Below are 57,671 nucleotides of genomic sequence, written 5' to 3' on the forward strand. Positions count from 1 at the left end.
CTATACTCCAGGCAGGAAACTGGAGGAAATCTCATGAGCGAACCCCTGTTAATTGCCCGCACGCCGGACACAGAACTGTTTTTACTGCCGGGAATGGCTAACCGTCACGGGCTGATTACTGGCGCAACGGGGACGGGTAAAACTGTCACGTTGCAAAAACTGGCAGAGTCATTGTCGGAAATCGGTGTTCCGGTGTTTATGGCCGATGTGAAAGGCGATCTGACCGGCATCGCGCAGGCAGGAACGGCGTCGGAAAAACTGCTCGCAAGACTGAAAAATATCGGCGTCAACGACTGGCAACCGCATGCCAATCCGGTGGTGGTGTGGGATATCTTTGGCGAGAAAGGCCATCCGGTGCGGGCGACGGTTTCGGATCTGGGGCCGCTGTTGCTGGCACGACTGTTGAATCTCAACGATGTGCAATCTGGCGTGCTGAATATCATTTTCCGCATTGCTGACGATCAGGGATTGTTGCTGCTCGACTTTAAAGATCTGCGGGCTATTACCCAGTACATCGGCGATAACGCCAAATCCTTCCAGAATCAGTACGGTAATATCAGTAGTGCATCGGTTGGTGCCATCCAGCGCGGGCTGTTGTCGCTGGAACAGCAAGGCGCAGCACACTTCTTTGGTGAGCCGATGCTGGATATCAAAGACTGGATGCGCACCGATGCCAACGGTAAAGGCGTTATCAATATCCTTAGCGCCGAAAAACTCTACCAGATGCCGAAACTGTACGCCGCCAGCCTGTTGTGGATGCTTTCAGAGTTGTATGAACAATTGCCGGAAGCGGGCGATCTGGAGAAACCAAAACTGGTGTTTTTCTTCGACGAAGCGCATCTGCTGTTTAACGATGCACCGCAGGTACTGCTGGATAAGATTGAGCAGGTGATAAGGCTTATTCGCTCAAAAGGCGTGGGCGTCTGGTTCGTTTCGCAAAACCCGTCAGATATCCCGGATAACGTGCTCGGGCAGCTCGGTAATCGCGTTCAACACGCTTTGCGTGCTTTTACGCCTAAAGATCAGAAAGCAGTAAAAGCTGCGGCGCAAACCATGCGCCCCAACCCTGCATTTGATACGGAAAAGGCGATTCAGGAACTAGGAACCGGCGAAGCGTTAATCTCGTTTCTCGATGCGAAAGGAAGCCCTTCAGTGGTGGAACGGGCGATGGTGATTGCCCCCTGTTCACGAATGGGGCCGGTGACGGAAGATGAGCGCAATGGCTTGATTAACCACTCCCCGGTGTATGGCAAGTACGAGGATGACGTGGACCGGGAATCCGCCTATGAGATGTTGCAAAAAGGCTTTCAGGCCAGTATCGAGCAGCAAAATAATCCTCCCGCGAAAGGGAAAGAGGTGGCGGTGGATGACGGTATTCTCGGTGGATTGAAGGATATTTTGTTTGGCACTACTGGACCACGCGGCGGGAAGAAAGATGGTGTGGTGCAAACAATGGCAAAAAGCGCCGCCCGCCAGGTGACGAATCAGATTGTGCGCGGGATGTTGGGGAGTTTGCTGGGAGGGAGAAGAAGGTAAGCCAGGTGCGATTTGTCTTTGCCTGATGCGACGCTGGCGCGCCTTATCATGCCAACACCACTGCAATATATTGAATTTTCATGATTTTTCAGACATGAACGAAGCACACTTTGCTAACAATAATAAAGGGAGCTTTCGCTCCCTTTATTCGTTCATCAGGTTACGATTTTCTCATTAACAGCCACAGGCTGATTAAGAAGAAGCTGGCGCTTGGCAACAGTGCGCCGATGATCGGCGGGATGCCGTAAACCAACGTCAGCGGGCCGAAGATCTGGTCCAGTACGTAGAAGACAAAACCGAAGCTAATACCAGTGACCACACGCACGCCCATCGGTACGCTACGCAGTGGGCCAAAGATGAACGACAGCGCCATCAGCATCATCACCGCCACGGATAGCGGCTGGAAGATTTTGCTCCACATGTTGAGCTGATAACGTCCGGCATCCTGACCGCTCGACTTCAGATACTTCACATAGTTGTGCAAACCGCTGATAGAGAGTGCATCCGGGTCCAGCGCCACCACGCCCAGTTTGTCTGGCGTGAGGTTGGTTTTCCAGGTGCCGCTCACCGTCTGCGAACCGGTGATCTGTTTCGGATTGGTCAAATCAGATTCATCAACCTGCGACAGACGCCAGACTTTATGTTCCGGGTCAAACTTCGCGGTAGCGGCATAGCGTACGGATTGCAGACGACGATTATCGTTAAAGGCATAAATACTGATGCCACCTAACTCTTCGTCACCTTTAACCCGCTCAATGTAGACGAAGTTGTTGCCATCTTTCGCCCATAAACCTTGCTGGGTAGAGAGCAACGAGCCGCCGTACATCGCCTGCGCACGGTAGTTACGCGCCATCTGCTCGCCCTGTGGCGCGACCCATTCACCAATCGCCATCGTCAGCAAGACCAGCGGAATGGCGGTTTTCATCACCGACAGCGCCACCTGCATACGGGTAAAACCAGAAGCCTGCATGACTACCAGTTCGCTGCGCTGCGCCAGCATCCCAAGACCAAGCAACGCCCCAAGCAGAGCCGCCATCGGGAAGAAGATTTGCACATCTTTCGGCACGCTCAGCAAGGTATACATTCCTGCGCCTAACGCGTCGTAACTCCCCTGCCCGGCTTTTTTCAGCTGATCGACAAACTTGATAATGCCCGACAGCGACACCAGCATGAACAGTGTCATCATGATGGTGGTGAAAATAGTTTTACCGATATAGCGGTCAAGTACGCCAAAAGGTTGCATCACACCGCTCCTTTACGCGAAAAACTGGCGCGCAGGCGGCGGACCGGCACGGTGTCCCAAAGGTTGAGAACAATCGCCAAAGCCAGATAAATCAGGTTAACGGTCCACATCCACAGTGTCGGGTCCAGCTTACCTTTACCGCCGTTCGATTTCAGGGAGGTCTGGATCAGGAAGAACAACAGATACAGCAGCATGGCTGGCAGCATCGATAGTACGCGTCCCTGACGCGGGTTAACCACGCTCAGCGGTACGACCATAAGTGCCATCATAAACACGGTGAACACCAACGTGATACGCCAGTTCAGTTCTGCGCGAGCACGATCGGTGTCAGTGTTCCACAATGTGCGCATGTCCATCTGGTCGGTATCGTTCGGGTCGAGCGCCACCGCCTGGTGACCAATGATCGCCTGATAATCCTGGAAATCCGTAATGCGGAAATCACGTAACAGTGCAGTGCCTTCGAAGCGCGTTCCCTGGTTGAGAGTGACGACCTGGGAGCCGTCGCGCAGCTGGGTTAAATGTCCGGAATCGGCCACCACCACAGAAGGTCGTGCATTACCTTTTGGTCGAATTTGCGCGAGGAACACATCTTTGAAATCGCTGCCGTCAACGCTTTCGATGAACAGCACCGAGCTGCCATTAGTCGCTTGCTGGAATTGCCCTTGCGCCAGCGCCGCCATGCCAGGGTTCGCTTTCGCTTCTGCTAACACTTCATCCTGATGACGCGATGACCATGGTCCCGCCCACATCACGTTAACCGCCGCGACGATTGCCGTGAACACCGCAAGGATCATTGCCGCTTTCACCAGCACCGCTTTGCTCAGACCGCAGGCATGCATTACCGTAATTTCACTTTCGGTATACAGTTTGCCCAGCGTCATCAGCAGCCCGAGGAACAGGCTTAATGGCAGGATAAGCTGCGCCATTTCCGGCACGCCCAACCCGAGAAGGGAGAGCACCAGATTCGCCGGAATATCGCCGTCAACCGCTGCGCCGAGGATCCTCACTAACTTTTGACAGAAGAAGATCAAAAGCAAGATGAAGAGTATCGCCAGCTGGCTTTTGAGCGTCTCCCGCACCAGATATCTTATGATTATCACTTTAAATACGCCCGTAAAAACTCGTCTTTTGCAGGATTTTAGCTTGTTTCATGGCTTAAACGTCATTTATTCTCTTGAGTCGTCGAAATCGTCGCTAAGATAATTATACTCAACGGATTCACCTCTCAGATTTTGTTCTGACGTGCCAATGCCGTAATAACGTTAAGATTAACACGAAGTCATCGCAACAGCGGACATGAGTTACGAAAGCTTGCAATTCTATCTGTAGCCACCGCCGTTGTCTTTAAGATTCAGGAGCGTAGTGCATGGAGTTTAGTGTAAAAAGCGGTAGCCCGGAGAAACAGCGGAGTGCCTGCATCGTCGTGGGCGTCTTCGAACCACGTCGCCTTTCTCCGATTGCAGAACAGCTCGATAAAATCAGCGATGGGTACATCAGCGCCCTGCTACGTCGGGGCGAACTGGAAGGAAAACCGGGGCAGACACTGTTGCTGCACCATGTGCCAAACGTGCTTTCTGAACGCATCCTCCTTATTGGTTGCGGCAAAGAACGTGAGCTGGATGAGCGTCAGTACAAGCAGGTTATTCAGAAAACCATTAATACGCTGAATGATACTGGCTCGATGGAAGCGGTCTGCTTTCTGACCGAGCTGCACGTTAAAGGCCGTAACAACTACTGGAAAGTGCGTCAGGCTGTCGAGACGGCAAAAGAGACGCTCTACAGTTTCGATCAGTTGAAAACGAACAAGAGCGAGCCGCGTCGTCCGCTGCGTAAAATGGTGTTCAACGTGCCGACCCGCCGTGAGCTGACCAGCGGTGAACGCGCGATCCAGCATGGTCTGGCGATTGCCGCAGGGATTAAAGCCGCGAAAGATCTCGGCAATATGCCACCGAATATCTGTAACGCTGCTTACCTCGCCTCTCAGGCGCGCCAGTTGGCTGACAGCTACAGCAAGAATGTCATCACCCGAGTTATCGGCGAACAGCAGATGAAAGAGCTGGGGATGCATTCCTATCTGGCGGTCGGTCAGGGTTCGCAAAACGAATCGCTGATGTCAGTGATTGAGTACAAAGGCAACGCGTCGGAAGATGCACGCCCAATCGTGCTGGTGGGTAAAGGTTTAACCTTCGACTCCGGCGGTATATCCATCAAGCCTTCAGAAGGCATGGATGAGATGAAGTACGATATGTGCGGTGCGGCAGCGGTTTACGGTGTGATGCGGATGGTCGCGGAGCTGCAATTGCCGATTAACGTTATTGGCGTGCTGGCAGGCTGCGAAAACATGCCTGGCGGGCGTGCCTATCGTCCGGGCGATGTGTTAACCACCATGTCCGGTCAAACCGTTGAAGTGCTGAACACCGATGCCGAAGGCCGCCTGGTACTGTGCGATGTGTTAACTTACGTTGAGCGTTTTGAGCCGGAAGCGGTGATTGACGTGGCGACGCTGACCGGTGCCTGCGTTATCGCGCTAGGCCATCACATTACCGGTCTGATGGCGAACCACAATCCGCTGGCCCATGAACTGATTGCCGCATCTGAACAATCCGGTGACCGCGCATGGCGTTTACCGCTGGGTGACGAGTATCAGGAACAACTGGAGTCCAATTTTGCCGATATGGCGAACATTGGCGGTCGTCCTGGTGGGGCGATTACCGCAGGTTGCTTCCTGTCGCGCTTTACCCGTAAGTACAACTGGGCGCATCTGGATATCGCGGGAACCGCCTGGCGCTCTGGTAAAGCGAAAGGCGCCACCGGGCGTCCGGTGGCGTTGCTGGCACAGTTCCTGCTGAATCGCGCCGGGTTTAACGGCGAAGAGTAATTGCATCAGGTAAAGTTGTCTTTGTCGGATGCGGCGTGAACGCCTTATCCGACCTACACAGCACTGAACTCGTAGGCCTGATAAGACGCGGCAGCGTCGCATCAGGCAAGGCTGTTATTGTCGGATGCGACGTGAACGCCTTATCCGACCTACACACAGCACTTAACTTGTAGGCCTGATAAGACGCGGCAGCGTCGCATCAGGCGCTGCGGTGTATACCTGATGCGTATTTAAATCCACCACAAGAAGCCCCATATATGAAAAACGCAACGTTCTACCTTCTGGACAATGACACCACCGTCGATGGCTTAAGCGCCGTTGAGCAGTTGGTGTGTGAAATTGCCGCAGAACGTTGGCGCAGTGGTAAGCGCGTGCTCATCGCCTGTGAAGATGAAAAGCAGGCTTACCGACTGGATGAAGCCCTGTGGGCGCGTCCGGCAGAAAGCTTTGTTCCGCATAATTTAGCGGGAGAAGGACCGCGCGGCGGTGCGCCGGTGGAGATCGCCTGGCCGCAAAAGCGCAGCAGCAGCCCGCGCGATATATTGATTAGTCTGCGAACAAGCTTTGCAGATTTTGCCACCGCTTTCACAGAAGTGGTAGACTTCGTTCCTTATGAAGATTCTCTGAAACAACTGGCGCGCGAACGCTATAAAGCCTACCGCGTGGCTGGTTTCAACCTGAATACGGCAACCTGGAAATAATGGAAAAGACATATAACCCACAAGATATCGAACAGCCGCTTTACGAGCACTGGGAAAAGCAGGGCTACTTTAAGCCTAATGGCGATGAAAGCCAGGAAAGTTTCTGCATCATGATCCCGCCGCCGAACGTCACCGGCAGTTTGCATATGGGTCACGCCTTCCAGCAAACCATCATGGATACCATGATCCGCTATCAGCGCATGCAGGGCAAAAACACCCTGTGGCAGGTCGGTACTGACCACGCCGGGATCGCTACCCAGATGGTCGTTGAGCGCAAGATTGCCGCAGAAGAAGGTAAAACCCGTCACGACTACGGCCGCGAAGCTTTCATCGACAAAATCTGGGAATGGAAAGCGGAATCCGGCGGCACCATTACCCGTCAGATGCGCCGTCTCGGCAACTCCGTCGACTGGGAGCGTGAACGCTTCACCATGGACGAAGGCCTGTCCAATGCGGTGAAAGAAGTTTTCGTTCGTCTGTATAAAGAAGACCTGATTTACCGTGGCAAACGCCTGGTAAACTGGGACCCGAAACTGCGCACCGCTATCTCCGACCTGGAAGTGGAAAACCGCGAATCGAAAGGTTCGATGTGGCACATCCGCTATCCGCTGGCTGACGGCGCGAAAACCGCAGACGGTAAAGATTATCTGGTGGTTGCGACTACCCGTCCGGAAACCCTGCTGGGCGATACTGGCGTGGCCGTTAACCCGGAAGATCCGCGTTATAAAGATCTGATTGGCAAATATGTCATTCTGCCGCTGGTTAACCGTCGTATTCCGATCGTTGGCGACGAACACGCCGACATGGAAAAAGGCACCGGCTGCGTGAAGATCACCCCAGCGCACGACTTTAACGACTATGAAGTCGGTAAACGTCACGCCCTGCCGATGATCAACATCCTGACCTTTGACGGCGATATCCGTGAAAGCGCCCAGGTGTTCGATACCAAAGGTAACGAATCTGACGTTTATTCCAGCGAAATCCCGGCAGAGTTCCAGAAACTGGAGCGTTTTGCTGCACGTAAAGCAGTCGTTGCTGCGGTTGACGCGCTCGGCCTGCTGGAAGAAATTAAACCGCACGACCTGACCGTTCCTTATGGCGACCGTGGTGGCGTGGTTATCGAACCGATGCTGACCGACCAGTGGTACGTACGTGCCGACGTGCTGGCGAAACCGGCAGTTGAAGCGGTTGAGAATGGCGACATTCAGTTCGTACCGAAGCAGTACGAAAACATGTATTTCTCCTGGATGCGCGATATTCAGGACTGGTGTATCTCTCGTCAGCTATGGTGGGGTCACCGTATCCCGGCATGGTATGACGAAGCGGGTAATGTTTATGTTGGTCGCAACGAAGACGAAGTGCGTAAAGAAAATAACCTCGGTGCTGATGTTGCGCTGCGTCAGGATGAAGACGTTCTCGACACCTGGTTCTCCTCCGCGCTGTGGACCTTCTCCACGCTCGGCTGGCCGGAAAACACCGACGCACTGCGCCAGTTCCACCCAACCAGCGTGATGGTATCTGGTTTTGACATCATCTTCTTCTGGATTGCCCGCATGATCATGATGACCATGCACTTCATCAAAGATGAAAATGGCAAACCGCAGGTGCCGTTCCACACCGTTTACATGACCGGCCTGATTCGTGATGACGAAGGCCAGAAGATGTCCAAATCCAAAGGTAACGTGATTGACCCACTGGATATGGTTGACGGTATTTCGCTGCCGGAACTGCTGGAAAAACGTACCGGCAATATGATGCAGCCGCAGCTGGCGGACAAAATCCGTAAGCGCACCGAGAAGCAGTTCCCGAACGGCATTGAGCCGCACGGTACTGACGCGCTGCGCTTCACCCTGGCGGCGCTGGCTTCTACCGGTCGTGACATCAACTGGGATATGAAGCGTCTGGAAGGCTACCGTAACTTCTGTAACAAGCTGTGGAACGCCAGCCGTTTTGTGCTGATGAACACGGAAGGTCAGGATTGCGGCTTCAACGGCGGTGAAATGACGCTGTCGCTGGCGGATCGCTGGATTCTGGCGGAGTTCAACCAGACCATCAAAGCGTACCGCGAAGCGCTGGACAGCTTCCGCTTCGATATCGCCGCAGGCATTCTGTATGAGTTCACCTGGAACCAGTTCTGCGACTGGTATCTGGAGCTGACCAAGCCGGTAATGAACGGTGGAACAGAAGCCGAACTGCGCGGTACTCGCCATACGCTGGTGACTGTACTGGAAGGTCTGCTGCGCCTCGCGCATCCGATCATTCCGTTCATCACCGAAACCATCTGGCAGCGTGTGAAAGTACTTTGCGGTATCACTGCCGACACCATCATGCTGCAGCCGTTCCCGCAGTACGATGCGTCTCAGGTTGATGAAGCCGCACTGGCCGACACCGAGTGGCTGAAACAGGCGATCGTTGCTGTACGTAACATCCGTGCAGAAATGAACATCGCACCGGGTAAACCGCTGGAGCTGCTGCTGCGTGGTTGCAGCGCGGATGCAGAACGTCGCGTAAATGAAAACCGTGGCTTCCTGCAAACGCTGGCGCGTCTGGAAAGCATCACCGTGCTGCCTGCTGATGATAAAGGTCCGGTTTCCGTTACAAAGATCGTCGACGGCGCAGAACTGCTGATCCAGATGGCAGGCCTCATCAACAAAGAAGATGAGCTGGCACGTCTGGCGAAAGAAGTGGCGAAGATCGAAGGCGAAATCAGCCGTATTGAGAACAAGCTGGCGAACGAAGGCTTTGTCGCCCGCGCACCGGAAGCGGTCATCGCGAAAGAGCGTGAGAAGCTGGAAGGCTACGCAGAAGCGAAAGCGAAGCTGATTGAACAGCAGGCTGTTATCGCCGCGCTGTAATACTCATAGTGAAAACGAAGGCCGGAGCATGCTCCGGCCTTTTTATTTAGATAAACGGAACATACGGCATAATACCGCGAGATATCCACATTAACGAACCGCTATCCTGCGGTTTGTCATCATTGGTTAACTCCAGCGAATCAAGGTCGCCCTGGACATGGGTATTGTTAGCAATCCAGCTAACCATCCACATTTTCAGCCAGGGATAAGCCAGACCACAGGTAATTGAGGCCCCCATTAATAACGCCAACATGCGCAGAAGCATACCGATCGCGGTAACAGATGAATGAAAACGAATAGCGCCATTTGCCAGTGTCAGATTATTCAGGAACAAACTGCGTAACGTGACATAGAGATAACTGGCAAACACAAGGATCGCGACAAAATACAGGAAATAAGAAGCCATAATCTGCGGGTAATATTGTAATACAAACTCACTGCCAGCATCAGACCTACCCAACATGGTCATCATCATTAACTGCTGAAATAGTGGTGCGATCATAATACCAATCACAATGATGAAAGGAACCATGGTTAATATTGCGAGCATGCAACCTTTAATGCATTCTTTTACGTTTACCTGAATAGAAAACTTATGAATGCCAAAAGTTGCATTATTACCCAGCAATGGCATCCATTTACTATAGGTTATACCATGGACAACACCTAGCCCGATGGCAGAAAGCAAACTTAATGCGACTAAGTTAAAGAATAACCCTCCTATCGATGTCGTCACTTGTGCAATAAGATACAGTGCGAACCAAAAAACTAACGCCAACAGAACAGGCAGTCCTAGCATAACCCACCATGCACGCATCATTGAGCAGTTAAAGCCAAAGCGAATGTCATTCAGTGAGGTCATGTTCGCCTGATACTGCAGGCTCTTCACTGCCATACAAGGAATACCGCAGATCAAGAGAGCAAACAGGAATAAACCGAGCGCAAAGTGTTGACCTGCAAAACAAGAAATACTGAGAAGATAAACCACCACAATAAGTAACATGCTAACAAAAATGGCACCACCTGTTCCCTTATAACTAAATGGTTGCCCCTTGAGTGTCACATGTTGATAAATATAACGACGGCATTTTATCAATGCCCACGGTCCATATATTCCCAGAGTAATAATTGTCAGTAAAAAATTCACAAGACAAATAAGAAAATACTCACCACCTTTGCCTGTGAAAACAAACGAGTGCCGAGAATTATCTTTCCCGATGTTTACATTATTCATGAACTATATCCCTAAAATAAATTCCATTCATACCGATAATAATTCCAGTTAATTGATACTGGTTCGCCTAGAATACGCTTTATCTCAGAGAGATATGCTTAATATTTTCTGATTTATCTTCTTCTTGCACCACCTAAGCGAGGGTGGTATTAAAGTGAGCTATAAATCATACATTTGAAATTGAGCTATGCTATGAATGTTGTCGCTTCTCCCGCACTCCGTTTGCGCAAACTTACCGTCGCCGATAATCCTGCTATCGCCCACGTCATTCGTCAGGTATCCGCCGAATACGGTCTTACCGCTGATAAAGGCTACACCGTCGCCGATCCGAACCTTGACGAGCTGTATCAAGTGTATAGTCAGCCTGGCCACGCATATTGGGTGGTTGAGTACGAGGGTGAAGTGGTCGGCGGCGGTGGGATTGCGCCATTAACCGGGAGTGAGTCAGACATTTGCGAACTGCAAAAGATGTATTTTCTTCCGGCTATCCGCGGCAAAGGGCTGGCAAAAAAACTGGCCTTAATGGCAATGGAGCAGGCGCGAGAAATGGGTTTCAAACGCTGCTATCTGGAAACGACCGCTTTTTTAAAGGAAGCCATTGCGCTTTATGAGCATTTGGGCTTTGAGCATATCGACTATGCGCTTGGCTGCACGGGTCATGTCGATTGTGAAGTACGGATGCTACGCAAACTTTGAAAAATGCCCGCGAGCTTAGACTCGCGGGCATTCGAACATTAACCACGTGCTTTTTGAGTATGCTGGATGTGACGTAAATGCCTTATCCGGGCTACAAATTCACCAGGTTGCAGGAACTACCTGGGCCTGATATGCGTAGCGCATCAGGTAACGCAGCCTTTGTCGTCAACGCTTAATTAGTGACGAATACCGTCATCGTCTTCATCGACAAAATCTTCATCGTCACCGTCTTCGCCGTTAGGATCTTCAAAGTAAGTGCCCCAACCGTCGTACTCAACGTCAAATTTCTCCGCCAGCGTCATCAGTTGTTCAACCTGGGCATCGATCAGATCGGCATTCAACGCACACTCGCTGAGGATGTCGCAGCAAATCACGATGTCACCATCTTCAACTTCCAGCTCTTCTGGATCGGTCACTTCGTAACCGAGTTTAAACGCTTCAACTGCTGCTTTTTCCAGGGTTTCCAGATCGTCTGCGGAAAGATGGTGTTCGATGGTGTACAGCGCGTCCGGATCGCTGCCATCTTCCAGTAATTCTTCAATAATCAAACGTGTTTCTTCACGCTGTTCTTCCAGTTGTTCCGGGTTTGCCATGGCTCATTCCTCTTAATGTCCTGCCGATACTCTTATTGTCACACACCACTGACATTGCCTCCACCTTTGTGACAAAGATTTATGCTTTAGACTTGCAAATGAATAATCATCCATATAAATTGAATTTTAATTCATTGAGGCATTAGCCACAGGAGGGATCTATGTCCGGGTTTTATCATAAGCATTTCCTGAAATTACTCGATTTCACGCCAGCTGAACTCAACAGCTTGTTGCAGTTAGCCGCGAAGCTGAAAGCCGATAAGAAAAGCGGTAAAGAAGAAGCCAGACTCACTGGCAAAAACATCGCGCTCATCTTCGAAAAAGACTCGACCCGTACCCGATGCTCTTTCGAAGTTGCCGCATATGACCAGGGTGCTCGCGTTACTTATCTCGGCCCAAGCGGCAGCCAGATTGGTCACAAAGAGTCGATTAAAGACACTGCCCGCGTGCTTGGTCGCATGTATGACGGTATTCAGTATCGCGGCTATGGTCAGGAGATTGTCGAAACACTGGCGGAATACGCTGGCGTGCCAGTATGGAACGGCCTGACCAATGAGTTCCACCCCACGCAGCTGCTGGCGGATCTCCTCACCATGCAGGAGCATTTGCCCGGCAAAGCATTCAACGAAATGACGCTGGTCTATGCAGGTGACGCGCGTAACAACATGGGCAATTCGATGCTCGAAGCTGCGTCGCTTACCGGTCTGGATTTGCGTCTGGTCGCGCCACAGGCATGCTGGCCGGAAGCTGCGCTGGTCGCCGAATGCAGTGCTCTGGCACAAAAACACGGGGGTAAAATCACCTTAACGGAAGATATCGCCTCTGGGGTTAAAGGCGCAGACTTTATCTATACCGATGTCTGGGTATCGATGGGTGAGCCCAAAGAGAAATGGGCGGAGCGTATTGCCCTGCTGCGTGACTATCAGGTGAATAGCAAAATGATGGCCCTGACCGGTAATTCGCAGGTTAAGTTCCTCCACTGTCTGCCTGCATTTCATGATGAGCAAACCACGCTGGGTAAAAAAATGGCCGCAGAATTTGGTCTGTATGGTGGAATGGAAGTCACCGATGAAGTCTTTGAATCTCCGGCAAGTATTGTCTTTGACCAGGCAGAAAACCGGATGCACACCATAAAAGCTGTTATGGTCGCTACATTAGCAAAATAACGTTTTGCCGGGCGGCGGCACCGGTCGCCCCCGGCAGTGATCACTTACGCTTTTAATAGCTTAACTACTGCTTTCCGTACCTGAGCGGGGGCTCCCACCGCACAAAGCGGTTTGTGAACTTCGCCAGGATAGAAAACGACAAAATCCCCTTCATTAAGAATCACTGTTTTTTCATCGATCCCCTGCCCGATAAAAGCAATATCTTTATCTGCCAGCCAGTCAGTCTCTGGTACGCCTGCTGGTTGCGTGCTAAATGTCATCCCTTCCTGCCCTTTTAATACAATCTGGATATCGAGATAACGAGCATGATACTCAGCACGACGCAGTTCACCTGGTTCAGTCGTATCCTCAGAAATCAGATAAAACAGACGGTCGCCGTCAATAGCGTGCTTACCTTTTGCTGTCTCATCGCTGACATGTGATTTGATGTACTCAATTGCTTCGCGAAGTTCTTCCGGCAGCCAGGATTGTAAGTGATGGATGTTGCCAACAATCATAATATCTTCCTTTATTAAAACAATGTTTCACTTCTTTCCTTATACGAAAAAAAGCCACCTCTCACCATAGAAAAATCATCAGGTTTTGCCCTTGCGCATGTTTATTGCTGGAGATGTTGTACTGATGTTAAGCAGGAGTAATTTTGTATGCAGTTTTGCTGCATAAATCTTATAACTTAGCTATGTATTTTGGTCCTAATATCTTGTTATTGCATATGTTAAAAGAAAACTCTCAGTCAGATCACAGTTCATTTTCTTAGCTTTTAATGCCCGTGCTGTCATAGTTATCCCGTGAAAATAGTGCTGTGAAAAATAATCACCTTATCCTTTCGCATAGATATGCAATGAATATTAAAATATACATAAATATCAATGTATTATACTTAAAGGCATTTCCTGAAAAATAAAACAATCAATTAACAACGAAGAATAACTCTGCGTATATTTGCGTATTAATGCATTATCGTATTTTGTTTCTTTATCATTTATCAGAACCGCATCAAATATTATTAACTTCGATTATTAATATCACCGCTGGTGTGAAAGTCGTCACATTTTCTGGAAGAAATAAACTGAATCATTGCATCTGAAAATTACTGAACAGACCTGACTACAAGCATTTAATTTGTTTGCAGCCATCTCCTCTTTATTTTTGAAAAAGTGTTAAAGGAATAATGATGGAAAAGCATTATGTTGGTTCTGAAATTGGACAACTACGCAGCGTTATGTTGCATCGCCCAAATCTCAGTCTGAAACGTCTAACACCATCCAATTGCCAGGAGTTGTTATTTGACGATGTATTGTCCGTTGAGCGGGCAGGTGAAGAGCATGATATTTTCGCCAACACGCTGCGCCAGCAAGGGATAGAAGTTCTGTTACTCACTGATTTACTAACACAAACATTGGATATCCCGGAAGCCAAAAGCTGGTTACTGGAAACACAAATATCAGATTACCGACTCGGCCCTACGTTTGCTACTGACGTTCGCACCTGGCTTGCAGAGATGTCACACCGGGACCTTGCTCGTCATTTAAGTGGTGGGCTGACTTATAGTGAAATTCCCGCCTCAATTAAAAATATGGTGGTTGATACCCACGATATTAATGATTTCATTATGAAGCCGTTACCGAATCATTTATTTACGCGTGATACCTCATGCTGGATTTATAACGGTGTATCGATTAATCCAATGGCAAAACCTGCTCGCCAACGTGAAACCAATAATCTACGCGCTATTTATCGCTGGCATCCACAATTTGCTGGCGGCGAATTTATTAAATATTTCGGCGACGAGAATATTAATTATGACCACGCCACGTTAGAAGGTGGTGATGTGCTGGTGATTGGTCGGGGGGCCGTGTTGATCGGCATGTCTGAACGCACCACGCCACAAGGAGTCGAGTTTCTTGCTCAGGCATTGTTTAAACATCGTCAGGCTGAACGGGTAATCGCTGTTGAGCTGCCTAAACACCGCTCCTGTATGCATCTTGACACCGTTATGACTCATATCGATATCGACACCTTCTCGGTTTATCCCGAAGTTGTGCGCCCGGATGATAATTGCTGGACGCTAACACCTGACGGTCACGGCGGCCTGAAACGTACTCAAGAAAGCACACTCCTCCATGCTATCGAAAAAGCCCTCGGTATTGACCAGGTACGTTTAATCACCACGGGGGGTGATGCCTTTGAGGCAGAACGCGAACAGTGGAATGACGCTAACAATGTGCTCACGCTTCGGCCGGGAGTGGTAGTGGGCTACGAGCGCAACATCTGGACTAACGAAAAATATGACAAAGCAGGCATCACCGTTTTACCCATCCCCGGTGATGAATTAGGCCGCGGACGTGGCGGCGCACGTTGCATGAGTTGCCCTTTGCATCGTGACGGTATCTAAGGAAGAGATCATGGAAAACAAACCAACACTGGTTATCGCTCTCGGCGGTAATGCCCTGCTTAAACGAGGCGAACCACTCGAAGCAGAAATCCAACGTAAAAATATCGATCTTGCGGCTAAAACTATCGCCCAACTGACTCAACACTGGCGGGTTGTACTGGTTCACGGGAATGGCCCACAAGTTGGACTTCTGGCACTTCAAAATAGCGCCTATGCCCATGTCGCTCCCTATCCACTCGACATTCTGGGGGCCGAAAGCCAGGGGATGATCGGCTACATGCTCCAACAGGCGCTGAAAAATCAACTACCACAACGTGAAATCAGCGTGCTGCTGACGCAGGTTGAAGTGGATGCCAACGATCCTGCCTTCAGTAACCCAACTAAGTACATCGGCCCAATTTATGACCACGCTCAGACTCAGGTACTACAGGCAGAAAAAGGCTGGGTTTTCAAAGCAGATGGTCACTCTTTCCGCCGGGTCGTACCTTCTCCACAACCTAAACGCATCGTCGAGCGGGATGCCATCCAGACACTGATCGCCCACGATCATCTGGTGATCTGTAATGGTGGCGGTGGTGTTCCGGTGGTTGAAAAAGCCGATGGATACCATGGGATTGAAGCGGTTATCGACAAAGATCTTTCAGCCGCGCTACTGGCAAGTCAGATCCATGCTGACGCCTTGTTGATCCTCACTGATGCGGACGCAGTATATCTCGACTGGGGCAAGCCAACCCAACGCCCGCTGGCCCAGGTCACGCCGGAATTACTCAACGAAATGCAGTTTGATGCCGGGTCTATGGGGCCGAAAGTCACCGCCTGCGCAAAGTTTGTTAGTCAGTGCCGGGGCATTGCAGGGATCGGCTCTCTTGCAGATGGTCCGGAAATTCTCGCCGGAGACAAAGGCACTCTTATTCGCCTTGATACCCCCCATAACCACGCTTGATCCATTTTTATAAGGACATCCCCATGGCTACTTCACTGAAAAACCGTAATTTTCTTAAGCTGCTTGATTACACCCCAGCAGAGATTCAATACCTGATTGATTTGGCTATCAATCTTAAAGCCGCCAAGAAATCTGGAAACGAAAAACAAACGCTGGTCGGTAAAAACATTGCGTTGATTTTTGAAAAATCCTCTACCCGTACCCGCTGTGCCTTTGAAGTCGCGGCCTTTGATCAAGGTGCGCAGGTGACTTACATCGGCCCCAGCGGCTCACAAATCGGCCATAAAGAATCAATGAAAGATACCGCTCGCGTACTCGGACGCATGTATGACGGTATTGAGTATCGCGGTTATGGTCAGAATATCGTTGAAGAATTAGGTGAGTTCGCTGGTGTTCCGGTATGGAACGGACTGACCAATGAATTTCACCCGACACAGATCCTCGCGGATTTAATGACCATGCTGGAACATGCGCCAGGCAAAACGCTGCCAGAGCTGAGCTTTGCGTATCTTGGTGATGCCCGAAATAACATGGGGAACTCGCTGATGGTTGGTGCTGCAAAAATGGGGATGGATATCCGTCTGGTGGCACCAAAATCTTTCTGGCCAGATGAAACGCTGGTAACACAATGCCGTGAGATCGCCAGCGTGACTGGGGCGAGAATCACCCTGACAGAGGATGTGGAAGAAGGCGTATACGACGTTGATTTTCTCTATACGGATGTTTGGGTTTCGATGGGAGAGCCAAAAGAAGCCTGGGCAGAACGAGTGAGTCTGATGGCACCTTATCAGATCAATCAACAGGTGATTACTGCCACGCGTAACCCTGAAGTTAAATTTATGCACTGCCTGCCCGCCTTCCATAATGAGCACACCACAGTAGGACGCGAGATCGAGATGGCCTACGGCCTCAAAGGACTGGAAGTTACTGAAGAGGTTTTTGAATCGGCCCACTCTATTGTTTTCGATGAAGCAGAAAACCGGATGCACACCATTAAAGCGGTGATGGTAGCAACTCTCGGCGACTAACCCTGACGGGCATGCGTCGACGAGTAGCGTATGCCCGTGATTATGGAGATCACATTATGGGTAAATTCAAATTTCCCACCGCTTATACCATCTTGTTCGTGCTGATTGCGTTAGTTGCGGCAATGACCTGGATTGTACCTGCGGGAAAATATCAGATGGTGACAAATGCCGCACTGGGAAAGGAAGTTCCTGTTGCAGGCACTTACGCACCTGTTGAGGCACAACCACAGGGTATTACGGCTGTCCTGTTAGCGCCCATCGACGGCTTGTACAACCATCAAACCTACACTGCGGGAGCGATTGATGTCGCGCTGTTTGTCCTGATCATCGGTGGATTTTTGGGAGTAGTAAATAAAACCGGGGCAATAGATGCCGGTATCGAACGAGTGACAACTCGCCTTAATGGTCGGGAAGAGTGGATGATTCCGATCCTGATGGCGCTCTTCGCTGCTGGCGGTACTATTTATGGGATGGCGGAAGAATCACTCCCCTTCTACACGTTGCTGGTGCCCGTCATGATGGCTGCCCGCTTTGATCCTCTGGTCGCTGCCGCCACAGTGTTATTGGGATCGGGCATTGGCACGCTGGGCTCAACCATTAACCCATTTGCTACCGTCATTGCTGCCAACGCCGCAGGGATCCCCTTTACTCAGGGCATTTTGCTGCGTGTTATTTTGCTGTTAGTAGGCTACGTGATTTGTGTTTACTGGGTTATGCGTTATGCCCGCAAAGTTCGCAACAGTCCGGAAAGCTCTATCGTGGCGGATAAGATGGCTGAAAACCAGGCGCATTTTCTGGGAAATCGTTCAGAAACGATGCTGGAATTTACCCCCACGCGCAAAGCGATCCTGATACTTTTTGCTGCATCCTTTGCCTTTATGATTTACGGCGTAGCGGTACTGGGTTGGTGGATGGCGGAAATCTCTGCTGTCTTTCTGGCAGCTGCGGTCATCGTGGGTGTCATTGCCCGCATGGGCGAAGAAACCTTCACCAGTACCTTTATTGACGGCGCGCGGGATCTCCTTGGTGTGGCACTGATTATCGGCATCGCCCGCGGTATTGTGGTCGTGATGGATAACGGCATGATTACGCACACAATTCTGCACAGTGCTGAGAATCTGGTTTCAGGGCTTTCCACCACTGTTTTCATCAACGTGACCTATTGGCTGGAAGTATTGCTCTCTTTTCTGGTTCCCTCATCTTCCGGCCTTGCAGTGTTAACGATGCCAATAATGGCTCCACTCGCTGATTTTGCTCATGTACAACGCGATCTGGTGGTGACCGCTTATCAGTCTGCTTCCGGGGTGGTTAATTTGATTACGCCAACCTCTGCGGTAGTGATGGGCGGTCTGGCGATTGCCCGTGTACCCTGGGTCCGTTATCTGAGATGGGTAGCACCGCTACTGCTGATTCTCACGATGTTGAATATGATTGTGCTGAGTATCGCCGCGATGATTTAACGCGACAGGCCGCTTATCAAAGCGGCCTTCAAATCTGGTGTAGTGATAAATGAACCACTCTCACATTATAAAATGTGAAAAATATCATCAGGTAATAATAAATAAAAGGTGCATTATGAAGGAATACGATGATTACTCCGCCAAAGAAAAGAAGCAACTGGCGGTCTGTCAGCGCCTGATTACCGAAAAAAGTTATCTTTCACAGGAGGAAATCCGCCGCGATTTGCAAAACCATGGCTTTGACAGTATCAGTCAGTCAACCGTTTCACGACTACTGAAATTGCTGGGAGTCATAAAAATTAGAAATACAAAAGGACAAAAAATTTATTCGGTGAATCCTCAATTACTTCCCACACCTGACGCAGGTCGATCCGTCGCTGAAATGGTCCTGAGTGTCGAGCATAATGGTGAATTTATCCTTATCCATACCGTCGCCGGATATGGTCGGGCAGTAGCGCGAATCCTTGATTTCCATGCTTTGCCAGAAATTCTTGGCGTGATTGCTGGCAGCAATATCGTTTGGGTCGCACCACGTGTGGTAAAGCGTACAGCCCTGGTGCACAAGCAAATTAATTACTTATTAAAATTGAATATATATTCATGATAACCGTTTGCCTTGCTTTATAACTGCATCATCTTCTTGATCCTCTCTCAGAGCTGAGTATAATGCCGGACAATTTGCCGGGAGGATGTATGGTTCAGTGTGTTCGACATTTTGTCTTACCGCGTCTGAAAAAAGACGCTGGCCTGCCGTTTTTCTTCCCGTTGATCACCCATTCCCAGCCCCTCAATCGAGGGGCTTTTTTTTGCCCAGGCGTCAGGAGATAAAAGATGGCTAATCCGCTATATCAGAAACATATCATTTCCATAAACGACCTTAGTCGCGATGACCTTAATCTGGTGCTGGCGACAGCGGCGAAACTGAAAGCGAACCCGCAACCAGAACTGTTGAAGCACAAAGTTATTGCCAGCTGTTTCTTCGAAGCCTCTACCCGCACCCGCCTCTCTTTCGAAACTTCCATGCACCGCCTGGGTGCCAGCGTGGTGGGCTTCTCCGACAGCGCCAATACATCACTGGGTAAAAAGGGCGAAACGCTGGCCGATACCATTTCGGTTATCAGCACTTACGTCGATGCGATAGTGATGCGTCATCCGCAGGAAGGTGCAGCGCGCCTGGCCACCGAGTTTTCCGGCAATGTACCGGTACTGAATGCCGGTGATGGCTCCAACCAACATCCGACGCAAACCTTGCTGGACTTATTCACCATTCAGGAAACCCAGGGGCGTCTGGACAATCTCCACGTCGCAATGGTTGGTGACCTGAAATATGGCCGCACCGTTCACTCCCTGACCCAGGCGCTAGCGAAGTTCGACGGCAATCGTTTTTACTTTATCGCGCCGGATGCGCTGGCAATGCCGCAATACATTCTGGATATGCTCGATGAAAAAGGGATCGCCTGGAGTCTGCACAGCTCTATTGAAGAAGTGATGGCGGAAGTAGACATCCTGTACATGACCCGCGTGCAAAAAGAGCGTCTGGACCCGTCCGAGTACGCCAACGTGAAAGCACAGTTTGTTCTTCGCGCCAGCGATCTCCACAACGCCAAAGCCAATATGAAAGTGCTGCATCCGCTGCCGCGTGTTGATGAGATTGCGACGGATGTGGATAAAACGCCTCACGCCTGGTACTTCCAGCAAGCAGGCAACGGGATTTTCGCTCGCCAGGCGTTACTGGCACTGGTTCTGAATCGCGATCTGGTACTGTAAGGGGAAATAGAGATGACACACGATAATAAATTGCAGGTTGAAGCTATTAAACGCGGCACGGTAATTGACCATATCCCCGCCCAGATCGGTTTTAAGCTGTTGAGTCTGTTCAAGTTGACCGAAACAGATCAGCGCATCACCATTGGTCTGAATTTGCCTTCTGGCGAGATGGGGCGCAAGGATCTGATCAAAATCGAAAATACCTTTTTAAGTGAGGATCAGGTTGATCAGCTGGCGTTATATGCACCGCAAGCCACGGTTAACCGTATCGACAACTATGAAGTGGTTGGCAAATCGCGCCCCAGTCTGCCAGAGCGCATCGACAATGTGCTGGTCTGCCCGAACAGCAACTGTATCAGCCATGCCGAACCGGTTTCATCCAGCTTTGCCGTGCGAAAACGCGCCAATGATATCGCGCTCAAATGCAAATACTGTGAAAAAGAGTTTTCCCATAATGTGGTGCTGGCCAATTAATTGCGGTTGGTAATAAAAGTCTGGCTCCCTATAATGAGCCAGACTTTTTACCGCTGTAATAAAGGAGAAATCATGAGCAAAACTATCGCGACGGAAAATGCACCGGCAGCTATCGGTCCTTACGTGCAGGGCGTTGATCTGGGCAATATGATTATCACTTCCGGTCAGATCCCGGTAAACCCGAAAACGGGCGAAGTCCCGGCAGATGTCGCTGCACAGGCGCGTCAGTCGCTGGATAACGTAAAAGCGATCGTCGAAGCCGCTGGCCTGAAAGTGGGCGATATCGTTAAAACCACCGTGTTTGTGAAAGATCTGAACGACTTCGCAACCGTTAATGCTACCTACGAAGCCTTCTTCACCGAACACAACGCCACCTTCCCGGCACGTTCTTGCGTTGAAGTTGCCCGTCTGCCGAAAGACGTGAAGATTGAGATCGAAGCGATCGCTGTTCGTCGCTAATCTTGATGGAAATCCGGGCTATCATGCCCGGATTAAGTCTAATGACAAACGCAAAATTGCCTGATGCGCTACGCTTATCAGGCCTACGTGATTCCTGCAATTTATTGAATTTGTAGGCCTGATAAGGCATTTACGCCGCATCCGGCATGAACAAAGCTCACTTTGTCTGCAATCTGATTCCGGGCCACCATGCCCAGTTTATTCTTTATTGCCAGCCGTAACGACGGCTATAGAACCCTTTCACCAACTGGGTTAACGTCATATACCCTGCCAGAATCGCAACCAGCCACGGGAAATAGCTTAACGGCAGCGCCTGCAGTTGCAGATAACTGGCCAGCGGTGAAAAAGGCAATGCGATCCCGACAATCATCACGATCACGGTCATGATCATTAACGGCCACGATGCACAGCTCTGAATAAACGGCACACGGCGGGTGCGGATCATATGCACAATCAGCGTTTGCGACAGTAAGCCCACCACAAACCAGCCCGACTGGAACAGCGTTTGCGTTTCCGGCGTGTTGGCATGGAATACCCACCACATCAGGCAAAACGTCAGAATATCGAAAATCGAGCTGATCGGTCCGAAGAAGACCATAAAGCGCCCCAGATCCGCCGGATTCCAACGCTGCGGCTTTTGAATTTGCTCGTCGTCGACGTTATCAAATGGGATCGCCACCTGTGACACATCGTACAGCAGATTTTGAATAAGCAAGTGTAGCGGCAACATCGGCAGGAAGGGCAAGAAAGCACTCGCCACCAGCACGCTGAACACATTACCGAAGTTAGAGCTCGCCGTCATTTTGATGTATTTCAGCATGTTGGCGAAAGTGCGACGTCCCTCAATAACCCCCTCTTCCAGCACCATCAGGCTTTTTTCCAGCAGGATGATATCAGCCGCTTCACGGGCAATATCTACCGCGCCGTCCACAGAAATGCCGATATCCGCAGCGCGTAAGGCGGGCGCATCATTAATACCATCGCCCATAAAACCAACCACATGCCCTTCGCGCTTCAGCAACGTTACGATGCGTTCTTTATGCATCGGCGTCAGACGAGCAAACAGCGTGGTGCGCTGTGCGAGATTTGCCAGTTCGTCGTCAGATAGCGTTTCAATATCACTACCAATGACCACCTCTCCCGCGTCCAGCCCCACTTCATGGCACACTTTCGCTGCAACCAACTCACTGTCGCCAGTAAGGATTTTTACGGTAATTCCACTCGCTTTTAATGCCTTCAGTGCCGGAGCTGTTGTCTCTTTTGGCGGATCAAGGAAAGCAATATATCCTTCGAGGATCAGGTCGGATTCATCCGCCCGCTGGTAATCTCCTTCACGCGCTGGCAGGTATTTCGTCGCCACCGCAACCACGCGCAGCCCCTGACGATTCAGCGTATCAGTAACCCGCTTAATCTTACGCAGCATGGTGTCATCGAGCGGTACAATCTCGCCATTGTGACGCACTTGCGAACACACATTGAGGATTTCCTGCAATGCGCCTTTGCAAACCAACTGATGATGTTCGGTATTTTCTGCCACAACCACCGACATCCGACGACGCTCGAAATCAAACGGAATCTCATCAATTTTTTGCCAACGGCTGGCCAGCGAGCGCGCTGACTCTTCATCCGTACCTTCGAGCACCGCTGTATCAAGCAGGTTTTTAAGCCCGGTCTGGTAATGGCTGTTCAACCACGCGCTATGCAGCACGCGTTCGCTAGTTTTACCGGAGATATCGGTATGATTCTCCAGCACAATTTTATCCTGTGTCAGGGTGCCGGTTTTATCAGTGCACAGAATATCCATTGCGCCAAAGTTCTGAATGGCATCCAGATGTTTGACGATCACTTTCTGTTTCGACAACTTGACTGCGCCACGCGCCAGCGTCGAGGTAACAATCATCGGCAACATTTCTGGCGTTAAGCCTACCGCGACCGAAAGCGCAAACAGTGCAGCTTCCCACCAGTCGCCTTTAGTGTAACCATTGATAAGCAACACCACCGGAGCCATCACCAGCATAAAGCGAATCAGCAGCATACTGACGCGGCTAATCCCTTGCTGAAAGGCATTCGGCTCGCTTTCCTGCTCACTAACACGACCCGCCAGTTGACCAAACCAGGTATTGGCACCTGTGGCAATCACCATTGCTTGTGCCGTGCCGCTCACCACGGTGGTGCCCATAAAACACAGGGTGTCGCACTCCAGCGGATTGCTGTGCTCCGGCTGGCGAGTGGTAGCGGCTTTTTCCACGGGCAGAGACTCACCGGTTAACGACGCCTGAGCGACAAACAGATCCCGCGCCTGCAAGATACGTAAATCTGCCGGGATCATATCCCCCGCCGCCAGTTTTATAATATCGCCGGGCACCAGCTGGTCTATCGGGATCTCCAGCCAGCCATTTTCGCCTTTGTCGTTAATTACGCGCAGCACCGTCGCAGTATTGCTGACCATCGCTTTCAGGGCATCTGCCGCTTTGGTGGAACGAGCTTCCTGAATAAAGTTCAGCAACGTAGAAATAGCGACCATTAGCGCGATAACACCTGCGGCAAATAAATCTTCCGTGGCGTAAGAAATAGCACCAAGAATGGTGAGCAAAATATTAAAGGGGTTGCGATAGCAGACCCATAAATGTACCCACCACGGCGACGGTTGTTGTGCGGGTAATTTATTTTCACCATGTTGTTCGCGGGCAGATTCCACTTCCGCCAGATTTAACCCTTCCGGATGGGTGTCGAACGTTTTCCACAATTCTTCTTCGGGCATCACCGCCATTTTCAGGCAATGCGCACTTAAAGAAGGCGGGACCGCCGCATTCACTGTCTGCTGCGCGCCAGGCAATGGATCACGATGAACCAGACGGGAAGGTAAATGGCGAATGAGCCGGGTAAAAATTTCTTTAAACATAAGGAGTCCCTCCGCACTGTCTGAAACAGTACAGAAATGTCTTCAGGCGTGGCGAAGCCTTACCTGAAGGTAATAAAGCTGAGCAGGGACGTTAAAACGTCACGGCCTTACGCATCCGGTAACGCCGTGAAAAGACGGGCTTACCGGAAAAGTTTTAATCTCCGTCGAGGGAGAGGCGTGGGATCAGGTTCCATATAACCTCCGGTAAGTGAAAAAAGCGCCGCAAATAATAAGGAGAATCCAATAATATTCGTAGCATTTATGGCGATATAATACCTGCTGGCAACTAAACCAACGATAAACCAGACTTTACCCATTGCTGAATGCACAGGTAAAGTTAGGCTCAAATAATTAAACAACACGTTATGGGACAACAGGATGCAAAATCGGCTGACCATCAAAGACATCGCGCGCTTAAGCGGCGTGGGGAAATCTACGGTTTCCCGGGTGCTGAATAACGAAAGCGGCGTGAGCCAGCGCACGCGCGAGCGTGTTGAAGCAGTGATGAATCAGCATGGATTTTCCCCTTCCCGCTCTGCGCGCGCTATGCGTGGGCAAAGCGATAAAGTGGTCGCCATCATTGTTACCCGTCTGGATTCGTTGTCAGAAAATCTCGCCGTTCAAACCATGCTGCCAGCGTTCTATGAACAAGGTTACGATCCAATCATGATGGAAAGTCAGTTTTCCCCACAATTAGTTGCCGAACATTTGGGGGTGCTGAAACGGCGTAATATCGACGGCGTAGTGCTGTTCGGTTTTACCGGCATAACAGAAGAAATGTTAGCCCACTGGCAGTCATCGCTGGTTCTGCTGGCGCGTGACGCAAAAGGCTTTGCTTCGGTCTGTTATGACGACGAAGGGGCAATCAAGATCCTGATGCAACGGCTGTATGACCAGGGACATCGTAATATCAGCTATCTCGGCGTGCCGCACAGTGACGTGACAACCGGTAAGCGACGTCACGAAGCCTACCTGGCGTTCTGCAAAACGCATAAATTGCATCCCGTTGCCGCTCTGCCAGGGCTTGCTATGAAGCAAGGCTATGAGAACGTAGCAAAAGTGATTACGCCTGAAACTACCGCGTTACTGTGCGCAACCGACACGCTGGCACTTGGCGCAAGTAAATACCTGCAAGAGCAACGCATCGACACCTTGCAACTGGCGAGCGTCGGTAATACACCGTTAATGAAATTCCTCCATCCGGAGATCGTCACCGTAGATCCCGGTTATGCCGAAGCTGGACGCCAGGCGGCCTGCCAGTTGATCGCGCAGGTAACCGGGCGCAGCGAACCGCAACAAATCATCATCCCCGCCACCCTGTCCTGATCGTTTCCTGAACGATAAATTGTGATCTTCGCTGCGTTTCGGGAACGTTCCCGTTTTTAAATTTTTCCGCGCAATATATTCTGCAGCCAACCAAAAATGTCATCTGCCATGGGGCTTTATGATGAGCAAAATAAACCAAACGGATATCGATCGGTTGATTGAACTGGTCGGCGGGCGCGGCAATATTGCGACGGTGAGCCACTGTATTACTCGCCTGCGCTTTGTCCTCAGCCAACCGGCCAATGCCAGACCGAAAGAAATTGAGCAACTCCCCATGGTGAAAGGCTGTTTCACCAATGCCGGGCAATTTCAGGTGGTGATTGGCACCAACGTGGGTGATTACTATCAAGCACTGATTGCGTCAACCGGACAGGCGCAGGTTGATAAAGAGCAGGTAAAAAAAGCCGCCCGGCAGAATATGAAATGGCATGAGCAGTTGATCTCTCATTTCGCGGAGATCTTCTTCCCGTTGCTGCCCGCGTTGATTAGTGGTGGTTTGATCCTCGGTTTTCGCAATGTGATCGGCGATTTGCCCATGAGCAACGGTCAGACGCTGGCGCAAATGTACCCTTCCCTGCAAACGATCTACGATTTTCTGTGGTTGATCGGTGAAGCGATCTTCTTCTACCTGCCGGTCGGGATTTGCTGGTCAGCGGTGAAAAAAATGGGCGGTACACCGATCCTCGGTATCGTGCTTGGCGTAACGCTGGTTTCTCCACAGCTGATGAACGCTTATCTGCTCGGGCAGCAGCTGCCGGAAGTATGGGACTTTGGCATGTTCAGCATCGCCAAAGTGGGCTATCAGGCGCAGGTCATCCCGGCACTGTTAGCCGGGCTGGCGCTGGGCGTTATTGAAACTCGTCTTAAGCGCATCGTGCCGGATTACCTCTATCTGGTGGTGGTGCCCGTCTGTTCGCTGATCCTCGCGGTGTTCCTCGCCCATGCGCTGATTGGTCCGTTTGGTCGCATGATTGGCGATGGCGTTGCCTTTGCGGTACGTCACCTGATGACCGGCAGCTTTGCTCCGATTGGCGCGGCATTGTTTGGCTTCCTGTACGCCCCGCTGGTGATCACCGGCGTACACCAGACCACGCTTGCTATTGATTTGCAGATGATTCAAAGCATGGGTGGCACGCCAGTGTGGCCGCTGATTGCACTGTCGAATATCGCTCAGGGCTCCGCCGTGATAGGTATTATCATTTCCAGCCGCAAGCACAATGAACGCGAGATCTCCGTGCCTGCCGCTATCTCCGCCTGGCTTGGGGTCACTGAGCCTGCTATGTACGGCATCAACCTGAAATATCGCTTCCCGATGCTGTGCGCGATGATTGGTTCTGGTCTGGCAGGATTGCTATGCGGCTTGAACGGCGTTATGGCGAATGGCATCGGCGTAGGCGGCCTGCCGGGAATTCTCTCGATTCAACCGAGCTACTGGCAGGTGTTTGCGCTGGCAATGGCTATCGCCATCATCATCCCGATTGTACTCACCTCGTTTATCTATCAGCGGAAATACCGCCTGGGCACGCTGGACATTGTTTAATTTTCTTCGGGGCGCAATTGCGCCCCCTCGCATTTGCAGGAATAACGTAATGACTCATCTTCCCCACTGGTGGCAAAACGGCGTTATCTACCAGATTTATCCAAAGAGTTTTCAGGACACCACGGGTAGCGGCACCGGCGATTTACGTGGCGTTATCCAACGCCTGGACTATCTGCATAAACTGGGCGTTGATGCCGTCTGGCTAACCCCCTTTTATGTCTCTCCCCAGGTCGATAACGGTTACGACGTAGCGAATTATACGGCGATTGATCCCACCTATGGCACGCTGGACGATTTTGACGAACTGGTGACACAGGCAAAATCGCGTGGGATTCGTATCATTCTCGATATGGTGTTTAACCATACCTCTACCCAACATGCCTGGTTTCGCGAGGCGCTGAACAAAGAAAGCCCTTACCGCCAGTTTTATATCTGGCGCGATGGAGAACCAGAAACGCCACCGAACAACTGGCGTTCAAAATTCGGTGGTAGTGCGTGGCACTGGCATGCGGAAAGCGAACAGTACTATTTGCATCTCTTTGCACCAGAACAGGCGGATCTCAACTGGGAGAATCCAGCGGTACGCGCAGAGCTGAAAAAAGTCTGTGAGTTCTGGGCCGATCGTGGGGTCGACGGGTTGCGCCTGGATGTGGTGAATCTGATCTCCAAAGATCCGCGTTACCCTGAAGACCTGGATGGCGACGGGCGTCGCTTCTACACCGACGGGCCACGAGCACACGAATTTTTGCACGAGATGAACCGCGATGTGTTTACGCCACACGGGTTAATGACCGTAGGTGAAATGTCCTCCACCAGCCTTGAGCATTGCCAGCGATACGCGGCACTGACAGGCAGTGAATTGTCGATGACCTTTAATTTTCATCACCTGAAGGTCGATTATCCCGATGGTGAAAAATGGACGCTGGCTAAACCTGACTTTGTGGCGTTGAAAACATTGTTCCGCCACTGGCAACAAGGAATGCACAACGTGGCATGGAATGCCTTGTTCTGGTGTAACCACGATCAGCCGCGCATTGTTTCTCGCTTTGGTGATGAAGGTGAATACCGCGTGCCTGCGGCAAAAATGCTGGCGATGGTGCTGCATGGCATGCAGGGAACGCCGTATATCTACCAGGGCGAAGAGATTGGCATGACCAACCCACATTTCACGCGCATTACTGACTATCGCGACGTGGAGAGCCTCAATATGTTTGCCGAGCTGCGCAACGATGGGCGTGATGCCGACGAGTTATTGGCAATCCTCGCCAGTAAATCCCGTGACAACAGTCGCACACCCATGCAATGGACCAACGGCGATAATGCCGGGTTTACGGCTGGCGAACCGTGGATTGGCCTGGGCGATAACTATCAGGAAATCAACGTAGAAGCAGCGCTGGCCGATGAGTCCTCGGTGTTTTACACCTACCAAAAGTTAATCGCACTGCGTAAGCAAGAAGCCGTCCTGACATGGGGCGATTACCAGGATCTGCTGCCAAACAGCCCTGTATTGTGGTGCTATCGCCGTGAGTGGAAGGGGCAAACCTTGCTGGTCATTGCCAACCTTAGCCGTGAGACCCAACCCTGGCAGCCTGGGAAAATGCTCGGCAACTGGCAGCTTGTGATGCATAACTACGAAGAAGCCTCACCACAACCCTGTGCCATGACTTTACGGCCTTTTGAGGCTGTCTGGTGGTTACAGAAGTAAATCTTCGCTAAGCCCCGGTAATGCCTGTCATTCCGGGGTTTTGCCTGTCAGTATGTTGTTTTTGTTGATTTTATAATCAAAAAATTCATTAAAAAATTTACATATCGCTGTAGCGCCCGTCATCCGTACGCTCTGCTTTTTACTTTGAGCTACATCAAAAAAAGTTCAAACATCCTTGATGCAAAGCACTATATATAGACTTTAAAATGCGTCCCAACCCAATATGTTGTATTAATCGACTATAATTGCTACTACAGCTCCCCACGAAAAAGGTGCGACGTTGTGGATAAGCGGATGGCGATTGCGGAAAGCACCGGAAAACGAAACGAAAAAACCGGAAAACGCCTTTCCCAATTTCTGTGGATAACCTGTTCTTAAAAATATGGAGCGATCATGACACCGCATGTGATGAAACGAGACGGCTGCAAAGTGCCGTTTAAATCAGAGCGCATCAAAGAAGCGATTCTGCGTGCAGCTAAAGCAGCGGAAGTCGATGATGCCGATTATTGCGCCACTGTTGCTGCGGTTGTCAGCGAGCAGATGCAGGGCCGCAACCAGGTGGATATCAATGAGATCCAGACCGCAGTTGAAAACCAGCTGATGTCGGGGCCATACAAACAACTGGCTCGTGCTTACATCGAGTACCGTCACGATCGCGACATTGAACGTGAAAAACGCGGTCGCCTGAACCAGGAGATCCGTGGTCTGGTCGAGCAGACCAACTCCTCGTTACTCAACGAAAACGCCAACAAAGACAGCAAGGTGATTCCAACCCAGCGCGACCTGCTGGCCGGGATCGTGGCTAAACACTATGCACGCCAGCACCTGCTGCCGCGTGACGTGGTGCAGGCACATGAACGTGGTGATATTCACTATCACGATCTCGATTACTCACCGTTCTTCCCGATGTTCAACTGCATGTTGATCGACCTGAAAGGCATGCTGACCCAGGGCTTTAAAATGGGGAACGCCGAGATTGAACCGCCGAAATCGATCTCTACGGCAACCGCGGTAACTGCGCAGATTATTGCTCAGGTCGCCAGCCATATTTATGGCGGCACCACCATTAACCGTATCGATGAAGTGCTGGCACCGTTTGTCACCGCCAGCTACAACAAACATCGCAAGACCGCAGAAGAGTGGAACATCCCGGACGCCGAAGGCTACGCTAACTCTCGTACCATCAAAGAGTGCTACGATGCCTTCCAGTCGCTGGAGTACGAAGTAAACACCCTGCACACCGCCAACGGTCAAACACCGTTTGTGACCTTTGGTTTTGGTCTGGGCACCAGCTGGGAGTCGCGCCTGATTCAGGAATCTATCCTGCGTAACCGTATCGCCGGCCTCGGTAAAAACCGTAAAACGGCGGTGTTCCCGAAACTGGTGTTTGCGATTCGCGATGGCCTGAACCATAAAAAAGGCGATCCGAACTACGACATCAAACAGCTGGCGCTGGAGTGCGCAAGCAAGCGCATGTATCCGGATATCCTGAACTACGATCAGGTAGTGAAAGTCACCGGTTCGTTTAAAACCCCGATGGGCTGCCGCAGCTTCCTCGGCGTGTGGGAAAATGAAAACGGCGAGCAGATCCACGATGGTCGTAACAACCTCGGCGTGATCAGCCTGAACCTGCCGCGTATTGCTCTGGAAGCAAAAGGCGATGAAGCCACCTTCTGGAAGCTGCTGGATGAACGTCTGGTGTTGGCACGTAAGGCACTGATGACCCGTATCGCTCGTCTCGAAGGCGTGAAAGCGCGCGTAGCCCCGATCCTCTATATGGAAGGCGCTTGTGGCGTGCGTCTGAATGCTGACGACGACGTTTCTGAAATCTTCAAAAACGGTCGTGCGTCTATTTCGCTGGGTTACATCGGCATCCACGAAACCATTAACGCGCTGTTCGGCGGCGAGCATGTTTACGACAACGAGCAGCTGCGCGCGAAAGGTATTGCGATTGTTGAGCGTCTGCGTCAGGCGGTGGATCAGTGGAAAGAAGAAACTGGCTACGGTTTCAGCCTCTACAGTACGCCGAGTGAGAACCTGTGCGACCGCTTCTGCCGTCTCGATACCGCTGAGTTTGGCGTGGTGCCGGGCGTGACCGATAAAGGTTACTACACCAACAGTTTCCACCTCGATGTGGAGAAGAAGGTGAACCCGTACGACAAGATCGACTTTGAAGCGCCTTACCCGCCACTGGCGAACGGTGGCTTCATTTGCTATGGCGAGTATCCAAACATTCAGCACAACCTGAAGGCGCTGGAAGATGTCTGGGATTACAGCTATCAGCATGTACCGTATTACGGCACCAACACACCGATCGATGAATGCTACGAGTGTGGCTTTACCGGCGAGTTTGAGTGCACCAGCAAAGGCTTCACTTGTCCGAAATGTGGTAACCATGACACCTCCCGTGTGTCGGTGACTCGCCGCGTGTGCGGATATTTAGGTAGCCCGGATGCACGTCCGTTTAACGCTGGTAAGCAGGAAGAAGTTAAGCGCCGCGTTAAACATCTGGGAAATGGGCAGATAGGTTAATCTTCACTCTGTGTTAAGCAAATGCCGGATGCGGCGTAAACGCCTTATCCGGCCTACATTTGGCTACGGCTGTAGGCCTGATAAGACGCGACAGCGTCGCATCAGGCCTTGATTACCGGATACAGCCTACACGCGGACTGATAAGCCAGGTGAAATAATGAACTATCATCAGTACTATCCTGTCGACATCGTCAACGGCCCCGGCACTCGCTGCACCCTGTTTGTCTCTGGGTGTGTTCATGAATGCCCCGGTTGCTATAACAAAAGCACCTGGCGGGTAAATTCCGGTCAGCCATTTACCAAAGCAATGGAAGACCAGATCATTAACGATCTGAATGACACTCGTATCAAACGCCAGGGTATTTCCCTCTCCGGCGGCGATCCGCTACATCCGCAAAACGTGCCGGATATTCTGAAGCTGGTACAACGCATCCGCGCCGAGTGTCCGGGTAAAGACATCTGGATGTGGACAGGCTATAAACTCGACGAACTCAACGCTGCGCAAATGCAGGTTGTTGATTTGATTAACGTGCTGGTCGACGGCAAATTTGTGCAGGATTTAAAAGACCCTTCCCTGATCTGGCGCGGCAGCAGCAATCAGGTGGTGCATCATTTGCGATGATAAGTTCCCTGTTACCTGAGTGCAGGCAACAGGGAAATAAAGAATTAACGATACTTCTGGTGATAGGCGTTGCGGGTCGTTTTCAGTTGCTCTGCGGCAGCCTGCGCTTCTTTTACTTTACCTTCATTTGCCAGCTTCAGCGCGTCGTCAATCTGACCGACCAGAATGTCGAAACCGTGGCGGAAGTCTTTCATTTCCGGGCTGTCCGGTGATTTGCCTTCAAGCTTCGGCGGCGTCGCTTTTTGCGCATCCAGTGCCGCAGCGCGCATCTTCGTTAACGCGTCTTTGACTTGCGCCGCGTTATCGGCTTTTTCAACCACTTTTAAATTGTCGTTGAGGGTTTCCATATTGTCTTCCAGATCAGCGGCAAACGACGCCGAACTGAATACCAATGAGGAGACTGCAAGAATAGCTAACAGGCTTTTACGCATTGCTCACTTCCTTTTTTATTATGAAGATTTGGCGCGGCAGGTCGCGCCAGTTTTTTACTGCCCGGCGATTTTCATCTCCGGCAACAGCACAGAACCACACTGTATATTACTGCGTGTTTCAATATCGTTACCGACGGTGACAATATTGCGCCACATATCTTTTAAATTACCAGCGATGGTGATTTCGCTCACCGGATACTGAATCTCGCCATTCTCTACCCAGAAGCCCGCTGCACCACGGGAATAATCACCGGTAATGGCACTCACGCCCTGGCCCATCAGCTCCGTCACCACCAGCCCGGTGCCCATCTCTTTGAGCATTTGTTCGAAGCTTAGCCCTTGTCCGGCAATCCGCCAGTTGTGAATACCGCCCGCATGTCCGGTGCTTTTCAGCCCCAGTTTCCGCGCCGAATAGCTGGTCAGCAGCCACTGAGTCAGGATGCCATCTTTGACGATATCGCGGCGCTCGGTGCGCACACCTTCGCTGTCGAATGGTGTAGATGCCAGCCCTTTCAGCAGATGCGGATGCTCTTCAATGGTCAGCCAATCCGGCAGAATTTGTTTACCCAGCGAATCCAGCAAGAAGGTCGATTTACGGTAGACCGCACCACCCGCTATCGCCCCCACCAAATGACCAAACAACCCTGTTGCCACTTCATTGGCAAAAATCACCGGCGCTTTCATGGTAGAAAGTTTACGCGGTGACAGGCGCGATAAGGTACGGCGAGCACAGTCGGCCCCAACCCACTCTGGCGTTTGTAGATCGCTCATCGCACGCCCAATGGTGTAGGCGTAATCACGCTCCATATCGCCATTTTCTTCGGCGATTACACAGCTGGAGAGCGAATGACGCGTAGAGCAGTACCCCTGCAACATGCCGTGGCTGTTGCCAAAAACTTTGACACCGTAGTGGCTGTTAAAGCTACCGCCTTCGGTATTGGTGATGCGTTTGTCCGCCTGCAATGCCGCCTGTTCCGCGCGAGCCGCCAGTTCAATGGCTTCATCCGGAGAAACGTCCGCAGGGTGGAACAAGTCAAGATCCGGTGCGTCAAAGGCCAGCAGTTCTTTGTCTGCCACGCCGGCATACGGATCTGGCGAGGTATAACGAGCAATATCCAGCGCCGCCTGTACGGTGCGGGCAATGGCCTGCGGGCTTAAATCGGTAGACGATGCGCTACCTTTACGGTTCTGGTGATAAACGGTGATCCCCAGCGCGCCATCGCTATTGAATTCAACATTCTCCACTTCACCATAACGCGTGCTTACACTAATGCCGGTGGTCTTGCTGACGGCAACTTCTGCACCGTCCGATTTGCCTGAGGCCAACTCCAGCGCAGTCGAAACTGCTTCTTCCAGAATCTTGCGCTGCGCTTCAACTTGAGAGATTACTTTCATTGCAAGTGCCATAATGTAGAGAGTTTCTCTGAAGTCTAACAGAGAACTGTTTTTCAGTGCGCATCTTAACTGGTAACATTAGCCTCTTTTTTTAAGGAGCCTGAGATGACTAAGCAGCCCGAAGACTGGCTCGACGACGTTCCCGGTGATGACATCGAAGACGAAGACGATGAAATTATCTGGGTCAGTAAAAGTGAAATTAAACGTGATGCCGAGGAGCTAAAACGCCTTGGCGCGGAAATTGTTGATCTGGGGAAAAACGCGCTGGATAAGATCCCGTTAGATGCGGATCTGCGCGCGGCTATTGAGCTCGCCCAGCGTATTAAGATGGAAGGTCGCCGCCGCCAGTTGCAGCTCATCGGTAAGATGCTGCGCCAGCGCGATGTTGAACCGATCCGTCAGGCGCTGGATAAGCTGAAAAACCGTCACAACCAGCAGGTGGTGCTGTTCCATAAACTGGAAAACCTGCGCGATCGTCTGATCGACCAGGGTGATGACGCCATCGCTGAAGTATTGAATCTGTGGCCCGATGCCGATCGTCAGCAACTGCGTACTCTGATCCGTAACGCGAAGAAAGAGAAAGAAGGGAATAAGCCGCCGAAATCCGCACGCCAGATTTTCCAGTATCTGCGCGAGTTAGCGGAGAACGAAGGGTAATTTTCGTTGTTGATGTGAGTATGGTTTGCCGGATACGGTGCACCTGTAGGCCTGATAAGACGCATCAAGCGTCGCATCAGGCACTATGCTCAAATGCCGGATGCGGCGTGAACGCCTTATCCGGCCTACACACACTCTATCAGGCTGAGGCTGTGAATTACTGCGCGGCTTCCGCTTTCTTCGCTAACCCATCCAGCAGTTTCTGATGGATCCCACCAAAACCGCCGTTGCTCATCACCAGAATGTGATCACCCGGCTGAGCGGTTTTCACCACCATATCTGCCAGCGTATCCACATCGCCGCTCCAGTGTGCAGGCTGAACGCAGGCTTCTGCCACTTCTGCCACCTGCCACGGAATATGTGCCGGTTGCAGCAGGAAGACTTCATCGGCACGACCTAATGAAGGTGCCAGATCGTCTTTGCAGATCCCCATTTTCATGGTATTAGAGCGCGGTTCCAGTACGGCAATAATGCGCGCCGTACCACCAACTTTGCCACGCAGCGCCGCCAGCGTTGCCAGAATCGCCGTCGGGTGATGGGCAAAATCATCATATACCGTGACGCCATTCGCTTCACCACGCAACTCCAGACGGCGACGAGCGTTAATAAACGAACCCAGCGCGTTAGCGGCATCTGCCGGCGCTACACCAACATGGCGAGCCGCCGCAATCGCCATCAGGCCATTGTGCATATTATGTTCGCCTACCAGCGACCATTTCACTTCGCCCACTTTTTCGCCATCCAGCAAGACTTCCCATTCAGAAGCGTCAGTGGTCAGCTTTTTCGCCTGCCAGTGACCTTGCTCGCCCACCAGCTCCTGCTCGCTCCAACAGCCCATCGCCATGGTCTGTTTCAGGTTGATGTCGTTTTCCGGCCAGATAATACGGCCCTGCCCCGGAACGATACGCACCAGATGGTGGAACTGTTTCTGGATCGCTTTCAGGTCGTCAAAGATATCGGCGTGATCGAACTCAAGGTTGTTGAGGATCAGCGTACGCGGGCAGTAATGGATAAATTTAGAGCGTTTGTCGAAGAAGGCGCAGTCGTACTCATCCGCTTCGATAACAAAGAAGTCGCTTTCGCCCAGACGCGCCGAAACCTCAAAGTTCCCCGGCACACCGCCAATCACAAATCCCGGTTTGTAACCGCATTGTTCCAGAATCCAGGTCGCCATTCCCGCCGTGGTGGTTTTGCCGTGTGTACCGGCAACGGCCAGCACCCAGCGGTCGCGCAGCACAAAATCGTGCAGCCACTGCGGACCTGACATATAAGGGATGTTTTTTTCCAGTACCGCTTCCACACACGGATTTCCACGGGTCATGGCGTTACCAATAATCACCAGATCCGGCTGTGGATCGAGCTGGCTGGCATCGTAACCCTGAATCAGTTCAATGCCTTGCTTCTCAAGTAAGGTGCTCATCGGCGGATACACATTGGCGTCCGAACCCGTTACTTCATGGCCTAACTGGCGCGCCAGCATCGCCAGACCGCCCATAAACGTGCCACAAATTCCTAAAATATGAATGCGCATACGTCACTATCCTTTTTTAATCTGGCGCTCATTTTACGCATATGTCGGGTAAGTGAGAAATGCATTTCAGGATAATCCGTAATTTGCTGGCGCGATTCACCTGAGCGCAACATTGGGATTATTTGTTAAGATTGTTGCGGTCGCTTTACTCCATAAACATTGCAGGGAAAGTTTTATGAAAACGTTAGGTGAATTTATTGTCGAAAAGCAGCACGAGTTTTCTCATGCTACCGGTGAGCTCACTGCTTTGCTGTCGGCAATAAAACTGGGCGCCAAGATTATCCATCGCGATATCAACAAAGCAGGACTGGTTGATATCCTGGGTGCCAGCGGTGCTGAGAACGTGCAGGGCGAGGTTCAGCAGAAACTCGACCTGTTCGCTAATGAGAAACTGAAAGCCGCACTGAAAGCACGCGATATCGTTGCGGGCATTGCCTCTGAAGAAGAAGATGAGATTGTCGTCTTTGAAGGCTGTGAACACGCAAAATACGTGGTGCTGATGGACCCCCTGGATGGCTCGTCCAACATCGATGTTAACGTCTCTGTCGGTACCATTTTCTCCATCTACCGCCGCGTTACGCCTGTTGGCACGCCGGTAACGGAAGAAGATTTCCTCCAGCCTGGTAACAAACAGGTTGCGGCAGGTTACGTGGTATACGGCTCCTCTACTATGCTGGTTTACACCACCGGATGCGGTGTTCACGCCTTTACTTATGATCCTTCGCTGGGTGTTTTCTGCCTGTGCCAGGAACGGATGCGCTTCCCGGAGAAAGGCAAAACCTACTCCATCAACGAAGGAAACTACATTAAGTTTCCGAACGGGGTGAAGAAGTACATTAAATTCTGCCAGGAAGAAGATAAATCCACCAACCGCCCGTATACCTCACGTTATATCGGTTCACTGGTCGCGGATTTCCACCGTAACCTGCTGAAAGGCGGTATTTATCTCTACCCAAGCACCGCCAGCCACCCGGACGGTAAACTACGTTTACTGTATGAGTGCAACCCGATGGCATTCCTGGCGGAACAAGCGGGCGGTAAAGCGAGCGATGGCAAAGAGCGTATTCTGGATATTATCCCGGAAACCCTGCACCAGCGCCGTTCGTTCTTTGTCGGCAACGACCATATGGTTGAAGATGTCGAACGCTTTATCCGTGAGTTCCCGGACGCGTAATCTCCTGCGCCTCTCCACACGGAGAGGCGTTTTTATCGCTGCACAATGTTGACTCTTGTCACAGGCGAACTCTGACGATTCTCCCACAGCACCGTTAATCCACGCTGTAATGCTATAAAAATAAACAACAAAATACCGATGGCGATTTTCGTCCACCAGGAACTCAGCGTGCCATCAAAGTTTATGTAAGTCTGAATCAGTCCCTGAATCGCCACGCCAAAAAGCGTCCCTAATACCGTTCCAACGCCACCACTCAAAAGCGTACCGCCAATTACCACTGAGGCGATAGCATCCAGTTCCACACCTACGCCCGCCAGTGCATATCCGGCCTGGGTATAAATCGAGAAGACAATCCCCGCCAGCGTTGCCAGTCCGGTGGAGAGCATATAAATGCGAATAGTGGTGCTGCGAGTGGAAATCCCCATCAGGTTTGCCGACGTTGCGTTGCCGCCAATGGCGTATACCTGATTACCAAAACGGGTACGATGCGCGAGGAATATGCCGATAACCACCACCGCCAGCATCAGCAGTCCCATCGCACTTAAGCGACCGCCGCCAGGGATTTTCCACGCAAGGCTTGAGAGCGTGTCATAAACAGGATGGTTTATCGGGATCGACTCTTCCGAAACGAGATAGCTGACGCCACGCAAAAAGAACATTCCCGCAAGGGTAATGATAAACGCCGGGATCTTCAGGGCGTCAATCAGAAGCCCCATAAATGCGCCGAAGGCACAGCCCATCACCAACACCAGCGGAAACGCCAGCAGCGGCGAGAGGCCGAAATCGCCAATCACTTTTGCCAGAAACACGCCGGTAAAGGCGATCACCGAACCGACGGAGAGATCGATCCCACCGGAGAGGATCACAAAGGTCATGCCAACGGCGATTATCCCAAGAAAGGCGTTATCGGTCAGGATATTGCAGATCACTCTTGTGGAAGCAAAACCGGGAAACTGGGTCAGACAGTAGATATAACCCAACACAAAGACGCCGATGGTGATCATCAGTGGCAAATTACGTTTTATCACGGTTACGTACCCCTTTAATCAGACTGATAAAGCGTTGCGACTGAACAATCAGCACGCAAAGCACCACCACCGCTTTCACCACCTGGTTCATCTCCGGCGGAAAGCCAGAAAGCAAAATTCCGGTGTTCATTCCCTGAATAATCAGCGCCCCCACCACCGAAAGCAGCAGGTTAAAGCGCCCGCCCATCAGCGATCCGCCGCCAATCACCACTGCAAGAATGGCGTCCAGCTCCAGCCATAACCCGGCGTTATTGGCATCGGCACCGCGAATATCCGCCGCCACGATAATGCCCGCAATCGCCGCACATAGCCCGCTCAACACGTAGGTGAGCATGACGATGATCCGCGTGTTTACCCCGGCATTTTTTGCCGCCCGAATGTTGATACCAACGGCTTCGATAAACATCCCCAGCGCCGTTTTGCGGGTCAACAGCCAGAACAGGAGAAGTGTCAGCACCGCAATAATGACTGGTGTTGGCAGGAACAACAGCGATCCACTGCCGAACCAGGAGAGATCCGGTGAGTTAAATGTGACGATCTGCCCGGAGGTGATCAGTTGCGCCACGCCGCGCCCGGCGACCATCAGGATCAGGGTGGCGACAAACGGCTGAATTTTGAGGATCGCTACCAGTATGCCGTTCCACAATCCCGCCAGGATGCCAGTGCCGAGGGCGCTTAACAAAACAATTGGAAGGCTGAATCCCGCGACCGTCATCGCAGCCGTTGTGGCTCCGGCGATAGCCATCACCGCCCCTACGGAGAGATCAATCCCACCAGTGGCGATAACCAGCGTCATGCCAATCGCCAGTAGCGCAACGGGGGCCGCACGGTTAAGAATGTCGATAGGGCTACCGAACAAACGCCCATCCTGAAGCACCACCTGCCAGAAATGCGGGGCCACCAGGCTATCGACCAGCAGCACCAGCAACAGTGCCGCCAGCTGCGGCATTCCTGTTGGCCAGCGAAAACGCCTTTTCGGCGGCGTAGTGTCCGGGAGAGATTGAGGCATCACACTGTTCTCCTTACGCCGCAATGGCGTTCATGATCGCCGGAACGGAAAGCTCTGCCAGCGGGATCTCCGCCACCTGTTTGCGATCGCGCATGATGATCACCCGATCGGCATAGCCCACCAGCTCTTCCAGCTCGGAGGAGATCACCAGCAGCGCCAGCCCATCGGCGCACAGCGTTTCAATCAGCCGGATGATCTCGGCGTGGGCACCAACATCAATTCCGCGCGTTGGCTCGTCGAGAATCAGAAATTGCGGTCGGGTCAGTAGCCAACGTGAAAGCAACACTTTTTGCTGATTGCCGCCGGAGAGAAATTCAATCGGTTGTTCGGTGGAAGGTGTGCGAATGCCAAGCTGGCGGATAAAGCGTTCGGCAATCTCTTGCTGCTCTTTGCGGGAAATAGGTCGTAGCCAGCCGCGCTGGGCCTGGAGAGCAAGAATGATATTTTCCCGCACCGAGGCGGCGGCGATGATGCCATCGGTTTTCCTGTCTTCCGGGCAGAAGCCGATGCCCAGTACCGAAGCCTGATGTGGCGAGCGTGGCGTTTGTGGTTTGCCTTTGATCAACGCAGTGCCGCTGTCAGCAGGTTTGATACCGAAGATCACTTCGGCGGTTTCTGTCCGCCCTGATCCCAGCAAGCCTGCCAGACCGACGATCTCGCCGGGGCGCACTTCGAGATCAAACGGTGCGATCGTTCCTTTTTTGCCGTAATTTTTGAACGCGGCAACAGGTTTGTCGCTCAGCAATGTTCTCCCGGCACGCTGAAGCGCGTGGGTGTCCAGCTCGCGCCCCAGCATCATTTTTACCAGTTCGATCTGCGGTAGCTCGCGCGTTTCCCGACAGCCCACAAAACTGCCGTTACGTAAGACGGTGATCCGATCGCTAACCTGATAAACCTGATCGAGAAAATGAGTGACGAAGATCAGGCTGACGCCGCGATCGCGAAGCTGACGCATCAGGCCAAACAGTAACTCTACTTCCTGAGTGTCGAGACTGGCGGTGGGTTCATCGAGGATCAGCACTTTGGCGGAGAGATCGATAGCCCGGCAAATGGCGACGATTTGCTGCATCGCGACTGAAAAGCGGTTGAGCGGTTCGCGCACGTCGAGGGAGAAACCGTAAGATGCCATCAGTTCGGTGGCGCGCTTTTCCATCTCTTTACGGCGTAGAAGGCCGAAACGTTTGGGTTCGCGACCTATGAATAGATTATCAGCGACCGACATATTGGGTAGCAGGTTGACTTCCTGATAGACGGTGCCGATGCCGAGTTGTTGTGCGTGGGCGGTGTTTTTCGGTGAGATAGCCTGGCCTTCCAGCCAGATAGTGCCGCGATCGGCGTGGTATACACCGGTTAATGCTTTGATTAGCGTCGATTTTCCCGCCCCGTTTTCACCGAGCAGCGCCATGATTTCGCCACGGCGCAGGCTGAAATTAACGTTGTCTAACGCTTTGACACCGGGGAAAAATTTACTTAATCCTTCGGTGCGGAGGATTTCCTGGTGTTGGTCGGTCGTCATGGTTTCCCCCTTAGCCACGCTCTAAAAGTCCGGGAATAGATCGTGCCTGATGTTAAGAGCTGCGCCGTTTGTCCCCCTCACCCTAACCCTCTCCCCAAAGGGGCGAGGGGACAGATTGTGCATGGTGTTAAGTCCGGTACTGCACAACTGCCGGATGCGGCGTAAACACCTTATCCGGCGGCCCACAAGTCGGCATCAGATATTGATGCCCCTCAATACCCCATGTTTTTCTTCTTCTCTAACTCTTCTTTTGCGGTATCAGGCAGGTAAAGGGTGGACTTGGTTAACGTCAGCTTTTCAGGCATGGTGCCGTCTTTTTTGTATTTCTCCAGCGCGTCAAAAGCGGGGCCAGCCATGTTCGGCGTCAGTTCAACGCTGGCGTTTGCTTCGCCATCAATCATCGCTTTATAGATATCTGGTACGCCATCAATGGAACCCGTGAGGATATCTTTACCCGGCTTCAGGCCCGCTTCTTTAATTGCCTGAATTGCACCAATCACCATGTCGTCGTTATGGGCGTAAACCATGCAGATGTTTTTGCCGTTGTTTTCCGCTTTGATAAAGCTCTCCATGACTTCTTTGCCTTTACTGCGGGTGAAGTCACCTGACTGCGAGCGGATAATTTTGATATTTGGCGCATTCTTTATGGCTTCGGCAAAGCCTTTCTTACGGTCAATGGCGACGCTGGCCCCAACGGTGCCCTGCAGCTCCACCACGTTACATGGTTTGCCGTTAACCTCTTTCACCAGCCAGTCACCGATCAACTTACCTTCGAGGATGTTGTCGGCAGTAACGGTGGTCATATAGAGAGATTTGTCTTTCACATCGATGGAACGGTCAAGCAAGAAGACCGGGATTTCGGCATCTTTCGCCTCTTTTAATACCGGTTCCCAACCCGTCGCAACCACCGGAGCGATAAAGATCGCATCCACCCCTTGTGCGACGAAGGAACGTACCGCTTTAATCTGGTTTTCCTGCTTTTGCTGACCATCGGCAATTTTCAGTGTGATACCGCGCTTTTCGGCTTCACTTTTCGCCACATTGGTTTCTGCGGCGCGCCAGCCGGATTCCGATCCGACCTGCGAAAATCCTACGGTTAATGGAGCGGCCAACGCCATAGACGACATGGCTGCCGAGACTGCAGAGACTACAAGTAAGCGTTTCCACATAGGGTTGTCCTCGTCGGGGTAATTATTATTGGTGAAAAGATGTTCGCGAAAAAACTATAGACAATTCGTTATGTAACGGATTGCGTTACATAACACTTCAAAAAAGTAAATAAAACGTTAATCACAAGTTTGTAATCGCTTTCATCTCACTATGAAAAATGCGGCTACGGTTATGGATTTTCCTGCTCTGTATACCGTCTTAAAACTGGCGAAAAAGGAAAATGAAGACGAAAACAAGCGAAGACATTCGGCGCGAGTTGGCTATAATACTCGGCACTTGTTTGCCACATATTTTTAAAGGAAACAGACATGAGCTTACTCAACGTCCCTGCGGGTAAAGATCTGCCGGAAGACATCTACGTTGTTATTGAGATCCCGGCTAACGCAGATCCGATCAAATACGAAATCGACAAAGAGAGCGGCGCACTGTTCGTTGACCGCTTCATGTCCACCGCGATGTTCTATCCGTGCAACTACGGTTACATCAACCACACTCTGTCTCTGGACGGTGACCCGGTTGACGTACTGGTCCCGACTCCGTACCCGCTGCAGCCGGGTTCTGTGATCCGCTGCCGTCCGGTTGGCGTACTGAAAATGACCGACGAAGCCGGTGAAGATGCGAAACTGATTGCTGTTCCGCACACCAAGCTGAGCAAAGAATACGATCACATTAAAGACGTTAACGATCTGCCAGAGTTGCTGAAAGCGCAAATCGCTCACTTCTTCGAGCACTACAAAGACCTCGAAAAAGGCAAGTGGGTTAAAGTTGAAGGTTGGGAAAACGCAGAAGCCGCTAAAGCTGAAATCGTTGCTTCCTTCGAGCGCGCCAAGAATAAATAAGTTCTTCTGGCGCAATAACCCTGAACACCGGGCTTCGGTTAGTAAGGGTTTTTTTATGCCCGCAATTTATAAACTCTCTACTCCTATTATTATTTTCAGCAGTTGAAAGGCTTGAACGGTAAGAACAAGCTAAGCTCGACCACCATTTTGCTGTTCATAGCCACTTGCTGGAAGTTAGCCGGCCTCACTCATACTCACCGTTCAAAGCGTGTCCCCGTTTTACCCCTGTACATTTGTTAACGCCAGCAGAGTTTTTTATGCGATTGCAGATATGGAAAGCGGCCCGGAGAGAAAAGCAAAAGATGGGAAAGTGACAAAAAAAATCGCGAGATACATCGCATAAAACAACGCCACCCGAAGGTGGCGTGCTTTTATTATTACTTATCCCTGTCTAACCAGTCGCCGCTTTCAATTAGCTTTAATCCATCGACGGGTCGTTGATAAACGTACATCCATGCACTCCCGTACGGCGTCTGAATCAACTGGCGCGCGTATTCACCGCCCCTGGTGCGCAAGGCATCAAGTTCGGCCAGCGTGGCGTTGTCAATACGATAAACTTCACCGTGTACTGTTCCGTTCCCCGGAACTGCGCCTGGATAGTGGCCCAGGCTATACAACTGGTAGTTATCGATACTGAAATCGCCCAGTAACTGGGCATTGGTCATCCAGTGACTGTTGCCTTGTTTGTGGCGTAAACTGCCGTAGACAAATATTCGCATTGCTAAAACTCGAACTGATAGAGCAAATCCAGTGCCTGGTCTACACCAGACACGGCTTCCAGATATAGCTTAGGCATCAGGCGATAACGTAACGTGAGTGTTGCTATAGAGTCAAATATACCCACGCCGTATTTCACTTGCAGACCTGGCAATACATAGCCGCTGACCACCACCTGGGAGGAGTCGCCTACTCCCTCTGTGTCGAGCGCTAAATTGCTTACGCCAAACGTCTCGCCGATTTTACCCACAATCTGGCCACTTTGCGCAACCCCCAGGCCAATCAGCATCGAGGTCATCGCCGCACTGTCACTCTGATCGCTCTCCAGCCCTTGTCCACGTAGCAAATAAGACAATGCAGCTTGTTGCGACATCGCCGGGTCAGAGAAGATCTCCGCTTTCGGTTCGTCCGCCAGACCAGTGACGCGAACTCCGGCGATGACGTCGTCTTCTGTAGCATCCGGGTTACGAATAGCTTCGATATTAAGATACGGTTGATCTGGCGGACCAGAGAACAGTAACTCACCCTTACGCACAATCAGATCCTGACCATAGGCATGGAAGCGCCCTTCAGGGATGTTGATCTGCCCGTTCAGGCCCAGCCCTTGTTTGTCCTGAACGACGTTGAGATCGCCCGTCAGCCGCGCTTTCAGGCCAAAGGCGTCAATGCGCACATTGTTGCCAACGTGGACAGTCAGGTTACTGTTAATCGGAATCGACGCCGTTTTCGGCTCTTCCGGTTGCAGGTTATCGTTAAGCATCACCACATCGCTGGAAACGCCTACTGCGCTTTCCGGCAGCTCGTGCACCACGATGCGCGCCCAAGGGACATCCACGCGACCGTCGAGAGTAAACAGATTTGGTGTAGCCTCGAATACAACATCTGGCGATACATCCATTCGTACCATCGGCGGCACGGTGATACGCACTTTACTGCCCTTCGCTGTTACCCTCGCCCGCCAGTTTTCAATCTGGCTCCAGTCGGCGTCACCGCTCAGGTAGATTTCTCCCTGTTGGGTCCGCACAGTACCAGCAAGCGTCGAGCGCATACCGTTAAAGTTGACCGCAAGCTGGCTCGGTTGCATATCAAACGGCATAAAGTTGCCGTCGATATCCACCCCCGTAACCTGAAGCTGACCAAACAACTGCGGGCTTTGCACATCACCACCCAGACGCAAGTTGGCACTCACCATCCCCGCTGCTTTTTCCCCACGGGTAAAGATGGGGTTTATCATCGCAAGGTTGAAGTTACGGATATTGACGTTGCCACCAAGATTACGGCGGCCTTGCGGATCGGTCACCTGCACCTGACCATCAAACTGGCCGTTATTGGTCAGGCGGATGGTCCAGCCCAGTTCGGCACGGTTGTTACGCAGTTCCGCCGTCAGATTCAGCGTCTGAAACGCCACGGGCAGCGCCGCATCGTTGACGGTTTGCGTCACCTGCACATTACGCCCCGAAAGGGTGATACTGCCCTGCGGCAGCCCCTCTTTCGTGGTGTCCCAGGCAACGTCCGCTTTACCCGTGAAGATACCGCTGGCCTGAGTGGTTTCTGGCATAAATGGTTTCAGCATGGCCAGGTCGAAGCGGTTGAGATTCACCACCGCACGCCCTTCGGCACCCGCATCGATAGTTTGCGGCACGCACAGTTCCGCATTCGGGTTAAGCCAGCAGTGTGGCCCGATGCTGATTTTTTGTTCCTTATTGCGGTAATCCAGCGCAATATCGCGGGTCAGCGACCACGGACCGACCGGCGTCTGGAAGCGCGTATTGCTAAGTGTTCCCTTCCAGCGTTCTTCTTTGCGATCAAAACTTCCTGCCAGATTAAGCTGCCCGGAAATCGGTTCGCCCTGAATCCGCAACTGTAGCTCGTGCTGCTTTTCGCTGCCTTTGGCATTCAGGGTGACGAGGTTGATATTTACATCCGGCTGCGAGATTTGCTCAACGCGTACGTCGAGTTTCCCGGCGATCTGATCGGTGGATTTAATGTCGCCTTCCACGCGAACCTGCGCCACGGAAAGTTCCTGCCAGCGCAGGCCGCGCGCGGTGATATCTGCCAGTAGTTGTGGCGCTTCCACCGTGCCGCGTACTTTCACCAGCCCTTTCGCTGTACCGCCAAGCCCCGGCAGCGCGTTATCCAGCCCCGGCGCGTTGATGGTGGCATCAAGATTGAGATCTTTTACCCCCAGCTCACCTTTCACTTCGGCACTGTTTGGCCCCAGTTCCAGATGCAGCCCTGGGATCATCCACTGCATATAACTGTTGCCTTTCAGCGTGCCGTCAACGTTCACTTTGTTCTGTTTGACGTTACCGGTCAGCTTCAGTTCTGGCACCTCCATCTGCCAGGTGCCGCCGTACAGGCTACCGCGGGTTTTAATCAAGCCATTGAGTTTCGACGGCCACTCCGGGATCTCTTTGGCGGTGTTAATGCCGTTAAGCGTTAGCTCACCGCGCCAACTAATGGCCTGCTGCCAGTCGAGCAACGCCTTAAGTTCCGTTTTCCCTTCCAGCGCCGCGACGGTAAGTTTGTCGAGATTGACCTGCTGTTCATTACCTTTGGCATCAAGGGTAATGGTGGCTGGCGGGATCTCCTGGCCCTTAACAGCCGTGCGCATAGAGATCGCGTAATCGGTCATTTTGCCGGTAAGTTTCAGTTTCAGATCGTCTGCCTGATACTGCTTCTCACCAGTGAACGGCCAGTAAAGCTGTTTGCTGTTCACTTCCACGTTGAGCGGCAATCCGGCTTCCGCCAGTCGCGTCTGGGCGCGTAAATCCATATCCACCGGACCGGAAAGGTTAACGCCTATCTCCAGCTGTTCGCGCAGCGCACCGCCCACTTTCAGCTTCACCTTTTCACCTTTCAACGGCTCCACGTTCAGTGTGCTGTTGAGGGTGATATCCACCGGCCAGTTGTCTGACAGCTGCGCCGTGCCGCTGGCGTTGACGATCCCTTGACTGGAGTCGATATCCAGGGCGTCCAGTTTAGTATTGCCGTCAATGCTGCTCACTTTCAGCAGCATGGTGCTCACGGTGATGTCCGTGTCGCCCGTCACGCGCAGCTGCTCGCCCTTAAACTCTTCAATGTTCAGGTTAAGCGGCAAATGCACGTCGGTCATTTCCGGCAATACCGGGCGAGAAAAGAGATCTTTCAGCGTTTCGCCGAGCGGCTTGTCCTCCGGCTGCGGATTTTCAATTTTCGGTTCGACCACTTCTTCCTGTGCCGCTTCCGCCACTTTCGGCAAAGCAATCAACAGGCCTATCAGCGATGTCGGTTTCAGGGTCAGGGTTTTCTCCTGCCAGTTCAGGCCGGAGGTGAAGTCCATCACCGATACCGTGGTGTCATCAATCTTGATGTTGACGTTGTCCAGCGCCACCCGTGTCAGGGTAATGGGATACGGCGTGGAGAGATCCAACGGACCGCTATCTTCCTCTTCTTCAACCTGTTCAGAAGGAGGCATTTTTTTACTGTCGATGTTGACCTGAATGTCTTTCAGCGCCAGATCATTAATACAAACGCTACTGTTCCACAGGCACTCAAGCCCGACCGCCAGATGCAGATTGCCCGCTTTTACCGCCACGCCTGGCTGCTCATAACGAACGTCAGACAAGGTGAGATCACGCCAGCCGCCGGTGACCTTGCCAATATCCAGTCCTGGCACCCAGCGATCCGCCGCTTTAAATACCAGATGCAGGCCGCTGGTGGTGCCCACCAGAAACGCCACCGATCCCAGTAACAGTAAGATAACGATAACCACGCCGAGGCTGATTTTTTTCCATAAACTCATAATTCTGGCCCCAGACCGATGTAAAACTGTAACCCGTGTTCGTCTTTATCCGCGACCGGCACGGCAAAATCGAGTTTGATTGGCCCGACCGGCGATTCCCAGCGCACGCCGACCCCTGTACCGGTTTTAAAGTCGCTGCGGCGAATATCGCTTACCGCTTCGCCGCTATCGACAAACACCGCGCCCCACCATTTTCCGGTCACGTTGTACTGGTATTCCAGCGATCCGGTTATCAGCTTCGAGGCCCCTTTCAGGTCACCGTTGGCGTATTTCGGGGCGATAGATTTGTATTTGTAGCCGCGAATACTGCGATCGCCCCCGGCGAAGAAACGCAGATCCGGCGGTACTTTGTCGAAATCACCCGTTTCAATCCAGCCCAGCGTGCCGCGTGTCACAAAACGATGGCGATCGTACAGTGTGCGGATCCAGACGTTCTGCGCCTGGAAAACGGAGAAATCAACATCCGAGCCCCAGGCCGTGTTGGAGTAGTCGATAGAGTAGCGTTGCGAGTCGCCCCAGGTTGGCATCAGGCCACCACGAGAACGCGTGCGGCTAATCATCACCCCAGGATAAAACAGCATCGTGGTGTTGGTAATTTCACCCTGGGTAAAGTGGTCGAAACTCCAGCGCAGGTTAATGGCACGCTGCCAGCCGCTGGAGAGATCCCAGTAGCGAGAAGCCACCAGCGTAGTGGAGTCAGACTCGGTATCGTTCAGGTCAGTGCGCTTAAAACCGCCCTGCACCAAATAATATTGTTCCAGCGGATTCTTCAGCAGCGGCATTTTATAGCTGAAGTCGAGGATCTGTTCCGGCGCGGAAATACTGGTACTGGTGGTCAAACTGTGACCGTAAGAGTTCATCCACGGCTTTTTCCACGTCGCTTTCACGCGCGGTCCCACGTCCGTAGAGTAACCGACGCCGGTTTCGATGGTGTTTTCTGTTCGCGGCGAAACCACGCCCGTCAATGGTAATACTTTCGTTTCGCGCGCTTTATCAAATTGTGGAGCCACCACCACCGAGTTAAACCAGCCGGTAGCAGAAAGTCGACGGTTCAGTTCTGCCAGATCTTTCGATTCGTACTCATCGCCCTCTTTAAACGGCACCAGATTTTGCAGGTATTCATCGCGGATTTGTGATCCTTCAAAGGTCACATGCCCAAAGCGGTAACGTTCGCCACTGTTATAATCAATATCCCAGAAGGCTTTATGCAGGCCGAGCGCAATGCCCAGCTGTGCTTTGGTAAATTCGCTATCGAAATAACCTTTACGCAACGCAATGCTGGTTAAGGACTTTTTGAAATTTTCATAATCGCCCTGGTTCAGTACCGTACCAATAGCCGGGCGAGTATCGAGCAATTTCAAATAGTCTTTATCGGTCCGCGCGCCGCCGCGCAATACCACATCGGTGCCGCCAATTAACACCGGCACGCCTGGCGTGACTTTGGCGATCAATACCTGCCGCCCTTTCTTTGGCGGTGGACGGAGATCAAATTCAATGGTCGGCTGGTAATAACCCAGCGCTTTCAGACCTTCGCGGATGGCATCATCGACGCGTGCGCGAAAGCGACGGTCTGGCGTCACTTCATCACTTTCAATCGTAGAAAGCTGCGCGCGAACGTTCTTTTCCAGCTGTCCCGATAACCCCTCGACCTGTAGACGGACGTTCGCGGCGACGGCAGATCCGCTTAAGCAGAGTAAGCTTACACAGCATAACTGTCGGATATAGCGCACATTTTCTCCTGAATATCCTTTTTTTCCTGCCCCTGGAACGCCGTTAAACGGCTTAACAAAAATCCAGTAATATGGATTAAAAAGCAGACTAAACCCAAAATATTTCTTATGTTTTACTTTAGACCTATTCACGGTGGTTATTGTGTGCAAATACGCCTCTTGTTACAACCTTAACCCCAATGACCGATTTTCGGGAGAGCGACACCATGAGTTTATTTGATAAAAAGCATCTGGTTTCCCCCGCCGATGCCCTGCCTGGACGTAACACCCCGATGCCCGTAGCCACACTGCATGCGGTCAACGGTCACTCAATGACCAATGTACCTGACGGAATGGAGATTGCCATTTTTGCGATGGGTTGTTTCTGGGGTGTGGAGCGTCTGTTCTGGCAGTTACCCGGCGTTTACAGCACCGCCGCAGGCTATACCGGCGGCTATACGCCAAATCCGACTTATCGGGAAGTGTGCTCCGGCGATACTGGCCATGCCGAAGCGGTGCGCATTGTTTACGATCCATCCGTCATCAGCTATGAGCAGTTGCTACAAGTATTTTGGGAGAATCACGATCCCGCCCAGGGAATGCGTCAGGGCAATGACCACGGCACGCAGTATCGTTCAGCGATTTATCCGCTGACCCCAGAACAGGATGCCGCCGCTCGCGCCAGTCTGGAACGTTTTCAGGCGGCGATGCTTGCCGCCGATGACGATCGTCGCATCACCACGGAAATCGCTAACGCCACACCGTTTTATTATGCCGAAGATGACCACCAGCAATATCTGCATAAAAACCCGTATGGTTACTGTGGAATTGGCGGAATTGGCGTCTGTCTGCCGCCGGAAGCATAGCGTTACGGGTACAAATGTAGATTGTTGATAAAGTGCATTTTGTTTATGCCGGATACGGCGTAAACGCCTTGCCAGGCCTACAAAATCGTCCAAATTCAATATATTGCGGGGACTGCGTAGGCCTGTTCGGCATAGCGCATCAGGCAGTTTTTCATTTTTCAGCTGTCTGAATTTTAACCCTCTGGCGGCTTTACAGTACCTTACGCTATACTAGCCACTGAAAATGCCGGTTCACTTTCTTCGAATCGGCTTTCAATGTGTATTTCACACAAATTAATCAACTTCCCCTTCCGAGGATCTGGCCTGAAAGGTCGGATAAGATATGTTAAACAGTATTTTAGTCATACTCTGTTTGATCGCTGTAAGTGCGTTCTTCTCGATGTCCGAGATCTCGCTTGCCGCCTCACGCAAAATCAAACTTAAACTGCTGGCTGATGAAGGCAATATAAATGCCCAACGCGTTCTGAATATGCAGGAAAATCCCGGCATGTTCTTTACCGTGGTCCAAATCGGTCTGAACGCAGTGGCGATTCTCGGCGGTATCGTCGGTGATGCGGCATTTTCTCCAGCTTTTCACAGCCTGTTCTCCCGCTATATGTCGGCAGAACTCTCTGAGCAACTGAGCTTTATTCTCTCTTTCTCGTTAGTGACTGGCATGTTTATCCTGTTTGCGGATTTAACCCCGAAACGCATCGGTATGATTGCGCCAGAAGCTGTGGCTTTGCGTATCATCAACCCGATGCGCTTCTGCCTGTACGTTTGCACCCCGCTGGTGTGGTTCTTCAACGGACTGGCGAACATAATCTTCCGTATTTTCAAACTGCCAATGGTACGTAAAGATGACATCACTTCTGATGACATCTACGCGGTAGTGGAAGCCGGTGCGCTGGCGGGCGTGTTACGTAAACAGGAACACGAGCTGATTGAAAACGTCTTTGAACTGGAATCCCGTACCGTTCCGTCTTCAATGACACCGCGTGAAAACGTGATTTGGTTTGATCTCCACGAAGATGAGCAAAGTCTGAAGAATAAGGTGGCGGAACATCCGCACTCTAAGTTTCTCGTCTGTAATGAAGATATTGACCACATCATCGGCTATGTCGATTCTAAAGACCTGCTGAACCGCGTGCTGGCTAACCAAAGCCTGGCACTGAACAGCGGCGTACAAATTCGCAATACGCTGATTGTGCCGGATACGTTAACCCTTTCAGAGGCGTTGGAAAGTTTTAAAACCGCAGGTGAAGACTTCGCGGTGATCATGAACGAGTACGCACTGGTAGTGGGGATCATCACCCTCAACGACGTGATGACCACGCTGATGGGCGATCTGGTCGGTCAGGGGCTGGAAGAGCAGATTGTCGCCCGTGATGAGAACTCATGGCTGATAGACGGCGGCACTCCGATTGACGACGTCATGCGCGTGCTGGATATTGACGAGTTCCCGCAGTCGGGCAACTACGAAACCATCGGCGGCTTTATGATGTTTATGCTGCGTAAGATCCCGAAACGCACCGATTCGGTGAAATTCGCCGGCTACAAATTTGAAGTGGTGGATATCGATAACTACCGCATCGACCAGCTGCTGGTGACCCGAATCGACAGCAAAGCCACCGCCCTTTCGCCAAAAATGCCTGACGCTAAAGATAAAGAAGAAAGCGTCGCATAACCCCAGAAACATCAACGGCTCCTGAATCAGGAGCCGTCTTATTACTGCATAGCACTTTGGTTAAGCCATCTCTGTTTGCAGACGCATAACCTGACGGTTAACTTCGGACATCACTGACAAATGCAGCTTATCCTTCACTTTTGGGATAAGAATCTTACCCTTATCAAATTCAAAAGCGCCAACGTCCTTGATGTATAACCGTCCACGGAACAGGATCTTTACGTACTTCGCCACCTGAAGTGGGTTGTACCGTTGGAAAATTTTCATTGTTATCTCCTGCTGAGTATTACGCCTTTGCGGTGCCACAATCGGCCCAACTATTATGAGGCGCAAATTTTAATGCCTAGTGACTATAGACTATCCGGGCAATGTTTCCACCGCGTATAACTTTTTTTACCTAAAGGTTACAATTATTCAGAATTATCTTTTTACCGAAGCGCGGTCTTCAGTATAAGCATTCATTTTTAATATGATTTGTGCGCTTGACCGCAAACTGGCATCACACTTGCGGGAAATTCGATAAATAGCACATATGATTAAAACTCAGACCCAAGTGGTCGGATCACCTGCATATCATAAGAAGGAAACACCATGACCCTACGCAAGATTCTGGCACTCACCTGCCTGCTGTTGCCGATGATGGCTTCCGCACATCAGTTCGAAACCGGTCAGCGAGTGCCGCCGATTGGCATCACCGATCGTGGCGAGTTGGTGCTTGATAAAGATCAGTTTAGCTACAAAACCTGGAACAGCGCGCAGTTAGTGGGAAAAGTGCGAGTACTGCAACATATTGCTGGTCGCACCTCTGCAAAAGAGAAAAACGCGACGCTGATTGAAGCGATTAAATCAGCGAAGTTACCGCACGATCGTTACCAGACCACCACCATTGTTAACACCGACGACGCGATTCCGGGTTCAGGGATGTTTGTGCGCAGCAGTCTGGAGAGTAATAAAAAGCTTTATCCCTGGTCGCAGTTTATTGTTGATAGCAATGGCGTCGCACGCGGTGCCTGGCAGCTGGATGAAGAAAGTTCCGCTGTAGTGGTGCTGGATAAAGACGGTCGCGTGCAATGGGCCAAAGACGGGGCGCTCACTCAAGAAGAGGTGCAGCAAGTGATGGACCTGCTGCATAAATTAATTAATAAATAGACACTCTGAACCCCGGATTCAGGAACGACTCGCGCGGAGTGTAATCCAGCGGTTTACCTTGCCAGTCGTGAACGTGCGCTCCGGCAGCTGCAGCCACAGCATGACCAGCGGCGGTATCCCAAATATTCGTTGGCCCGAAACGCGGGTACAGCTGCGCCTGTCCTTCCGCCACCAGGCAGAATTTCAGCGAAGAGCCGATGGACGTGGTCTGATGTTCGCCAAGCTGTTGCAGATACTCTTTCAGCTCCGCATCTGCATGGGAACGGCTGATCACCACCAGCGGCGGGCGCGCATCGCGGACCTGAATCTGCTTGCGCACACCGCACTCTTCTTTCCAGGCTTTGCCTTCTGCCGCGCTGTACATTACGTTCATTACCGGCGCATACACCACACCTAAAATCGGTTTGCCGTGGTCGATGAGCGCAATGTTAACGGTGAATTCGCCATTACGTTTAATAAACTCTTTAGTACCATCCAGCGGGTCTACCAGCCAGTAACGCTGCCAGTGCTGACGGACTTCCCAACCGGGAGGATCTTCTTCAGAAAGGACCGGAATATCCGGTGTCAGCGTACGTAAACCGTCCATGATAACGGTGTGAGCGGCAATATCCGCTGCCGTTACCGGAGAATTGTCCGCTTTGCTGACGACGTCCATCGGTTTTGTCCCGTCGTAGACCTGCATAATGGCATCGCCTGCATTCCGTGCAAGCTGGCATACTTGATCTAACATTTCTCCACCTCGTCTCTGTGAGCGGTGTTAACTTATTGTTTTACTTATACCCTATCGTTAATGAATGCGCCAACTGTGATAGTGTCATCATTTTCAAAGCGTAAAATTGTGGCATTCTTCACTGTTCTATAAGTAAGACGTTTATTCTCCCTTTTCTTTCGTATTCCCGATGATAAAAGGATGTCCCTGATGATTAAGTTTAGCGCAACGCTCCTGGCCACGCTGATTGCCGCCAGTGTGAATGCAGCGACGGTCGATCTGCGTATCATGGAAACCACTGATCTGCATAGCAACATGATGGATTTCGATTATTACAAAGACACCGCCACGGAAAAATTCGGACTGGTACGTACGGCAAGCCTGATTAACGATGCCCGCAATGAAGTGAAAAACAGCGTACTGGTGGATAACGGCGATTTGATTCAGGGGAGTCCGCTTGCAGATTACATGTCGGCGAAAGGTTTAAAAGCAGGTGATATTCACCCGGTCTATAAGGCATTAAACACGCTGGACTATACCGTCGGCACGCTTGGCAACCACGAGTTTAACTACGGTCTGGATTACCTGAAAAATGCGCTGGCGGGAGCGAAATTCCCTTATGTAAATGCCAACGTCATTGACGCCAGAACCAAACAGCCAATGTTTACACCGTATTTAATTAAAGACACCGAAGTGGTCGATAAAGACGGAAAAAAACAGACGCTGAAGATTGGCTATATTGGCGTCGTGCCGCCGCAAATCATGGGCTGGGATAAAGCTAATTTATCCGGGAAAGTGACGGTGAATGATATTACCGAAACCGTGCGCAAATACGTGCCTGAAATGCGCGAGAAAGGTGCCGATGTCGTTGTCGTTCTGGCACATTCCGGGCTGTCTGCCGATCCGTATAAAGTGATGGCGGAAAACTCAGTTTATTACCTCAGTGAAATTCCGGGCGTTAACGCCATTATGTTTGGCCATGCTCACGCCGTTTTCCCAGGTAAAGATTTTGCTGATATCGAAGGGGCTGATATCGCGAAAGGCACGCTGAATGGTGTTCCGGCGGTAATGCCAGGCATGTGGGGCGATCATCTTGGTGTGGTCGACTTACAACTCAGTAATGACAGCGGTAAATGGCAGGTGACGCAGGCGAAAGCGGAAGCACGGCCGATTTACGACATCGCTAATAAAAAATCCCTCGCGGCGGAAGACAGCAAGCTGGTAGAAACACTCAAAGCCGATCACGATGCCACACGCCAGTTCGTCAGCAAGCCAATCGGTAAATCTGCCGACAATATGTATAGCTATCTGGCGCTTGTGCAGGACGATCCGACCGTGCAGGTGGTGAACAACGCGCAAAAAGCGTATGTCGAGCATTACATTCAGGGCGATCCGGATCTGGCAAAACTGCCAGTGCTTTCAGCTGCCGCACCGTTTAAAGTTGGTGGTCGCAAAAATGACCCCGCAAGCTATGTGGAGGTGGAAAAAGGCCAGTTGACCTTCCGTAATGCCGCCGATCTTTATCTCTACCCCAATACGCTGATTGTGGTGAAAGCCAGCGGTAAAGAGGTGAAAGAGTGGCTGGAGTGCTCCGCCGGACAGTTTAACCAGATTGATCCTAACAGCACGAAACCACAGTCACTCATCAACTGGGATGGTTTCCGCACCTATAACTTTGATGTTATTGATGGTGTGAATTATCAGATTGATGTTACCCAGCCCGCCCGTTATGACGGCGAGTGCCAGATGATTAATGCCAATGCGGAAAGGATTAAGAACCTGACCTTTAACGGCAAGCCGATTGATCCGAACGCCATGTTCCTCGTTGCCACCAATAACTATCGCGCTTACGGCGGCAAATTTGCCGGTACGGGCGACAGCCATATCGCTTTTGCTTCACCGGATGAGAACCGCTCGGTGCTGGCAGCGTGGATTGCTGATGAGTCGAAACGTGCGGGGGAAATTCACCCGGCGGCAGATAACAACTGGCGTTTAGCACCGATAGCTGGCGATAAGAAACTGGATATCCGTTTCGAAACCTCTCCGTCAGATAAAGCCGCAGCGTTTATTAAAGAAAAAGGGCAGTATCCGATGAATAAAGTCGCGACCGATGATATCGGGTTTGCGATTTATCAGGTGGATCTGAGTAAGTAAAACACTTCTTTTTCGGCCTACAAATCATCAACCGCATCCGGCATTTATTGGCGGATGCGATGATGACGCATCTTATCCGCCCTACAAGCCATGAACCGTAGTCCGGATAAGCGCAGCGCATCCGGCAGTTATGCCGCACGTTCATCCCGCACCGCTAACACCTCGGGCAAATTCAACTCAATCCAGTCCGCCAGTGCAGCAACCTTTTCGCTCACCTGCTCGCCCAGCGGCGTGAGGCTATATTCCACATGCGGCGGCACCACCGGATACGCGATACGGTTAAGAAAACCATCCTGCTCTAACGCCTGTAACGACTGCGTAAGCATCTTTTCACTCACCCCGCCCATTTTACGGCGCAGGTCGCTAAAGCGATGAGTACCTTCGCGTAGCGCCACCAGAATCAACACCCCCCAACGGCTGGTGACGTGTTTCAACACCTCGCGCGACGGGCACTGTTCCGCAAAGAGATTTCCCTCTTTCAGTTGTTGCGACAGGCTAACCTGACTCATTTCATACTTACCTTTTTGTATGTACTTACTAAAAGTAAGTTTAAGTGTTAGCGTATTTAAACACAAGACAAAACGATGGAGACTTCCCATGATCGCTATTACTGGTGCCACTGGCCAACTTGGTCACTATGTTATTGAATCCTTGATGAAAACGGTTCCTGCCAGCCAAATAGTGGCTATCGTTCGTAATCCGGCAAAAGCACAGGCACTGACAGCACAAGGCATTACCGTGCGTCAGGCTGACTACGGCGATGAAGCCGCACTGACATCTGCGCTTCAGGGAGTGGAAAAACTACTGCTGATCTCTTCCAGCGAAGTGGGTCAACGTGCCCCGCAGCATCGTAATGTTATTAATGCCGCAAAGGCGGCCGACGTGAAATTTATCGCTTATACCAGCCTGCTACATGCCAATTCCTCCCCGCTCGGCCTCGCCGATGAGCACATCGAGACGGAGAAAATGCTGGCTGATTCTGGCATCGTTTACACCCTGCTGCGCAACGGCTGGTACAGTGAAAACTACCTCGCCAGCGCCCCGGCAGCACTGGAACACGGCGTATTTATCGGTGCCGCGGGCGATGGCAAAATTGCCTCAGCAACGCGGGCTGATTATGCGGTAGCTGCGGCACGCGTGATTAGCGAAGCCGGTCACGAAGGCAAGGTTTACGAACTGGCGGGCGATAGAGCCTGGACGCTGACACAGTTAGCGGCAGAACTCACCAAACAGAGCGGAAAATCGGTTACCTATCAAAATCTGAGCGAAGCCGATTTCGCTGCGGCGCTGAAAAGCGTCGGACTGCCTGATGGACTGGCGGATATGCTGGCGGATTCTGACGTTGGCGCATCGAAAGGCGGTCTGTTTGATGACAGCAAAACGCTTAGCACATTGATTGGCCGCCCAACGACAACGTTAGCCGAAAGCGTAAGCCATCTTTTTAATGTTAATAACTAGTTAATTAAAGTGGCATCCTCCCGCATCCTCTCTGATAATGACGGGATGCCGGGAGCAATCATGTCTGCTTCCTGAATATTTCTTCTGACAGACCAGTGGATGCCAGTGATGATTAGCGGCGTGCTGTACGCCCTGTTAGCAGGGTTGATGTGGGGGCTTATTTTTGTCGGGCCGTTGATCGTGCCGGAATACCCGGCGATGTTACAGTCGATGGGGCGTTACCTGGCGCTAGGGTTAATTGCGCTGCCCATTGCCTGGCTGGGACGCGTGCGTCTGCGTCAGTTGGCGCGTCGCGACTGGCTTACCGCCTTGATGCTCACCATGATGGGCAACCTTATCTATTACTTCTGCCTTGCCAGTGCCATTCAACGTACTGGCGCGCCTGTTTCCACGATGATTATCGGCACCCTGCCGGTGGTGATTCCCGTTTTTGCCAATCTGCTTTATAGCCAGCGCGACGGCAAACTCGCATGGGGAAAACTCGCCCCGGCACTGGTTTGTATTGGCATCGGCCTGGCGTGTGTGAATATTGCTGAGTTAAACCACGGACTCCCCGATTTTGACTGGGCACGTTATACCTCAGGCATCGTGCTGGCGTTAGTTTCCGTGGTCTGCTGGGCATGGTATGCCCTGCGCAACGCCCGCTGGCTGCGG

Annotated in this window: 50 protein-coding genes (1 of these 50 cut by a window edge); 29 read left to right on the plus strand and 21 right to left on the minus strand. The window is 51.6% G+C overall.

The window, feature by feature from the left end; all coding sequences use genetic code 11:
• Nucleotides 1-33 precede the first annotated feature (33 nt).
• On the plus strand, nucleotides 34-1,536 hold the full coding sequence (locus ACJHX4_RS14870) for a helicase HerA-like C-terminal domain-containing protein (protein WP_001531239.1): 1,503 nt from the start codon (nucleotides 34-36) through the stop codon (nucleotides 1,534-1,536).
• A 160-nt stretch (nucleotides 1,537-1,696) separates the two neighbouring features.
• Here the strand turns inward: ACJHX4_RS14870 and lptG are convergent, their stop codons facing one another.
• From lptG to ytgA, 3 genes are all read right to left on the minus strand, one after another.
• Nucleotides 1,697-2,779: an LPS export ABC transporter permease LptG gene (gene lptG, locus ACJHX4_RS14875; RefSeq protein WP_001523844.1), complete on the minus strand. Its 1,083-nt coding sequence runs from the start codon at nucleotides 2,777-2,779 to the stop codon at nucleotides 1,697-1,699.
• Nucleotides 2,779-3,879, minus strand: a complete 1,101-nt coding sequence (lptF, locus tag ACJHX4_RS14880) for an LPS export ABC transporter permease LptF (protein ID WP_000584114.1) — start codon at nucleotides 3,877-3,879, stop codon at nucleotides 2,779-2,781. The genes lptG and lptF overlap by 1 nt, the downstream gene beginning before the upstream one ends.
• A gap of 62 nt (nucleotides 3,880-3,941) precedes the next feature.
• Nucleotides 3,942-3,992 carry a protein YtgA gene (gene ytgA, locus ACJHX4_RS14885; RefSeq protein ID WP_211180521.1) on the minus strand — a complete coding sequence of 17 codons (51 nt, stop codon included), beginning with the start codon at nucleotides 3,990-3,992 and terminating at the stop codon, nucleotides 3,942-3,944.
• A 153-nt stretch (nucleotides 3,993-4,145) separates the two neighbouring features.
• On the opposite strand from ytgA, the gene pepA reads away from it, so the two are divergent.
• The 3 genes from pepA to valS all read left to right on the plus strand — a co-directional run bounded on the left by pepA (nucleotide 4,146) and on the right by valS (nucleotide 9,213).
• Nucleotides 4,146-5,657, plus strand: coding sequence for a leucyl aminopeptidase (gene pepA, locus ACJHX4_RS14890; RefSeq protein WP_000397144.1), 1,512 nt, complete (start codon nucleotides 4,146-4,148; stop codon nucleotides 5,655-5,657).
• A gap of 257 nt (nucleotides 5,658-5,914) precedes the next feature.
• Nucleotides 5,915-6,358 carry a DNA polymerase III subunit chi gene (holC, locus tag ACJHX4_RS14895; RefSeq protein ID WP_000786399.1) on the plus strand — a complete coding sequence of 148 codons (444 nt, stop codon included), beginning with the start codon at nucleotides 5,915-5,917 and terminating at the stop codon, nucleotides 6,356-6,358.
• Nucleotides 6,358-9,213, plus strand: a complete 2,856-nt coding sequence (valS, locus tag ACJHX4_RS14900) for a valine--tRNA ligase (RefSeq protein ID WP_001531233.1) — start codon at nucleotides 6,358-6,360, stop codon at nucleotides 9,211-9,213. The genes holC and valS overlap by 1 nt, the downstream gene beginning before the upstream one ends.
• Nucleotides 9,214-9,259: 46 nt before the next feature.
• Here valS and ACJHX4_RS14905 read toward each other — a convergent pair whose 3' ends face one another.
• Complete coding sequence (locus tag ACJHX4_RS14905; RefSeq protein WP_001067071.1) at nucleotides 9,260-10,447, minus strand: YjgN family protein; 1,188 nt, start codon at nucleotides 10,445-10,447, stop codon at nucleotides 9,260-9,262.
• A 192-nt stretch (nucleotides 10,448-10,639) separates the two neighbouring features.
• Here ACJHX4_RS14905 and ACJHX4_RS14910 point away from each other — a divergent pair, with 192 nt between their 5' ends.
• The gene (locus ACJHX4_RS14910; RefSeq protein ID WP_001298035.1) at nucleotides 10,640-11,143 is read left to right on the plus strand and encodes a GNAT family N-acetyltransferase; all 504 of its coding nucleotides are present in this window, start codon (nucleotides 10,640-10,642) and stop codon (nucleotides 11,141-11,143) included.
• A gap of 176 nt (nucleotides 11,144-11,319) precedes the next feature.
• On the opposite strand, the gene rraB is transcribed toward ACJHX4_RS14910, so the two are convergent.
• A complete protein-coding gene (gene rraB / locus ACJHX4_RS14915; protein ID WP_000002952.1) occupies nucleotides 11,320-11,736 on the minus strand; it encodes a ribonuclease E inhibitor RraB in 417 nt (138 codons plus the stop codon).
• A 161-nt stretch (nucleotides 11,737-11,897) separates the two neighbouring features.
• On the opposite strand from rraB, the gene argF (ACJHX4_RS14920) reads away from it, so the two are divergent.
• The gene (argF, locus tag ACJHX4_RS14920) at nucleotides 11,898-12,902 is read left to right on the plus strand and encodes an ornithine carbamoyltransferase (protein ID WP_000012939.1); all 1,005 of its coding nucleotides are present in this window, start codon (nucleotides 11,898-11,900) and stop codon (nucleotides 12,900-12,902) included.
• A 44-nt stretch (nucleotides 12,903-12,946) separates the two neighbouring features.
• Here the strand turns inward: argF (ACJHX4_RS14920) and ACJHX4_RS14925 are convergent, their stop codons facing one another.
• A complete protein-coding gene (locus tag ACJHX4_RS14925) occupies nucleotides 12,947-13,399 on the minus strand; it encodes a YhcH/YjgK/YiaL family protein (protein ID WP_000635215.1) in 453 nt (150 codons plus the stop codon).
• 677 nt (nucleotides 13,400-14,076) lie between these two features.
• Here ACJHX4_RS14925 and arcA point away from each other — a divergent pair.
• The 9 genes from arcA (at nucleotide 14,077) to ridA (ending at nucleotide 21,428) form a co-directional block, all read left to right on the plus strand.
• Nucleotides 14,077-15,297 carry an arginine deiminase gene (gene arcA / locus ACJHX4_RS14930; RefSeq protein ID WP_001531231.1) on the plus strand — a complete coding sequence of 407 codons (1,221 nt, stop codon included), beginning with the start codon at nucleotides 14,077-14,079 and terminating at the stop codon, nucleotides 15,295-15,297.
• A gap of 10 nt (nucleotides 15,298-15,307) precedes the next feature.
• Nucleotides 15,308-16,240, plus strand: coding sequence for a carbamate kinase (gene arcC, locus ACJHX4_RS14935; RefSeq protein ID WP_000428627.1), 933 nt, complete (start codon nucleotides 15,308-15,310; stop codon nucleotides 16,238-16,240).
• 23 nt (nucleotides 16,241-16,263) lie between these two features.
• Nucleotides 16,264-17,268: an ornithine carbamoyltransferase gene (gene argF / locus ACJHX4_RS14940; RefSeq protein WP_000235832.1), complete on the plus strand. Its 1,005-nt coding sequence runs from the start codon at nucleotides 16,264-16,266 to the stop codon at nucleotides 17,266-17,268.
• Between the two features lie 56 nt (nucleotides 17,269-17,324).
• The gene (locus tag ACJHX4_RS14945; RefSeq protein ID WP_001298046.1) at nucleotides 17,325-18,728 is read left to right on the plus strand and encodes a YfcC family protein; all 1,404 of its coding nucleotides are present in this window, start codon (nucleotides 17,325-17,327) and stop codon (nucleotides 18,726-18,728) included.
• A 115-nt stretch (nucleotides 18,729-18,843) separates the two neighbouring features.
• Nucleotides 18,844-19,332 (plus strand): arginine repressor, encoded by a 489-nt coding sequence (locus tag ACJHX4_RS14950; RefSeq protein ID WP_000666045.1) that lies wholly within the window; start codon nucleotides 18,844-18,846, stop codon nucleotides 19,330-19,332.
• An 89-nt stretch (nucleotides 19,333-19,421) separates the two neighbouring features.
• Nucleotides 19,422-19,556: a pyr operon leader peptide gene (pyrL, locus tag ACJHX4_RS14955; RefSeq protein WP_001296693.1), complete on the plus strand. Its 135-nt coding sequence runs from the start codon at nucleotides 19,422-19,424 to the stop codon at nucleotides 19,554-19,556.
• 3 nt (nucleotides 19,557-19,559) lie between these two features.
• Nucleotides 19,560-20,495, plus strand: coding sequence for an aspartate carbamoyltransferase (gene pyrB / locus ACJHX4_RS14960; protein ID WP_000013046.1), 936 nt, complete (start codon nucleotides 19,560-19,562; stop codon nucleotides 20,493-20,495).
• A gap of 12 nt (nucleotides 20,496-20,507) precedes the next feature.
• Nucleotides 20,508-20,969, plus strand: coding sequence for an aspartate carbamoyltransferase regulatory subunit (pyrI, locus tag ACJHX4_RS14965; protein WP_000148581.1), 462 nt, complete (start codon nucleotides 20,508-20,510; stop codon nucleotides 20,967-20,969).
• Nucleotides 20,970-21,041: 72 nt separating this feature from the next.
• Complete coding sequence (gene ridA / locus ACJHX4_RS14970) at nucleotides 21,042-21,428, plus strand: 2-iminobutanoate/2-iminopropanoate deaminase (protein ID WP_000047539.1); 387 nt, start codon at nucleotides 21,042-21,044, stop codon at nucleotides 21,426-21,428.
• A gap of 205 nt (nucleotides 21,429-21,633) precedes the next feature.
• Here ridA and mgtA read toward each other — a convergent pair whose 3' ends face one another.
• Both mgtA and mgtL read right to left on the minus strand, forming a co-directional pair.
• Nucleotides 21,634-24,330 carry a magnesium-translocating P-type ATPase gene (gene mgtA / locus ACJHX4_RS14975; protein WP_000471858.1) on the minus strand — a complete coding sequence of 899 codons (2,697 nt, stop codon included), beginning with the start codon at nucleotides 24,328-24,330 and terminating at the stop codon, nucleotides 21,634-21,636.
• A 140-nt stretch (nucleotides 24,331-24,470) separates the two neighbouring features.
• Nucleotides 24,471-24,524 (minus strand): mgtA regulatory leader peptide MgtL, encoded by a 54-nt coding sequence (gene mgtL / locus ACJHX4_RS14980; protein WP_001387276.1) that lies wholly within the window; start codon nucleotides 24,522-24,524, stop codon nucleotides 24,471-24,473.
• Nucleotides 24,525-24,708: 184 nt separating this feature from the next.
• Here mgtL and treR point away from each other — a divergent pair, with 184 nt between their 5' ends.
• The 5 genes from treR (at nucleotide 24,709) to nrdG (ending at nucleotide 32,055) form a co-directional block, all read left to right on the plus strand.
• The gene (gene treR, locus ACJHX4_RS14985; protein ID WP_001181333.1) at nucleotides 24,709-25,656 is read left to right on the plus strand and encodes a trehalose operon repressor TreR; all 948 of its coding nucleotides are present in this window, start codon (nucleotides 24,709-24,711) and stop codon (nucleotides 25,654-25,656) included.
• Between the two features lie 118 nt (nucleotides 25,657-25,774).
• Entirely contained in the window at nucleotides 25,775-27,196 is a 1,422-nt protein-coding gene (treB, locus tag ACJHX4_RS14990; RefSeq protein ID WP_001531227.1) for a PTS trehalose transporter subunit IIBC, read from the plus strand.
• Between the two features lie 49 nt (nucleotides 27,197-27,245).
• Nucleotides 27,246-28,901: an alpha,alpha-phosphotrehalase gene (treC, locus tag ACJHX4_RS14995; protein ID WP_001312398.1), complete on the plus strand. Its 1,656-nt coding sequence runs from the start codon at nucleotides 27,246-27,248 to the stop codon at nucleotides 28,899-28,901.
• Between the two features lie 393 nt (nucleotides 28,902-29,294).
• The gene (nrdD, locus tag ACJHX4_RS15000) at nucleotides 29,295-31,433 is read left to right on the plus strand and encodes an anaerobic ribonucleoside-triphosphate reductase (protein ID WP_000187799.1); all 2,139 of its coding nucleotides are present in this window, start codon (nucleotides 29,295-29,297) and stop codon (nucleotides 31,431-31,433) included.
• Between the two features lie 157 nt (nucleotides 31,434-31,590).
• Nucleotides 31,591-32,055, plus strand: coding sequence for an anaerobic ribonucleoside-triphosphate reductase-activating protein (nrdG, locus tag ACJHX4_RS15005; RefSeq protein WP_001106230.1), 465 nt, complete (start codon nucleotides 31,591-31,593; stop codon nucleotides 32,053-32,055).
• A 44-nt stretch (nucleotides 32,056-32,099) separates the two neighbouring features.
• Here the strand turns inward: nrdG and cybC are convergent, their stop codons facing one another.
• Both cybC and pmbA read right to left on the minus strand, forming a co-directional pair.
• A complete protein-coding gene (gene cybC / locus ACJHX4_RS15010) occupies nucleotides 32,100-32,486 on the minus strand; it encodes a cytochrome b562 (protein WP_001232246.1) in 387 nt (128 codons plus the stop codon).
• A 54-nt stretch (nucleotides 32,487-32,540) separates the two neighbouring features.
• Nucleotides 32,541-33,893 carry a metalloprotease PmbA gene (gene pmbA, locus ACJHX4_RS15015; protein ID WP_001162187.1) on the minus strand — a complete coding sequence of 451 codons (1,353 nt, stop codon included), beginning with the start codon at nucleotides 33,891-33,893 and terminating at the stop codon, nucleotides 32,541-32,543.
• A 93-nt stretch (nucleotides 33,894-33,986) separates the two neighbouring features.
• Between pmbA and yjgA the strand changes: the two genes are divergently transcribed.
• On the plus strand, nucleotides 33,987-34,538 hold the full coding sequence (yjgA, locus tag ACJHX4_RS15020; RefSeq protein WP_000166270.1) for a ribosome biogenesis factor YjgA: 552 nt from the start codon (nucleotides 33,987-33,989) through the stop codon (nucleotides 34,536-34,538).
• A 157-nt stretch (nucleotides 34,539-34,695) separates the two neighbouring features.
• Here the strand turns inward: yjgA and mpl are convergent, their stop codons facing one another.
• A complete protein-coding gene (mpl, locus tag ACJHX4_RS15025) occupies nucleotides 34,696-36,069 on the minus strand; it encodes a UDP-N-acetylmuramate:L-alanyl-gamma-D-glutamyl-meso-diaminopimelate ligase (protein ID WP_001531225.1) in 1,374 nt (457 codons plus the stop codon).
• 175 nt (nucleotides 36,070-36,244) lie between these two features.
• Here mpl and fbp point away from each other — a divergent pair, with 175 nt between their 5' ends.
• Nucleotides 36,245-37,243 (plus strand): class 1 fructose-bisphosphatase, encoded by a 999-nt coding sequence (gene fbp, locus ACJHX4_RS15030; RefSeq protein WP_000853753.1) that lies wholly within the window; start codon nucleotides 36,245-36,247, stop codon nucleotides 37,241-37,243.
• A 32-nt stretch (nucleotides 37,244-37,275) separates the two neighbouring features.
• Here fbp and yjfF read toward each other — a convergent pair whose 3' ends face one another.
• The 4 genes from yjfF to ytfQ form a co-directional block, all read right to left on the minus strand.
• Nucleotides 37,276-38,271 (minus strand): galactofuranose ABC transporter, permease protein YjfF, encoded by a 996-nt coding sequence (gene yjfF, locus ACJHX4_RS15035; protein ID WP_000595994.1) that lies wholly within the window; start codon nucleotides 38,269-38,271, stop codon nucleotides 37,276-37,278.
• Nucleotides 38,258-39,280 (minus strand): galactofuranose ABC transporter, ATP-binding protein YtfT, encoded by a 1,023-nt coding sequence (gene ytfT / locus ACJHX4_RS15040; protein WP_001298067.1) that lies wholly within the window; start codon nucleotides 39,278-39,280, stop codon nucleotides 38,258-38,260. Before ytfT ends, yjfF begins: the two co-directional genes overlap by 14 nt.
• Nucleotides 39,281-39,293: 13 nt before the next feature.
• Nucleotides 39,294-40,796, minus strand: a complete 1,503-nt coding sequence (ytfR, locus tag ACJHX4_RS15045) for a galactofuranose ABC transporter, ATP-binding protein YtfR (RefSeq protein ID WP_000205840.1) — start codon at nucleotides 40,794-40,796, stop codon at nucleotides 39,294-39,296.
• 212 nt (nucleotides 40,797-41,008) lie between these two features.
• Entirely contained in the window at nucleotides 41,009-41,965 is a 957-nt protein-coding gene (gene ytfQ, locus ACJHX4_RS15050; protein ID WP_000265933.1) for a galactofuranose ABC transporter substrate-binding protein YtfQ, read from the minus strand.
• A gap of 309 nt (nucleotides 41,966-42,274) precedes the next feature.
• Between ytfQ and ppa the strand changes: the two genes are divergently transcribed.
• Complete coding sequence (ppa, locus tag ACJHX4_RS15055) at nucleotides 42,275-42,805, plus strand: inorganic diphosphatase (RefSeq protein WP_000055072.1); 531 nt, start codon at nucleotides 42,275-42,277, stop codon at nucleotides 42,803-42,805.
• 377 nt (nucleotides 42,806-43,182) lie between these two features.
• Here the strand turns inward: ppa and ACJHX4_RS15060 are convergent, their stop codons facing one another.
• The 3 genes from ACJHX4_RS15060 to tamA are packed head-to-tail and all read right to left on the minus strand — an operon-like array spanning nucleotide 43,183 to nucleotide 49,036.
• Nucleotides 43,183-43,524 (minus strand): gamma-glutamylcyclotransferase, encoded by a 342-nt coding sequence (locus tag ACJHX4_RS15060; protein ID WP_001219160.1) that lies wholly within the window; start codon nucleotides 43,522-43,524, stop codon nucleotides 43,183-43,185.
• Between the two features lie 2 nt (nucleotides 43,525-43,526).
• A complete protein-coding gene (gene tamB, locus ACJHX4_RS15065) occupies nucleotides 43,527-47,306 on the minus strand; it encodes an autotransporter assembly complex protein TamB (protein WP_000060870.1) in 3,780 nt (1,259 codons plus the stop codon).
• Nucleotides 47,303-49,036, minus strand: coding sequence for an autotransporter assembly complex protein TamA (gene tamA, locus ACJHX4_RS15070; protein WP_001269314.1), 1,734 nt, complete (start codon nucleotides 49,034-49,036; stop codon nucleotides 47,303-47,305). Before tamA ends, tamB begins: the two co-directional genes overlap by 4 nt.
• Nucleotides 49,037-49,242: 206 nt before the next feature.
• Here tamA and msrA point away from each other — a divergent pair, with 206 nt between their 5' ends.
• Nucleotides 49,243-49,881 (plus strand): peptide-methionine (S)-S-oxide reductase MsrA, encoded by a 639-nt coding sequence (gene msrA, locus ACJHX4_RS15075; protein ID WP_001305659.1) that lies wholly within the window; start codon nucleotides 49,243-49,245, stop codon nucleotides 49,879-49,881.
• A 322-nt stretch (nucleotides 49,882-50,203) separates the two neighbouring features.
• On the plus strand, nucleotides 50,204-51,547 hold the full coding sequence (locus tag ACJHX4_RS15080; protein WP_000935038.1) for a hemolysin family protein: 1,344 nt from the start codon (nucleotides 50,204-50,206) through the stop codon (nucleotides 51,545-51,547).
• A gap of 60 nt (nucleotides 51,548-51,607) precedes the next feature.
• Here the strand turns inward: ACJHX4_RS15080 and ACJHX4_RS15085 are convergent, their stop codons facing one another.
• On the minus strand, nucleotides 51,608-51,814 hold the full coding sequence (locus ACJHX4_RS15085) for a DUF1107 domain-containing protein (RefSeq protein WP_000689228.1): 207 nt from the start codon (nucleotides 51,812-51,814) through the stop codon (nucleotides 51,608-51,610).
• A 324-nt stretch (nucleotides 51,815-52,138) separates the two neighbouring features.
• Here ACJHX4_RS15085 and ACJHX4_RS15090 point away from each other — a divergent pair, with 324 nt between their 5' ends.
• Nucleotides 52,139-52,696, plus strand: coding sequence for a YtfJ family protein (locus tag ACJHX4_RS15090; RefSeq protein WP_000175286.1), 558 nt, complete (start codon nucleotides 52,139-52,141; stop codon nucleotides 52,694-52,696).
• Here the strand turns inward: ACJHX4_RS15090 and cysQ are convergent.
• Nucleotides 52,686-53,426, minus strand: a complete 741-nt coding sequence (cysQ, locus tag ACJHX4_RS15095; RefSeq protein WP_000886909.1) for a 3'(2'),5'-bisphosphate nucleotidase CysQ — start codon at nucleotides 53,424-53,426, stop codon at nucleotides 52,686-52,688. The genes ACJHX4_RS15090 and cysQ overlap by 11 nt on opposite strands.
• A gap of 189 nt (nucleotides 53,427-53,615) precedes the next feature.
• Between cysQ and cpdB the strand changes: the two genes are divergently transcribed.
• Nucleotides 53,616-55,559 carry a 2',3'-cyclic-nucleotide 2'-phosphodiesterase gene (gene cpdB, locus ACJHX4_RS15100; RefSeq protein WP_000589431.1) on the plus strand — a complete coding sequence of 648 codons (1,944 nt, stop codon included), beginning with the start codon at nucleotides 53,616-53,618 and terminating at the stop codon, nucleotides 55,557-55,559.
• A 128-nt stretch (nucleotides 55,560-55,687) separates the two neighbouring features.
• On the opposite strand, the gene ACJHX4_RS15105 is transcribed toward cpdB, so the two are convergent.
• Nucleotides 55,688-56,068 (minus strand): winged helix-turn-helix transcriptional regulator, encoded by a 381-nt coding sequence (locus ACJHX4_RS15105; RefSeq protein WP_001531221.1) that lies wholly within the window; start codon nucleotides 56,066-56,068, stop codon nucleotides 55,688-55,690.
• Nucleotides 56,069-56,156: 88 nt separating this feature from the next.
• Here ACJHX4_RS15105 and qorB point away from each other — a divergent pair, with 88 nt between their 5' ends.
• Both qorB and ACJHX4_RS15115 read left to right on the plus strand, forming a co-directional pair.
• Nucleotides 56,157-57,017, plus strand: coding sequence for an NAD(P)H:quinone oxidoreductase (gene qorB, locus ACJHX4_RS15110; RefSeq protein ID WP_001531220.1), 861 nt, complete (start codon nucleotides 56,157-56,159; stop codon nucleotides 57,015-57,017).
• 108 nt (nucleotides 57,018-57,125) lie between these two features.
• Nucleotides 57,126-57,671: the 5' portion of a DMT family transporter gene (locus ACJHX4_RS15115; RefSeq protein ID WP_001304672.1), read on the plus strand. 420 nt of this gene lie beyond the right edge of the window; only the first 546 of its 966 coding nucleotides appear in the window; the start codon lies at nucleotides 57,126-57,128; its stop codon lies beyond the right edge, outside the window.

This window comes from Escherichia sp. WS2035 (assembly GCF_046487065.1).
Classification (GTDB): domain Bacteria; phylum Pseudomonadota; class Gammaproteobacteria; order Enterobacterales; family Enterobacteriaceae; genus Escherichia; species Escherichia coli.

Bases quoted from the DNA above. Each gene is read 5' to 3' on its own strand.
- ACJHX4_RS14870 (WP_001531239.1), top strand. From the start codon at position 34: ATGAGCGAACCCCTGTTAATTGCCCGCACGCCGGACACAGAACTGTTT.
- lptG (WP_001523844.1), bottom strand. From the start codon at position 2,779: ATGCAACCTTTTGGCGTACTTGACCGCTATATCGGTAAAACTATTTTC.
- pepA (WP_000397144.1), top strand. From the start codon at position 4,146: ATGGAGTTTAGTGTAAAAAGCGGTAGCCCGGAGAAACAGCGGAGTGCC.
- holC (WP_000786399.1), top strand. From the start codon at position 5,915: ATGAAAAACGCAACGTTCTACCTTCTGGACAATGACACCACCGTCGAT.
- valS (WP_001531233.1), top strand. From the start codon at position 6,358: ATGGAAAAGACATATAACCCACAAGATATCGAACAGCCGCTTTACGAG.
- ACJHX4_RS14905 (WP_001067071.1), bottom strand. From the start codon at position 10,447: ATGAATAATGTAAACATCGGGAAAGATAATTCTCGGCACTCGTTTGTT.
- ACJHX4_RS14910 (WP_001298035.1), top strand. From the start codon at position 10,640: ATGAATGTTGTCGCTTCTCCCGCACTCCGTTTGCGCAAACTTACCGTC.
- rraB (WP_000002952.1), bottom strand. From the start codon at position 11,736: ATGGCAAACCCGGAACAACTGGAAGAACAGCGTGAAGAAACACGTTTG.
- argF (WP_000012939.1), top strand. From the start codon at position 11,898: ATGTCCGGGTTTTATCATAAGCATTTCCTGAAATTACTCGATTTCACG.
- ACJHX4_RS14925 (WP_000635215.1), bottom strand. From the start codon at position 13,399: ATGATTGTTGGCAACATCCATCACTTACAATCCTGGCTGCCGGAAGAA.
- arcA (WP_001531231.1), top strand. From the start codon at position 14,077: ATGGAAAAGCATTATGTTGGTTCTGAAATTGGACAACTACGCAGCGTT.
- arcC (WP_000428627.1), top strand. From the start codon at position 15,308: ATGGAAAACAAACCAACACTGGTTATCGCTCTCGGCGGTAATGCCCTG.
- argF (WP_000235832.1), top strand. From the start codon at position 16,264: ATGGCTACTTCACTGAAAAACCGTAATTTTCTTAAGCTGCTTGATTAC.
- ACJHX4_RS14945 (WP_001298046.1), top strand. From the start codon at position 17,325: ATGGGTAAATTCAAATTTCCCACCGCTTATACCATCTTGTTCGTGCTG.
- ACJHX4_RS14950 (WP_000666045.1), top strand. From the start codon at position 18,844: ATGAAGGAATACGATGATTACTCCGCCAAAGAAAAGAAGCAACTGGCG.
- pyrL (WP_001296693.1), top strand. From the start codon at position 19,422: ATGGTTCAGTGTGTTCGACATTTTGTCTTACCGCGTCTGAAAAAAGAC.
- pyrB (WP_000013046.1), top strand. From the start codon at position 19,560: ATGGCTAATCCGCTATATCAGAAACATATCATTTCCATAAACGACCTT.
- pyrI (WP_000148581.1), top strand. From the start codon at position 20,508: ATGACACACGATAATAAATTGCAGGTTGAAGCTATTAAACGCGGCACG.
- ridA (WP_000047539.1), top strand. From the start codon at position 21,042: ATGAGCAAAACTATCGCGACGGAAAATGCACCGGCAGCTATCGGTCCT.
- mgtA (WP_000471858.1), bottom strand. From the start codon at position 24,330: ATGTTTAAAGAAATTTTTACCCGGCTCATTCGCCATTTACCTTCCCGT.
- treR (WP_001181333.1), top strand. From the start codon at position 24,709: ATGCAAAATCGGCTGACCATCAAAGACATCGCGCGCTTAAGCGGCGTG.
- treB (WP_001531227.1), top strand. From the start codon at position 25,775: ATGATGAGCAAAATAAACCAAACGGATATCGATCGGTTGATTGAACTG.
- treC (WP_001312398.1), top strand. From the start codon at position 27,246: ATGACTCATCTTCCCCACTGGTGGCAAAACGGCGTTATCTACCAGATT.
- nrdD (WP_000187799.1), top strand. From the start codon at position 29,295: ATGACACCGCATGTGATGAAACGAGACGGCTGCAAAGTGCCGTTTAAA.
- nrdG (WP_001106230.1), top strand. From the start codon at position 31,591: ATGAACTATCATCAGTACTATCCTGTCGACATCGTCAACGGCCCCGGC.
- cybC (WP_001232246.1), bottom strand. From the start codon at position 32,486: ATGCGTAAAAGCCTGTTAGCTATTCTTGCAGTCTCCTCATTGGTATTC.
- pmbA (WP_001162187.1), bottom strand. From the start codon at position 33,893: ATGGCACTTGCAATGAAAGTAATCTCTCAAGTTGAAGCGCAGCGCAAG.
- yjgA (WP_000166270.1), top strand. From the start codon at position 33,987: ATGACTAAGCAGCCCGAAGACTGGCTCGACGACGTTCCCGGTGATGAC.
- mpl (WP_001531225.1), bottom strand. From the start codon at position 36,069: ATGCGCATTCATATTTTAGGAATTTGTGGCACGTTTATGGGCGGTCTG.
- fbp (WP_000853753.1), top strand. From the start codon at position 36,245: ATGAAAACGTTAGGTGAATTTATTGTCGAAAAGCAGCACGAGTTTTCT.
- ytfT (WP_001298067.1), bottom strand. From the start codon at position 39,280: ATGCCTCAATCTCTCCCGGACACTACGCCGCCGAAAAGGCGTTTTCGC.
- ytfR (WP_000205840.1), bottom strand. From the start codon at position 40,796: ATGACGACCGACCAACACCAGGAAATCCTCCGCACCGAAGGATTAAGT.
- ytfQ (WP_000265933.1), bottom strand. From the start codon at position 41,965: ATGTGGAAACGCTTACTTGTAGTCTCTGCAGTCTCGGCAGCCATGTCG.
- ppa (WP_000055072.1), top strand. From the start codon at position 42,275: ATGAGCTTACTCAACGTCCCTGCGGGTAAAGATCTGCCGGAAGACATC.
- ACJHX4_RS15060 (WP_001219160.1), bottom strand. From the start codon at position 43,524: ATGCGAATATTTGTCTACGGCAGTTTACGCCACAAACAAGGCAACAGT.
- tamB (WP_000060870.1), bottom strand. From the start codon at position 47,306: ATGAGTTTATGGAAAAAAATCAGCCTCGGCGTGGTTATCGTTATCTTA.
- msrA (WP_001305659.1), top strand. From the start codon at position 49,243: ATGAGTTTATTTGATAAAAAGCATCTGGTTTCCCCCGCCGATGCCCTG.
- ACJHX4_RS15080 (WP_000935038.1), top strand. From the start codon at position 50,204: ATGTTAAACAGTATTTTAGTCATACTCTGTTTGATCGCTGTAAGTGCG.
- ACJHX4_RS15085 (WP_000689228.1), bottom strand. From the start codon at position 51,814: ATGAAAATTTTCCAACGGTACAACCCACTTCAGGTGGCGAAGTACGTA.
- ACJHX4_RS15090 (WP_000175286.1), top strand. From the start codon at position 52,139: ATGACCCTACGCAAGATTCTGGCACTCACCTGCCTGCTGTTGCCGATG.
- cysQ (WP_000886909.1), bottom strand. From the start codon at position 53,426: ATGTTAGATCAAGTATGCCAGCTTGCACGGAATGCAGGCGATGCCATT.
- cpdB (WP_000589431.1), top strand. From the start codon at position 53,616: ATGATTAAGTTTAGCGCAACGCTCCTGGCCACGCTGATTGCCGCCAGT.
- ACJHX4_RS15105 (WP_001531221.1), bottom strand. From the start codon at position 56,068: ATGAGTCAGGTTAGCCTGTCGCAACAACTGAAAGAGGGAAATCTCTTT.
- qorB (WP_001531220.1), top strand. From the start codon at position 56,157: ATGATCGCTATTACTGGTGCCACTGGCCAACTTGGTCACTATGTTATT.